This is a genomic window from Hymenobacter sediminicola (genome assembly GCF_014250515.1).
GTDB classification, from domain to species: domain Bacteria; phylum Bacteroidota; class Bacteroidia; order Cytophagales; family Hymenobacteraceae; genus Hymenobacter; species Hymenobacter sediminicola.
On record NZ_CP060202.1, the window covers coordinates 2,313,859 to 2,370,945 of the forward strand.

Annotated in this window: 53 protein-coding genes (1 of these 53 only partly in view); 33 read left to right on the top strand and 20 right to left on the bottom strand. The window is 57.3% G+C overall.

Translation table 11 applies throughout. The annotated features are described in order from the left end of the window. On the top strand, positions 1-156 hold the end of the coding sequence (locus tag H4317_RS09780; protein WP_185886299.1) for a M48 family metalloprotease. It extends 657 nt beyond the left edge of the window; only the last 156 of its 813 coding nucleotides appear in the window; the start codon falls outside the window, past its left edge; its stop codon occupies positions 154-156. A gap of 132 nt (positions 157-288) precedes the next feature. Beyond that, entirely contained in the window at positions 289-1,467 is a 1,179-nt protein-coding gene (locus H4317_RS09785; protein WP_185886300.1) for an App1 family protein phosphatidate phosphatase, read from the top strand. Between the two features lie 102 nt (positions 1,468-1,569). Here the strand turns inward: H4317_RS09785 and H4317_RS09790 are convergent, their stop codons facing one another. Both H4317_RS09790 and mtgA read right to left on the bottom strand, forming a co-directional pair. Further along, the gene (locus H4317_RS09790; RefSeq protein ID WP_185886301.1) at positions 1,570-2,025 is read right to left on the bottom strand and encodes a YybH family protein; all 456 of its coding nucleotides are present in this window, start codon (positions 2,023-2,025) and stop codon (positions 1,570-1,572) included. Positions 2,026-2,169: 144 nt separating this feature from the next. Further along, on the bottom strand, positions 2,170-2,847 hold the full coding sequence (mtgA, locus tag H4317_RS09795) for a monofunctional biosynthetic peptidoglycan transglycosylase (RefSeq protein ID WP_260625613.1): 678 nt from the start codon (positions 2,845-2,847) through the stop codon (positions 2,170-2,172). 263 nt (positions 2,848-3,110) lie between these two features. On the opposite strand from mtgA, the gene H4317_RS09800 reads away from it, so the two are divergent. Next, positions 3,111-3,743, top strand: a complete 633-nt coding sequence (locus tag H4317_RS09800; RefSeq protein WP_185886303.1) for an LON peptidase substrate-binding domain-containing protein — start codon at positions 3,111-3,113, stop codon at positions 3,741-3,743. Between the two features lie 199 nt (positions 3,744-3,942). Next, positions 3,943-5,133, top strand: coding sequence for a metallophosphoesterase (locus H4317_RS09805; RefSeq protein WP_260625615.1), 1,191 nt, complete (start codon positions 3,943-3,945; stop codon positions 5,131-5,133). A 4-nt stretch (positions 5,134-5,137) separates the two neighbouring features. Here the strand turns inward: H4317_RS09805 and H4317_RS09810 are convergent, their stop codons facing one another. Continuing rightward, positions 5,138-6,049 carry a diacylglycerol/lipid kinase family protein gene (locus tag H4317_RS09810; protein ID WP_185886305.1) on the bottom strand — a complete coding sequence of 304 codons (912 nt, stop codon included), beginning with the start codon at positions 6,047-6,049 and terminating at the stop codon, positions 5,138-5,140. Between the two features lie 100 nt (positions 6,050-6,149). Continuing rightward, positions 6,150-6,959: a M48 family metallopeptidase gene (locus H4317_RS09815; RefSeq protein ID WP_185886306.1), complete on the bottom strand. Its 810-nt coding sequence runs from the start codon at positions 6,957-6,959 to the stop codon at positions 6,150-6,152. 188 nt (positions 6,960-7,147) lie between these two features. Here H4317_RS09815 and H4317_RS09820 point away from each other — a divergent pair, with 188 nt between their 5' ends. Continuing rightward, positions 7,148-7,342, top strand: coding sequence for a hypothetical protein (locus H4317_RS09820; RefSeq protein WP_185886307.1), 195 nt, complete (start codon positions 7,148-7,150; stop codon positions 7,340-7,342). An 88-nt stretch (positions 7,343-7,430) separates the two neighbouring features. On the opposite strand, the gene H4317_RS09825 is transcribed toward H4317_RS09820, so the two are convergent. The 3 genes from H4317_RS09825 to H4317_RS09835 all read right to left on the bottom strand — a co-directional run bounded on the left by H4317_RS09825 (position 7,431) and on the right by H4317_RS09835 (position 10,045). Next, positions 7,431-8,156 (bottom strand): murein L,D-transpeptidase catalytic domain family protein, encoded by a 726-nt coding sequence (locus tag H4317_RS09825; protein WP_185886308.1) that lies wholly within the window; start codon positions 8,154-8,156, stop codon positions 7,431-7,433. 732 nt (positions 8,157-8,888) lie between these two features. Continuing rightward, on the bottom strand, positions 8,889-9,290 hold the full coding sequence (locus H4317_RS09830) for a hypothetical protein (RefSeq protein WP_185886309.1): 402 nt from the start codon (positions 9,288-9,290) through the stop codon (positions 8,889-8,891). A gap of 284 nt (positions 9,291-9,574) precedes the next feature. Then, positions 9,575-10,045, bottom strand: a complete 471-nt coding sequence (locus H4317_RS09835) for a DUF4199 domain-containing protein (protein WP_185886310.1) — start codon at positions 10,043-10,045, stop codon at positions 9,575-9,577. Positions 10,046-10,285: 240 nt separating this feature from the next. Between H4317_RS09835 and H4317_RS09840 the strand changes: the two genes are divergently transcribed. Both H4317_RS09840 and H4317_RS09845 read left to right on the top strand, forming a co-directional pair. After that, a complete protein-coding gene (locus H4317_RS09840; RefSeq protein ID WP_185886311.1) occupies positions 10,286-11,908 on the top strand; it encodes an ABC-F family ATP-binding cassette domain-containing protein in 1,623 nt (540 codons plus the stop codon). Between the two features lie 17 nt (positions 11,909-11,925). After that, positions 11,926-12,756 (top strand): hypothetical protein, encoded by an 831-nt coding sequence (locus H4317_RS09845; RefSeq protein ID WP_185886312.1) that lies wholly within the window; start codon positions 11,926-11,928, stop codon positions 12,754-12,756. 112 nt (positions 12,757-12,868) lie between these two features. On the opposite strand, the gene H4317_RS09850 is transcribed toward H4317_RS09845, so the two are convergent. Continuing rightward, entirely contained in the window at positions 12,869-13,039 is a 171-nt protein-coding gene (locus H4317_RS09850; RefSeq protein WP_185886313.1) for a lmo0937 family membrane protein, read from the bottom strand. A 354-nt stretch (positions 13,040-13,393) separates the two neighbouring features. On the opposite strand from H4317_RS09850, the gene H4317_RS09855 reads away from it, so the two are divergent. Together H4317_RS09855 and msrA are read left to right on the top strand one after the other, a co-directional pair. Continuing rightward, on the top strand, positions 13,394-14,284 hold the full coding sequence (locus H4317_RS09855) for a 3-hydroxybutyryl-CoA dehydrogenase (protein ID WP_185886314.1): 891 nt from the start codon (positions 13,394-13,396) through the stop codon (positions 14,282-14,284). Positions 14,285-14,515: 231 nt separating this feature from the next. Beyond that, complete coding sequence (msrA, locus tag H4317_RS09860) at positions 14,516-15,058, top strand: peptide-methionine (S)-S-oxide reductase MsrA (RefSeq protein WP_185886315.1); 543 nt, start codon at positions 14,516-14,518, stop codon at positions 15,056-15,058. 79 nt (positions 15,059-15,137) lie between these two features. On the opposite strand, the gene H4317_RS09865 is transcribed toward msrA, so the two are convergent. Further along, positions 15,138-15,935 (bottom strand): hypothetical protein, encoded by a 798-nt coding sequence (locus tag H4317_RS09865; RefSeq protein ID WP_185886316.1) that lies wholly within the window; start codon positions 15,933-15,935, stop codon positions 15,138-15,140. A gap of 32 nt (positions 15,936-15,967) precedes the next feature. Then, positions 15,968-16,792, bottom strand: coding sequence for a 2,3,4,5-tetrahydropyridine-2,6-dicarboxylate N-succinyltransferase (locus H4317_RS09870; protein ID WP_185886317.1), 825 nt, complete (start codon positions 16,790-16,792; stop codon positions 15,968-15,970). Positions 16,793-16,888: 96 nt separating this feature from the next. On the opposite strand from H4317_RS09870, the gene H4317_RS09875 reads away from it, so the two are divergent. From H4317_RS09875 to H4317_RS09895, 5 genes are all read left to right on the top strand, one after another. Next, positions 16,889-18,034: a glycosyltransferase family protein gene (locus H4317_RS09875; RefSeq protein ID WP_185886318.1), complete on the top strand. Its 1,146-nt coding sequence runs from the start codon at positions 16,889-16,891 to the stop codon at positions 18,032-18,034. Positions 18,035-18,133: 99 nt separating this feature from the next. Further along, positions 18,134-19,144 carry a 3-oxoacyl-ACP synthase III family protein gene (locus tag H4317_RS09880; protein WP_185886319.1) on the top strand — a complete coding sequence of 337 codons (1,011 nt, stop codon included), beginning with the start codon at positions 18,134-18,136 and terminating at the stop codon, positions 19,142-19,144. Positions 19,145-19,281: 137 nt separating this feature from the next. Continuing rightward, entirely contained in the window at positions 19,282-19,941 is a 660-nt protein-coding gene (locus H4317_RS09885; RefSeq protein ID WP_185886320.1) for a metal-dependent transcriptional regulator, read from the top strand. Positions 19,942-20,044: 103 nt separating this feature from the next. Further along, positions 20,045-21,436 (top strand): tRNA uridine-5-carboxymethylaminomethyl(34) synthesis GTPase MnmE, encoded by a 1,392-nt coding sequence (gene mnmE / locus H4317_RS09890; protein ID WP_185886321.1) that lies wholly within the window; start codon positions 20,045-20,047, stop codon positions 21,434-21,436. 232 nt (positions 21,437-21,668) lie between these two features. Next, positions 21,669-22,958: a citrate synthase gene (locus tag H4317_RS09895; protein ID WP_185886322.1), complete on the top strand. Its 1,290-nt coding sequence runs from the start codon at positions 21,669-21,671 to the stop codon at positions 22,956-22,958. An 80-nt stretch (positions 22,959-23,038) separates the two neighbouring features. Here H4317_RS09895 and H4317_RS09900 read toward each other — a convergent pair whose 3' ends face one another. The 7 genes from H4317_RS09900 to lepA form a co-directional block, all read right to left on the bottom strand. Continuing rightward, entirely contained in the window at positions 23,039-23,398 is a 360-nt protein-coding gene (locus tag H4317_RS09900) for a hypothetical protein (protein ID WP_185886323.1), read from the bottom strand. 254 nt (positions 23,399-23,652) lie between these two features. Then, a complete protein-coding gene (locus H4317_RS09905) occupies positions 23,653-24,018 on the bottom strand; it encodes a hypothetical protein (RefSeq protein WP_185886324.1) in 366 nt (121 codons plus the stop codon). Between the two features lie 293 nt (positions 24,019-24,311). Further along, entirely contained in the window at positions 24,312-26,255 is a 1,944-nt protein-coding gene (locus H4317_RS09910) for an OmpA family protein (protein WP_185886325.1), read from the bottom strand. Positions 26,256-26,266: 11 nt separating this feature from the next. After that, a complete protein-coding gene (locus H4317_RS09915) occupies positions 26,267-26,848 on the bottom strand; it encodes a 7-carboxy-7-deazaguanine synthase QueE (RefSeq protein ID WP_185889998.1) in 582 nt (193 codons plus the stop codon). A 211-nt stretch (positions 26,849-27,059) separates the two neighbouring features. Then, positions 27,060-27,971 (bottom strand): bifunctional 5,10-methylenetetrahydrofolate dehydrogenase/5,10-methenyltetrahydrofolate cyclohydrolase, encoded by a 912-nt coding sequence (locus tag H4317_RS09920; RefSeq protein ID WP_185886326.1) that lies wholly within the window; start codon positions 27,969-27,971, stop codon positions 27,060-27,062. Between the two features lie 15 nt (positions 27,972-27,986). Beyond that, positions 27,987-28,166 carry a hypothetical protein gene (locus H4317_RS09925; RefSeq protein WP_185886327.1) on the bottom strand — a complete coding sequence of 60 codons (180 nt, stop codon included), beginning with the start codon at positions 28,164-28,166 and terminating at the stop codon, positions 27,987-27,989. Positions 28,167-28,269: 103 nt separating this feature from the next. Next, positions 28,270-30,057, bottom strand: a complete 1,788-nt coding sequence (lepA, locus tag H4317_RS09930) for a translation elongation factor 4 (RefSeq protein WP_185886328.1) — start codon at positions 30,055-30,057, stop codon at positions 28,270-28,272. A gap of 319 nt (positions 30,058-30,376) precedes the next feature. Between lepA and H4317_RS09935 the strand changes: the two genes are divergently transcribed. From H4317_RS09935 to H4317_RS09945, 3 genes are all read left to right on the top strand, one after another. Then, complete coding sequence (locus H4317_RS09935; protein ID WP_185886329.1) at positions 30,377-30,784, top strand: GlcG/HbpS family heme-binding protein; 408 nt, start codon at positions 30,377-30,379, stop codon at positions 30,782-30,784. Positions 30,785-30,831: 47 nt separating this feature from the next. Further along, positions 30,832-32,025 carry a formaldehyde dehydrogenase, glutathione-independent gene (gene fdhA / locus H4317_RS09940; RefSeq protein WP_185886330.1) on the top strand — a complete coding sequence of 398 codons (1,194 nt, stop codon included), beginning with the start codon at positions 30,832-30,834 and terminating at the stop codon, positions 32,023-32,025. A gap of 150 nt (positions 32,026-32,175) precedes the next feature. Further along, positions 32,176-33,027, top strand: coding sequence for a hypothetical protein (locus tag H4317_RS09945; RefSeq protein ID WP_185886331.1), 852 nt, complete (start codon positions 32,176-32,178; stop codon positions 33,025-33,027). A gap of 33 nt (positions 33,028-33,060) precedes the next feature. Here H4317_RS09945 and H4317_RS09950 read toward each other — a convergent pair whose 3' ends face one another. Next, the gene (locus tag H4317_RS09950) at positions 33,061-33,270 is read right to left on the bottom strand and encodes a hypothetical protein (RefSeq protein ID WP_185886332.1); all 210 of its coding nucleotides are present in this window, start codon (positions 33,268-33,270) and stop codon (positions 33,061-33,063) included. A 334-nt stretch (positions 33,271-33,604) separates the two neighbouring features. On the opposite strand from H4317_RS09950, the gene H4317_RS09955 reads away from it, so the two are divergent. From H4317_RS09955 to H4317_RS09985, 7 genes are all read left to right on the top strand, one after another. Next, a complete protein-coding gene (locus tag H4317_RS09955; RefSeq protein ID WP_185886333.1) occupies positions 33,605-33,877 on the top strand; it encodes a hypothetical protein in 273 nt (90 codons plus the stop codon). 70 nt (positions 33,878-33,947) lie between these two features. Beyond that, on the top strand, positions 33,948-37,427 hold the full coding sequence (locus H4317_RS09960; RefSeq protein ID WP_185886334.1) for a methylmalonyl-CoA mutase family protein: 3,480 nt from the start codon (positions 33,948-33,950) through the stop codon (positions 37,425-37,427). Positions 37,428-38,269: 842 nt separating this feature from the next. Next, positions 38,270-39,058, top strand: a complete 789-nt coding sequence (locus H4317_RS09965; protein ID WP_185886335.1) for an MBL fold metallo-hydrolase — start codon at positions 38,270-38,272, stop codon at positions 39,056-39,058. A gap of 371 nt (positions 39,059-39,429) precedes the next feature. After that, positions 39,430-41,259: a peptidoglycan D,D-transpeptidase FtsI family protein gene (locus tag H4317_RS09970; protein ID WP_185886336.1), complete on the top strand. Its 1,830-nt coding sequence runs from the start codon at positions 39,430-39,432 to the stop codon at positions 41,257-41,259. Positions 41,260-41,374: 115 nt separating this feature from the next. After that, the gene (locus tag H4317_RS09975; RefSeq protein ID WP_185886337.1) at positions 41,375-41,833 is read left to right on the top strand and encodes a hypothetical protein; all 459 of its coding nucleotides are present in this window, start codon (positions 41,375-41,377) and stop codon (positions 41,831-41,833) included. A gap of 202 nt (positions 41,834-42,035) precedes the next feature. Beyond that, positions 42,036-43,106 (top strand): OmpA family protein, encoded by a 1,071-nt coding sequence (locus H4317_RS09980; protein WP_185886338.1) that lies wholly within the window; start codon positions 42,036-42,038, stop codon positions 43,104-43,106. A 50-nt stretch (positions 43,107-43,156) separates the two neighbouring features. Beyond that, complete coding sequence (locus H4317_RS09985; protein ID WP_185886339.1) at positions 43,157-44,167, top strand: alpha/beta hydrolase; 1,011 nt, start codon at positions 43,157-43,159, stop codon at positions 44,165-44,167. A gap of 23 nt (positions 44,168-44,190) precedes the next feature. On the opposite strand, the gene H4317_RS09990 is transcribed toward H4317_RS09985, so the two are convergent. Then, the gene (locus H4317_RS09990) at positions 44,191-44,544 is read right to left on the bottom strand and encodes a hypothetical protein (protein ID WP_185886340.1); all 354 of its coding nucleotides are present in this window, start codon (positions 44,542-44,544) and stop codon (positions 44,191-44,193) included. Between the two features lie 276 nt (positions 44,545-44,820). Between H4317_RS09990 and H4317_RS19375 the strand changes: the two genes are divergently transcribed. The 8 genes from H4317_RS19375 (at position 44,821) to H4317_RS10025 (ending at position 54,020) form a co-directional block, all read left to right on the top strand. Beyond that, positions 44,821-44,955, top strand: a complete 135-nt coding sequence (locus H4317_RS19375) for a hypothetical protein (protein ID WP_260625616.1) — start codon at positions 44,821-44,823, stop codon at positions 44,953-44,955. A gap of 256 nt (positions 44,956-45,211) precedes the next feature. Next, positions 45,212-45,844, top strand: coding sequence for a BamJ family beta-barrel-assembly machinery protein (gene bamJ, locus H4317_RS09995; RefSeq protein ID WP_185886341.1), 633 nt, complete (start codon positions 45,212-45,214; stop codon positions 45,842-45,844). A 96-nt stretch (positions 45,845-45,940) separates the two neighbouring features. Then, on the top strand, positions 45,941-46,477 hold the full coding sequence (locus tag H4317_RS10000) for a DUF6232 family protein (RefSeq protein ID WP_185886342.1): 537 nt from the start codon (positions 45,941-45,943) through the stop codon (positions 46,475-46,477). Between the two features lie 102 nt (positions 46,478-46,579). Beyond that, positions 46,580-48,514 carry a KUP/HAK/KT family potassium transporter gene (locus H4317_RS10005; protein WP_185886343.1) on the top strand — a complete coding sequence of 645 codons (1,935 nt, stop codon included), beginning with the start codon at positions 46,580-46,582 and terminating at the stop codon, positions 48,512-48,514. Positions 48,515-48,706: 192 nt separating this feature from the next. After that, complete coding sequence (locus H4317_RS10010; protein ID WP_185886344.1) at positions 48,707-50,269, top strand: S8 family peptidase; 1,563 nt, start codon at positions 48,707-48,709, stop codon at positions 50,267-50,269. A 394-nt stretch (positions 50,270-50,663) separates the two neighbouring features. Next, positions 50,664-51,185 (top strand): helix-turn-helix domain-containing protein, encoded by a 522-nt coding sequence (locus H4317_RS10015; RefSeq protein ID WP_260625617.1) that lies wholly within the window; start codon positions 50,664-50,666, stop codon positions 51,183-51,185. A gap of 90 nt (positions 51,186-51,275) precedes the next feature. Then, entirely contained in the window at positions 51,276-53,780 is a 2,505-nt protein-coding gene (locus tag H4317_RS10020) for a DUF8693 domain-containing protein (RefSeq protein WP_185886345.1), read from the top strand. A gap of 36 nt (positions 53,781-53,816) precedes the next feature. Beyond that, positions 53,817-54,020: a PID-CTERM protein-sorting domain-containing protein gene (locus H4317_RS10025; protein WP_185886346.1), complete on the top strand. Its 204-nt coding sequence runs from the start codon at positions 53,817-53,819 to the stop codon at positions 54,018-54,020. 122 nt (positions 54,021-54,142) lie between these two features. Here the strand turns inward: H4317_RS10025 and H4317_RS10030 are convergent, their stop codons facing one another. Beyond that, a complete protein-coding gene (locus H4317_RS10030) occupies positions 54,143-55,945 on the bottom strand; it encodes a M61 family metallopeptidase (protein ID WP_260625618.1) in 1,803 nt (600 codons plus the stop codon). A gap of 228 nt (positions 55,946-56,173) precedes the next feature. On the opposite strand from H4317_RS10030, the gene H4317_RS10035 reads away from it, so the two are divergent. After that, a complete protein-coding gene (locus H4317_RS10035; RefSeq protein ID WP_185886347.1) occupies positions 56,174-56,725 on the top strand; it encodes a C40 family peptidase in 552 nt (183 codons plus the stop codon). Positions 56,726-57,087: the final 362 nt, after the last annotated feature.

A 57,087-nucleotide genomic window follows, 5' to 3' on the forward strand; every position in this document is an offset into this window, starting at 1 on the left:
GCACAAAACCAGAGCGGCAACGGTCCGGCCTTCCTCAGCACCCACCCAGCTCCTGCTTCCCGCATCCAGGAAATTCAGGCGAAAGCCGCAGAGCTGAACTGCCAGAACCGTACTATTTCGAATACCGGTTTCGAGGAATTGAAGCGGATTATTTAGTCTGAGGCTTATTTGCTCTTAGCCAGCCACCTGAAAAGCCAGCCGTATACACGGCTGGCTTTTTTGTGTTTTCTAGTCACCCAAAACCTCATTCTCGGTATCATTTACGCTACTTCCTTCGTACTTGCAGCCATGTCTCTCCTCAACAAACTTGGCAGTTTTGCCGAACGCACCGACGACCTACTCACGCGCACTCGTGCCCGGCTGGGCATGCTGCATCCGTTGCAGCTATTGCCTTACCGCAGCTACGGCACGCCCACTCGTCTTTATGTGAAAGGGCGGTTGCTCACCGACAAAGGCATTACGGAACCCGACGCTTCCGATTCGAGGCTGCACAACCTGCTGAATATGTACCGCCGTTTCGACAGCAACGAAATCAGCGGCGCGCAACTGGTAGTACGCCCTGCAGACGGCTCGGAGCATCCGGTCGTGACGGACGAGGAAGGCTATTTCACGCTGAACCTAGAGCCCCAAAGCCTGCCGGAGCCAGTAGATTTTCTGTGGTATCCGGTGGAAGTACTCCTGCAGCAGGTGCCGCATCCGTTTACTGCGCAAGAGCTGCGCGCCGCCGCGCCGGTGCTCATCCCCCCTGCTGATGCCGAGTATGGCATCATATCCGACCTAGATGACACGGTTATTCAGACGTCGGCTACCAACCTGCTGCGCATGGCCCGTACGGTACTGATCCGGAATGCCCGCTCCCGCCTGCCGTTCAAGGGGGTGGCTGAGTTTTACCGGCAGCTGCAGCTGGGCCGCAACGGCAAGCGCAACAATCCATTCTTCTACGTCAGCAGCTCACCCTGGAATCTCTACGACCTGCTAGAAGATTTCCTGGACCTCAACGATATTCCGCCCGGTCCGCTTTTGCTGCGCGACATGGCGGTTGCTGGCAAGAAGTCTGGTGATGCCACCGCTCACCACGGCCACAAGCTCAAGGAAATCGACAATCTGCTTCTCACCTATCCAACCCTGCCGTTCGTGCTCATCGGCGACTCTGGACAGGAGGATGCCAATATCTACCGAGAAGTGGTACGCCGCCACCCAGGCCGCATCCTAGCCATCTATATCCGCGACGTGAACCTTCCTGAGCGGGCTGCCCTAGTAGAGCGGGTAACGGAGGAACTGCGCGCTGACAAGGTAGAAATGCTACTCGTGAAAGACACCGTACAGGCCGCTGAGCACGCGGCTGATGCTGGTTTCATCTTCCGGGAAGCAGTATCTGCTGTGGAGCAAGAGAAGCAAAAGGATGAAGCCGCCGATACCGAATCGGACTTGGATGGCGAAGGCACCGGCGAACCGGTGATGCAGTAGTCTGGCACCAAGAGAATTTTCAGGCATACAGCATAAAACGCCCGTCCCATTCTAAACATAGCTTAGAATGGGACGGGTGTTTTATGCTGTTGCCTAGCAAGCTTAACTAGAGTGGTCGGCGACGATGACCCATTGGCCATTCAGGCGGCGCAACACCAGCAGGTAGTGGCCTTGCAGGTCGCCGGCGGCCGGCCGCGTCAGGTGCCAGCGGCCTACCACGTGTGCGGTATTTGGCCCATCGGGTATGATGCGTAGGCCCTCGAAGCGCAGCTGGCCCATGGCAGCGGCGTTGGGGTAGCTGCGGCGGTAGTTGTCGAGGGTGGGTTGCCAGCCATAGGTAAGGCCTCGTTTGCCGATGAACACCAGCGAATCATGCTGCCAGTAACCCTGCATGAACCCCGCTACATCTCCGCGGTTCCAGGCGGCCGTCTGGGTGTGGAGCAATTGCGCAATGGCGCGGCGTGTTTCCGCCGGAGAGTCGCGGGAGTCTGAGTAGTCGGAAGAGCAGGCGCAGAGCAGTAGCCCCAGCGAAAAAGCGGCGAGTACTTTCAGTTTCATAGCGGTAAGTATACAGGTTTCGGCTGCAAGGCAGTTACTGGCGAGAGCCACCACAGGCAGCAGAAGCTGGTTTCTACTGCCTGTAAGTCGTAGTAATGGCCTTGGCACCTGAGACGCCAGGCAAAGCTGCTTGAGTACCTAGAGCTAATCCAGCAGTTCTTTCACGTAAACCGTTCCGCCCAGCCGGCTCATATTGCGCATCACGCGTTGTTGCTTGGCGCGGGCCTGGGGACCGGGGTTGCTGGCCCGAAAACGCAGCGGGTTAGGCAATACGCCCGCCAGCAGCGCTGCTTCAGCGCGACTAAGTTTGGCGGCGGATTTGTGAAAATACCGCTGCGAAGCCGCCTCTACGCCAAAGGTGCAGTCCCCCATTTCAGCTACGCTCAGGTACATTTCCATGATGCGGCGCTTGTCCCAGAGCAACTCAATAAGCACCGTAAAGTACGCCTCGGCAGCCTTGCGCACATAGCTGCGCCCCTGCCACAGAAATACGTTTTTGGCTACTTGCTGCGAGATAGTACTCCCACCGCGCAATTTTTTGCCGCCATTAAAATTATACTGGGCTGCCTTCCACAGCGCATTTCCATCAAAGCCATGGTGCAGCAGAAAGCGTTGGTCTTCGGCCGCAATCAGTGCCAGTGGCACCTGCGCTGATACCTCATCAAGGCCTTTGAAATAGTACCGAATCCGGCGGTCATCTTCCTGAATGCCGTGGTAGCCAAGGCCAACCGGCGCGTGGGCGCGACGGTCCAGCATAAGCCAGGTAGCCGGCGGCGACACCCAGCGGTAAATCAACACCCAGGCTACAGAGGTCAGAAACAAAGCCGCTACAACCTGTAGAGCTACCTGCCGGCCCTGTCGCCACAATTTTTTATAGTCAGTTGCCAAACCGGAAAGAAACGTCTGTTGTAGTTCCGTATCCGCATGGATAGGATGCCGGCAAAAGTAGTGCTTTCAGGGCCAAAAACTGCTCTTTCCTGCATTCCCCCGTAAGCTGCACTCTGCTTGCTCCTATTGCTTTTTGCCCGTAATTATACGGCGTAGGCTTTGTTGAAAACACGTTATAAACCTGCACTTTTGAGTATATGCGCACACTCGCTCTGTTTCCGCTGAACCTTGTCGTATTTCCCGGCGAAAAGCTCAATCTGCACATCTTTGAGCCTCGCTACCGCCAGCTTGTGCACGACTGCCTGAGTGAGGGTATTACGTTTGGTATCCCGCCCTACCGCAACGAAGCCGTGAGTTCTTTGGGCACCGAAGTGCAATTGATTGGCGTGGAGAAAACCTACGACAGCGGTGAGTTGGACATCCGTACCCGTGCGGTGGGCGTGTTCCGGATTGAGGAGTTTTACAGGCAGGCGCCTGGCAAACTCTACGCCGGAGGACTGGTAGAGGATCTGCACGACAACAACACGCAGGATGCCTTGCTGCAGGCACGCATCACTTCGTACATGGAGCAGTTGTACGACGTGCTCGGCTTGCGCAGGCTCATGCAGGAGCTCCCGCCCGATTACCGCATTTATGACATTGCGCACCATTTGGGGCTCAATACCGAACAGGAATACCAGCTATTGGAAGCCGAAACGGAAGCGGAGCGGCAGGAACTGGTGGTGGAGCATCTGGAACACATTCTGCCGGTTCTGCTGGAAACTGAGCGGCTGAAAGAGCGGGTGCGTCTCAATGGCCATTTCAAAAACCTGACTCCGCCTAACTTCTGATTCCGTATCAGGGTTACTACTGTATCAACTCATTAGCTGACCTTCTTTTGAAGCAACCCCTGAGGTTGGGCCAGCTACAGCCTGCACGGTGCAAAACGGTGCAGGGCGGTTTGCCCGTATAGCAGGCTGCACCTCTCCTTCTACCGCCGTGGCCACGCTCCTTTCCTTACTTCCATACGTATTGGCAATCCCGGCGGCATTGCTTTCCGGATGGCTGCTGCTGCGCTACCTTCAGGAGAGGGAATACCGCCGCCGGCCCTATGTAGCGCCCACCCGCAACGACTGGCTATTGCACCAGCCGGACCCTGCGGCCACACTCCTGCACCGCGTTGCCCTGCTCGGTGACCCAGGTGCTGTGGCCACTGATGGTACGGACGCTATTCTGAAACTGCTGGCAAACTGGCAACAGGAAACGCAGGCTGAGGGTACCATCATCCTGCTCGGCGACAATGTATACCCAACCGGTTTACCCGCCCCAGAACACACTGGCCATGCCGCAGCAGAAAAGCGCCTTAATACTTTGCTCGCGGCACTGGGGGCCTTTTCTGGCCGGGTGATATTGCTCAGTGGCAACCACGACTGGAACAAAGGCCGCCCTGATGGCTACGAGTACCTGCTGCGCCAGGAGGCGTATGTAGCAGAACACCTGCCCACCGCCTTCTATCTGCCACCCGGCGGCACACCCGGACCTGTATCCGTGCAGTTGGCAGAAGGCCTGCTGTTGATTGTACTGAACACGCAATGGTGGGTACAGCAGGGCGCCCGACCTGCTCATGACCCCAAGGAGCCGTTCCGAAAACTGCGGAAACTGCTGAACGAGAACCGCCATCAGCGAATAGTGGTAGTTGGGCACCACCCGCTGTACTCCAATGCCTTACATGGCGGAAAGTTTACGGCCAAACAACACGTATTTCCGCTGACAACTGTATATAAAAGGGCTTACGTACCGCTGCCTTTTGTAGGCTCGTTGCTGCCGCTTTACCGTAAGCTGGTAGGCGCTGCTGAAGATATGGCTCACCCGCGCTACCGCAAGATGCGCCGTCGGTTGCTACGGGTATTGCACGAGTATCCTAACCTTATCTATGCCGCTGGCCACGACCACAATCTGCAGTATTTCGAGCGTAGTGGCAGCCATTTTTTGGTAAGCGGCGCCGGCAGCAAAACCGCCTTCGTACAAAAAGGCGGTCAGGCCACCTTTGTGCATGAGCACACCGGGTTTTTCAGTCTCGATTTCTATACCAACGGCGAAACCTGGTTGCGCACTCTCGAACCTGATGCTGACGGGCAACCGCTTGCCGAAGTGTTCCGGCAGCGCCTGCACCCTGGCCCCGTAGTGGCCGCCCCTATCATTACAGCTAACGTGTTGCAGGTTTCGGCTGACGTCAGGTAGCTTGTTACTGTGCAATAGGTACTAGCACGCGCAGGCTCCTTGGTTTGATTTCCACCTCGACCGGAACCGGCAGATGCCTGGGCTCACCGTCAATCTGTATTAGAGCCTCGGTTTGGCCGGGTACTGTGATGCGGGCCTGGCTGCACCGTAGCCGGTGCGTGTAGAAGGAGGCATCGAAGTCAGAAGTGTAGAGGCGGTAGAGAATGCCGGGAGCCGCCGCACCGGGAAAAGGCTCAATCAAGCAGATTTCAAACTCACCATCATCTATGCGGCTGTCGGGATTGATGATGACGTTACTCCCGAACGTATTAGCATTGGCAATAGTGAGCATGAATGCCGGCCCCTGCCAGCTTTCCCGGTCAGTTTCAATGGAATATGTGGCGGGTTCGTAGCCCAGGTATTCCTGAGTGGCAATACGCACGTAGGCTCCCGGCCCGCGCGTATCACCCTTATCAAAACGCTCCACCACCAGCGCATTGAACCCTAGATCGGCCAAGTGTGCGGCAAAGTGCCCTCCTACCTGCAGCGTGTCCATCGTGCGCAATTCATGCTCCCAGATCAGACGCAGCGCTCCTGGCAGTTCCTGTGGGATGCCTAGGTCTTTGGAAAGCCCGTTTCCGGAACCGAGAGGCAAAATACCCAGTGGCACCCCTGTATCCAGCAGGGCTTCTCCTACCAAGCTCACTGTACCATCGCCTCCGGCGGCAAAAACAGCATCATAGGCATGCTGTTGCAGGCGTTCTTGCAAATGGCGCAGATCCTGGTGGCCGGTAGTATGGTGAAACGCTGCCGTGCGGCCTCGTTCCGTGCAATACGACACAATGGAGCCTTCCAGATCTGCTTTATTGATGTCACCGGAAACCGGGTTCAGTACAAACAGCAGGCGGAGTAGCGGTGCTGGTTCGGAAGCAGCCATAAGGCGTAAATATGGTAAGGTTGACAAGGTAAAGCTTCTGCAAACGAAAGAGACCCACTGATAGGTGGGCCTCTTCTGATAATTCGGCTTTATAAAAACGCTAGGGCTTCAGGCCAGCTGGTACACCCTGCGGATACTCTGCCGAAATAGCGCGCTCCAACTCCCCAATACGGTTTCCGGGGTTGGGGTGGGTACTGAGAAACTCCGGCTGGCGGCTGCCACCTGCGCTTTGCTCCAGCACCTGCATCACCTGTATCATGGCGCGTGGGTCGTAGCCAGCGGCGGCGGTGTACTGCACGGCTAGTCTGTCCGACTCCAGTTCATCCTCGCGGCCAAAGCGCAGAGTCATCAGCTTGCCCACCATAGCGGCAGCAGCAGAGCCCACTGCAGTACCGGGCCGGTCAGGGTCATACATACCAATGGCAGCAGCACCACTCAGGCCCTGCGTAAGCTGCGACTTAGCAATCTGCTCGGCCGAGTGGCGGCCCACTACGTGCCCTACTTCATGCGCCAGCACGCCGGCTACCTGCCCTTCCGTCTTCATGTTTTTCAACAGGCCGGCCGTAATAAATACTTGCCCACCGGGCAGCGCGAAGGCATTGATTGTGTTTTCATCGGCCAGCAGATGAAACTGAAATTTATAAGGACTCTGGCCAGCTTTGGTGCTGCGGATTATCTGCTGCCCAATTTGCTCAACCCGGGCACCAGCCTGGCGGTCGGGGTGCAGACCGCCGTATTGCTGGGCCATTTCGGGGGCGGCCTGTAAACCCAGGGCTATTTCCTGTTCGGCAGTCATATCTACGTGCTGCACTTCGCCCGTCACTTCATTTACGGAGCGTTTACAGTAGTAGGTAACCAGCGTGATGCCGGCCATCAATAGGGCAATTATGTAGCGAAGATTTCCTCTCATGATTGGGTTGGTGGAAAAGGGAGCGGGAGATGAAAACACCACTGACGTGGCTTCAGGGCTTGTAACGATGTCGGCGCAACAGGGTTGCCACCGGTTCAGGTACCCAAATTCCTTCCTTCCCCGTATCAGTCCTCAACCCGCTCTTTCAGCGTTGCTCTCCCTTTCAACCACCTTACACCCTCTTCCTCATGAATCAGAAACGCACTTTTGGCGCCATCCTCACCATCCTTGGTATTGTCGGAATCATCTACGGAGCCTTAGGCTTTATGCAGGTAGGCGGCGTTGCCTTAGGTAAGATCAACTCGCTCGTACCATTTGCAGTAGGACTCATTTTCTTTTTCGCGGGCATTAATCTGGTCAAAGCCACCGGCGACCGAGCCTAACGCAGCTACTTGACGCAACAAAAAGGCCTCCTGATTTACTATCAGGAGGCCTTTTTGTTAAGACGTTACACCCAGGAAAGTGGTACTGCTAGCTCCCCTGCAGCCCGCGCAATTGCGCAAAAGCGTTGATGGCCGGGTCTAGTTTCAGCCATGACGACGAGAAGTTCACGCTGCTAGGCCCATGGGCATAGATTACCGTTCCGTTCTGAATAGTACGAATAACCTGTGGAGCCTGCTGCACTGGCAGTGCCGGGCAGCCCTGGCTACGCCCTAGTCGCCCGTGCTGGCGCACAAAATTCTCACTCACATAATCAGCACCATGCACTACCACGGCGCGGGTAGCGGCGTTGGTATTGTAGCGAGCATCCTGCCCATGCAGCTTCAGCGAAAGGCCATGCTTGCCCTGGTATGGCTGGCCCGTCACGTAGAATCCCAGGCTACTCATTTCAGAGCCCTCCACGTTCGAAAACGTCTGGGCCACGTCGTTACCGGTGTTTTTGCCATGCGCTACCAGCGTATGAAACAGCACTTTCTGGCGCCGCAGGTCAATCACCCACATCCGCTTCTGGCTGCTGGGGCGGGCATAGTCGATGATGGTGAGCACCTGCCGGCCGGCCACCGCCGCTCCTTTTTTGGTAAGCGTATAATACCCCATCAGAGCCTCTCGGTACACCGTAGGCGACATACCATACGACGTCAGATGAGCCCCGGCATAACTCGTTAACACGTACTGATCGAAAGCGGCTAGTTGCTGAGCCCGTACTATGCTGGCCGGAGCCACGGCAGCCGGAGCAGTAGCACGTGAACCGGCCACAGGAAATGAGGAAAAAAAACCAGTAGCTACAAGCAGGGTGGCAAGGGCAGTCGGTGCAAATGTCATCGGCTGAGTAAGCGAAGCAGGTGGAAAATGACGGTGGGGTGGCCCAAGCATAACGCCCGGAATACAAAAATAGTATTTTAGCGCAACCAATTCTATTTGGCCCAACCGCTTCTCACAGATAGTGAGTTCCCTCACCCACAATTATGTCCTTTCGCTGGTCTTATTTGCTACTGCCTGCCACCCTGTTTTTTGGCTCGTGCAGCAGCTCCCCGCCAGAGCTCCCCGGCTTTGATGCCTCTATCTGGCGGAGCGACTCATACGGGTGCAAAGACGTACGCCGTACTCAGCTTAAAGCGTTGCTGCAAGGCAAAGAGCAGCTTTACGGCTCCCGTACTGCTACCATTGAACTGCTACTGGGCCGCCCTGATGATGAAGAACTAGCAGAGCAAACAGAAAAAATATACAACTACTACCTTGAGCCGGGCCCCCAATGCCTGCCTCCTCACCAACGTTCCGGAGCAAATAAGCTTAGCCTCCGCTTCGGCCCACTTGGTACAGTCACAGAAATTCTGACTGCTGCTCCACCCGCAAATTAATATCACTTAACCTATATTAAGCAGGCTAATTAACTTACTACTTAAATAAGCTAAATAGCCTGCAACAAAAGAAAGGGCACTCCTCATCTGGGAGTGCCCTTTCTTTTGTTGCAGGTTGAGTCGCGGTGGCTTAGCCGATGCCACCTTCCAAAGGATCTGTTTTGGTAGGGGTGTCACGCTGCTGCTCTGCATGGAACAGGCTGAGTTGTGAAGGAGTCAGGATCCGGCTGCACTCGGCCTCGTACTGGGCGTCCAGTTCGTTAAGCTTTACATGCTGCTCAGCCAGGTTATCCTTGTATTGCCATGTAATTTCCTCCAGGCGAGCCAACTTAATCTGATTGGCTGTACGCAGACGGATATACTGTGCTTCGTTGAGGCGAAGCGAATTGCACATCTGGCGGGTGAGTTCCTCCACGCGGGACGGGGCGGGGTCACCGGTGCCGGGAAGTTCGGCATGGCGGTCCTGCTTCTGCGCTACGGCAGTGCCTGCAAGGCCAACCAACAACAACAGAGTAAAGACTGCGGATTTCATATACGGTGGTTAAAAGAATGAACGGTTGAAAAACAAACGGTCAGAAACGTGAGAAGAGTGTAGGAGTAGGATTGATATCCTAATCAATTTTCCTTTCACTGTATTTAATACAAATATATGTTGCTAAAGTAACAACAACAATTTTTCAGTGTATTTTTTTATTTCTGATTCTGAGACAACCCTTCCCGCATCTGGAAAGTGCCCAACGAACAATAAAAAATGGCCGCTCTTACTGAGAAACGGCCATTCTTCAAAAAATCGGAACCACGCAAAGCAGGCCTCACCTACTCTACTCCCTCAATCGGCTTATGGTCGGGGCTTTTGAAATACTGCATGGCAATCAGGGAAATAATGACGCCTGCCATAGCGCCCTGCAGTAGTATGGCCAGAAAAGCAATGGTTACTGAAAGCTCAAAGCCGAAGAAGTCCTGAGCATGAATCTGGTCCATTACATCAGGGCGTAGCAGGGAGAAAATGATAAAGAAGAAGCCAAACGCCAATGACGACACAATAGCCGTTACGATGCCCGTGCCAAAGCCCTGCAGGTAGGGCATCCGGTCGTTGCGGGACTGCTTAAAATGATGGATAGACAGGCAGATACCTACTATCATAATGGCAAAGTTCAGGAAGCTGAACTCGATTCGGTCGGCGAGGCCTAGCAGAGCAGCTACTATAAAGTAGACAACCATACCAAGTGCCGTAAGCAGACCGTAGCGGACCCCATTGCCTTCGAGGGAAATGCGAGCATCATTCATAAAAAGGAACCGGTTAAAGGTGGAAGGGAAACCAAAACGGCGGAACCCTGGCGTGTGCTACACTGTTGCTCAGAGCCTTGGCCCTTCAAGCCGCTTTCCATTCTTATACCGGAATACCACCGTTGTGTTGTAGAATCACTCGTTTTTTTTGCGTTCGGGCACGCGGGGCATTTTGCGTATTTTTGCGGGCCCGCTCCGGCCAGGGCTCTGTATTTCGAATTTTTCGCCTTTTCCCCCTATATGATTAGCACCTCCAACGTCAGCCTGCGCTACGGTAAGCGCGTGTTGTTTGAAGACGTTACCATCAAATTCATGCCCGGCAACGTGTATGGCCTCATCGGGGCCAACGGCGCCGGCAAGTCAACCTTCCTCAAGATTCTGGCCGGCGACATTGAGGCCAACACTGGCTCTGTGATGATGCCGGCCGGCTCGCGCCTGTCGGTACTGCGCCAGGACCAGTTTGCATACGACCACTTTCCGGTGCTACAGACCGTCATTATGGGCCACACGCGCCTGTGGAAGGTGATGGAGGAGAAGGATGCGTTGTATGCCAAACCCGATTTTTCGGATGCTGATGGTGAGCGGGCAGCCCAGCTCGAAGGCGAGTTTGCAGACCTGGAAGGCTGGAACGCCGAATACGAAGCCGCTGAGCTACTCTCTGGCCTTGGCATCGGTGAAGACAAGCACCAGACCATGATGGGTGACCTGGGTGGCTCCGACAAAGTGCGCGTGCTGCTGGCGCAGGCCCTGTTCGGCAACCCCGATGTGCTGCTGCTCGACGAACCAACCAACGGCCTCGACGCCGAAACCGTACTCTGGCTGGAGAACTTCCTCGACTCGTTCCAGAACACGGTGATTGTGGTGAGCCACGACCGTCACTTCCTGGATGCTGTGTGTAACTACATGGCCGACCTCGACTTCTCGAAGATTACGATGTACCCCGGCAACTACTCGTTCTGGTACGAAAGCAGCCAGCTGGCCCTGCGCCAGCGCCAGGACGTGAACAAGAAGACCGAAGACAAGCGCAAGGAACTGGAGGAATTTGTGCGCCGCTTTTCGGCCAACGCCTCCAAGTCCAAGCAGGCTACTTCGCGCCAGAAGCTGCTCCAGAAACTCACGCTGGAAGAAATCAAGCCTTCGTCGCGCAAGTACCCCTACATTGCGTTCAAGCCGGAGCGCGAAGCTGGCAACCAGCTGCTGACCGTGGAAGACCTGAGCAAGTCCGTAGACGGGCAAGTGGTATTCCGCAACGTGAGCTTCGCGCTTGACAAGAAGGACAAAGTGGCCATTATCAGCCGCGACGACCGTGCACCTTCCCTCCTATTCGATATCCTATTCGAGCAAACCCGGCCCGATACCGGCTCCTTCAAATGGGGCACGACAATCACGCCGAGCTACTTCCCTAAAGAAAACTCTGAGTTCTTCGATACCGACCTCAACCTGGTGGACTGGCTGCGCCAGTACAGCACCGAAAAGGACGAGTCGTTTATTCGTGGTTTCCTGGGCCGTATGCTGTTTTCGGGCGAAGAGTCGCAGAAGAAAAGCAACGTGCTGAGCGGTGGCGAGAAAGTGCGCTGTATGCTCTCGAAAATGATGATGGAATCGGGAAATGTGCTGGTAATGGACGACCCAACCAACCATTTGGACCTAGAAAGCATCACGGCTCTGAACAATAGCCTGCAGGAATTCCAGGGCACGCTGCTGTTTGTGTCGCACGACTTGCAGTTTATCGAAACCATTGCCAACCGTATCATTGAACTCACGCCCGACGGCATCATCGACCGGCGCATGAACTACGAGGAATACCTGGCCGATGAGCAAATCAAGGCGTTGCGGCAGCGCAAATATCAACTCGTCTCCTAACCGCGTTACCTTCCGGTATGAACGCTTCTTCCCGTTTCCTGTGTGTGGCCGCCCTTTCGCTGGGCGGACTGGCGCTGGCCCCGGTTGCGCACGCCCAGCGCACCGACAGCACCTCCACCGTAAAGCCACAGCTGAATACCGCCCCTCCCGGCACGGCGCCACGGCCAGCCACTCCGGCTTCCCGGCCCCAAAACCAGCCGGTGCCAGTGCCAGCCCCAGCGCCGGTTTACGAGCCTATGCCCGTACCGCAGCCGTCCACCGATAAGCCGTCGGGGCTCGATTTTCCGACCGGCAGCCGGGCCAGCGAGCAACCGAAGCCGTTACGCCGGTATTTCCTGTACTCGAACTTTGGGTTGGGCTACAGCAGCAACCCGTATGATGGCGGCCAGTTCAGCGCCAGCCTGAGCCCCTCTATTGGCTACCGGGTAACCGATAAACTGGCGCTCGGCCCTGGCATCAGCTATGCCTACAACAACATCTCGTTTCCGGATGTCTACCAAGCGGCGGGCCTGCCCAATAGCCTGGGTCTGCACAGCGTAGGCATCAAGGGGTTTTTGCAGTACATTCTATTCGACCAGTTCTTTCTGCACGCCGAATATGAAGTAACCAAAGCGGAGAGCTACAACATTTATCAGACTGGTCCTCAGCAGCTGATAGCCATCAAAACCAAACGCACGATGAACACCCCGTTGGCTGGCGCCGGCTACCGCTCCCAGCTTAGCGACCGGGCAGCGGCCGACATCGTGTTGCTCTACAATTTCAACAATGGGTATGATGCGCAAGGCTATCCGCTTTCCCCATACGGTCAGCCGGTTATCCGTTTCAGCTTCCTGTTCGATCTGAAATAGAACGGTAGTACTGTCGAAACCTAAAAAGGGCCATCCGGATATCCGGATGGCCCTTTTTGGGTTTTTCAGACTCATTTTTCAGCCCAGCCTTACACAGGCGGGCTGCGTAGCACTAGACTACGCGTCCGCCACGAATTACACGCAGCAGAATGGCGATAATGGCAATTACCAGCAGAATGTGGATCAGGTTGTTACCCTGCATGCCTGCGCCCAGTACGCCGAAGAAGCCCAAAGCCCAGATGAGGATGAGGATGACGGCAATGATGTACAGTAGATTTCCCATGGTGCTAGGATTGAGTTGGTGGTGGAGAGAGATGGAAAGTTTTCGGCTCTGACAGCAGCCAGACTGCTATTTGGAAGCCGAATTGCGGTTTTGTACGCGGGGAGTACCAAAAGGATATATTCGGAGGAAAAAATTTTGGCTTTTCGGTACCATTTGAGCGAAAAATGCGTCTCATCAGCCGTAAACCCACTTTTCAGGACCCTTAACTTTTTGCGGGTTTTGCTGTTCTAATGGGCTCGGCGGCATCGGAAACTCTCCTCTTCTGTTTCGGATCTGTTTTTCGAAGTAGCTTTGCCTACGCCCATAATTGGGGCCATTGTTCCACTTCTCCCACCCTTTCCTTCACTTTACCGCATGATCAACGTCGCCGTTATTGGCTCGGGCACCATGGGCAATGGTATTGCCCATGTATTCGCTCAGCACGGTTTCCCAGTTGCCCTTATTGATATCAGCCAGCCGGCGCTAGACAAGGCGCTCGGCACCATTGCCAAGAACCTGGACCGCCAGGTAGCTAAAGGTAGCATCACTGAAGAGGACAAAACCGCTACCATTGGCCGCATTCAGACCTATACCAGCGTGGCCGAAGGCGTGAACAATGTGCAGCTGGTAGTGGAAGCGGCTACCGAAAACGTAGACCTTAAACTGAATATATTCCGGGAACTGGACCTGCATGCACCGCAGGATGCTATTCTGGCCTCTAACACGTCGTCCATTTCCATTACCAAAATTGCGGCCGTTACGAAGCGCGCCGACAAGGTGATTGGCATGCACTTTATGAACCCGGTACCGGTGATGAAGCTGGTGGAAGTAATCCGGGGCTATGCTACTTCGGATGAGGTCACGGCGCGCATCATGGACCTGTCGCGGCAGCTGAGCAAAACGCCGACCGAGGTGAACGACTACCCCGGATTCGTGGCTAACCGCATTCTAATGCCGATGATCAACGAGGCTATCATCTCGCTGCACGAGGGCGTAGCAGGTGTAGAGGAGATTGATACGGTTATGAAGCTGGGTATGGCACATCCGATGGGGCCGCTGCAGCTTGCCGATTTTATTGGGCTGGATGTGTGCCTGGCTATCATGCGCGTATTGCACGATGGCCTGGGCAACCCCAAGTATGCTCCTTGCCCGCTGCTCGTGAACATGGTAATGGCCGGCCGCTTGGGCGTAAAATCCGGTGAAGGGTTCTACAGCTGGGGACACGGCACCAAAGATCTGGTGGTAGCAGAGCGGTTCCTGAAATAGGGTTACTGCCTTGCTCATAAAGCGGCGCTTCGTGCATTGCCGGTTCCGCGCTGCGGAGCGGCTGCACGAGGCGCCGTTCTGTATTGGTGGGCGCTGAGTACAGATCAAACTTTTTCGCCTTCGAAACCCTTATACGTAGTAGCTACAAGCTCCCGCTTCGCCCTTTTTTCAGGCTTGCTCGTTACTTGAGCAGTGCGGACATTCTAAACTTCAACTACGATTTTTAAACAAATGGAACAGGCAACTTTCGGTGCCGGCTGCTTCTGGTGCGTCGAGGCCGTATTTCAGGACCTTGAAGGGGTGGAAAAGGTCGTATCCGGCTACTCCAATGGCCGCATCGCCAACCCTACCTACCGCGAAGTGTGCAGCGGCCTCACGGGCCATGCGGAGGTCATTCAGTTGACTTACGACCCGGCCAAAATCAGCTTTGAAGAGCTGCTGGAGGTATTCTGGAAAACGCACGACCCCACTACGCTCAACCGCCAAGGCGCTGATACCGGCACCCAATACCGCTCGGGGGTGTACTACCACAACGAAGAGCAACACCGCTTAGCCGAGGCATATAAGCAGAAGCTGAACGAGGCGCACGCCTTTGAAAGCCCCATTGTGACGGAAATTGAGCCGCTTAAAAGCTTTTACCCGGCTGAAAACTACCACCAGAACTACTACAAGCAGAACGGCCGTGAGCCGTATTGCCAGTTTGTGGTGCGGCCTAAAGTAGATAAGGTACGCGCTGTGTTCGGTGAAAAGCTCAAGAAAGCCACTGCACAGTAAGTAATTAGCAGACTACCTAATAGAAAAAAGCCCTTCCTGAAAATCAGGAAGGGCTTTTTGTTTCTTCTGGCACTATCGGTTACGGGTTGCGGGAAATGGAAAACGGGCCGTTTTCCTGGCCGAGCAGATAAAACATGGCCACTTTATCGATGACGGAGCGAGTGGCGGAAATGGCGTTGTATTCCACGATGCTGCCGTTCTTCATCATAATGAAGCCCGTTTGCTCACCCGGGAAAGCACCGTCGGCGCCCACGGCTGGCACGGGAGTCAGGAACTTGTGCGGCGCTATTCGAATGGTGCTTTCATCTTCGGGCAGCACGAGCGTCGTGTCTTCCTGGCGAGGCTTGAAGCCGAACGTAGCCGAGTACGAATAGTGCGGATTATATACCCAGTCGCCATTGAAGATGTAGTATTCGTCCGTGTTGACGCGCAGAAACTCCCGTACCGAGCAGTTGATAGCCACGCGCGGATATTGCCGGTTCTGCAGGTTTTCCAGAATGGTTTTAGTCCGGGTTGGGTCGGGGTTATCCGAAAAGGGCATCATGAGCCGGGCGGTGGTGGCTATTTCGCAGCCCGCATATAGGTTCAGCAGCTGCTGGCGCCACTCGTTGATGTTGCCCAGTTGCCGGGCCTCGCCTACATTCAGCTCCGGCATATTGTAGGTGTAGGGGCCCGTCACGGCTACGCCGTTGTGCAGGCCGGCAAACCATTCTACCAGGAAGCAGGGCTGCACCGCCCCATCCACCCAGGGCAGATCCATGTTGAAGATGACTTTGGCCTGCACGTCATTGACGGGGCACTCCAGCTCGGCGGCAATGTAATTCCGGATTTCGTCGCGGGCTTCCGCTGCCGATACCGGACCAGATTTCGTGTTCATGGAAAAGGGAATTTTTACGCAGTCAAGATACGCTATACTGCCACGTTGTGCTCGCGCAATGCGTCGTTGAGGCTGGTTTTGAGGTCGGTGCTGGGCTTGCGCTGCCCAATAATGAGGGCGCAGGGCACGTGGTACTCGCCGGCGGGAAACTGCTTGGCGTAGGAACCCGGAATGACCACCGAGCGGGCGGGGACCGTGCCTTTGTACTCAATCGGCTGGCTACCTGTCACGTCGATGATTTTGGTGCTGCCCGTGATGGTAACGCCTGCCCCGATTACGGCTTCCTTACCCACGAAGCAACCTTCTACCAGAATACTGCGCGAGCCCACAAAAGCGCCGTCCTCGATAATAACTGGTGCGGCCTGCACCGGCTCCAGCACGCCCCCGATGCCAACGCCCCCACTCAGGTGCACGCCCGCACCAATCTGTGCGCAGGAACCAACCGTGGCCCAGGTATCAACCATTGTACCCTCGCCTACCCACGCTCCGATATTCACGTAGCTCGGCATCATGATAACGCCGGGGGCCAGATAGGCGCCGTAGCGGGCCACGGCCGGCGGCACTACCCGTACACCCTGCTGCTCGTAGTTGGTCTTGAGGCGCATTTTGTCGCGAAACTCAAACGGACCAACTTCAATGGTTTCCATCTGGCGGATGGGGAAATACAGGATGACAGCTTTCTTCACCCAGTCATTTACCAACCAGCCGCCCTCCCGGTCGGTGGCGGGCTGAGCCACGCGCAGGCGGCCTTTATCCAGCTCTTCGATTACGTGCTGAATGGCCTCCGTGGTAGTGGCTTGCTGCAGCAGGCTCCGGTCGTTCCAGGCTGCTTCGATGGTTTGTTGCAGGTCGGTCATTATTTCTTATTACTAGGAAGTGAAGCTCGTTATGCCTGCCGGCTGAAGTCGGAAATACATAAGAGGAAGCGCAAACTTACCATCTTCGCTGCCACAATGCCGCATCTGCCGCCCCCAACCGTCATTTTACTCGCCTCGGTGCTCAAACCGCTGAACGATACCCGCATGTTCGGGAAGTTTGGGCGCACCCTGGCTGGCCGGCCCAATACTATAGTGCACGTAGCGGGGCGCCAGGCACCACACCCGGCAGAGGCTCCCGCTACTCTGCAGACCCATGCGCTGCTGAACGGCACCCGCCTGAGTTGGGAGCGGCTGGGCGCGCAGGCTCGCTACTGGCGCTTGCTACGGCATCTGCAGCCCCAGCTGGTACTTGTGCATGCCCCCGAATTGCTGCCCCTTACGCTGCTGTGGCACCTCCTGAAACCCGGCCGGCGCTTTCTCTATGATGTGCGCGAGAACTATGCCCTCAATATCCGGACGCAGCAGGTGTACCCAGCCTGGCTACGCGGACTACTAGCCGGAACCGTACGGATTCTGGAAACGCTGGCTGCTCGTCGGGCTGCTAAAGTCCTATTGGCCGAACGCAGCTATGCCGATGAGCTGCCGTTTGCGCAGCCTGAGCACACGGTGGTGTTGGAAAACAAGTATCAGCCTTATTCCGGTGAGGCCTTGGCCACACAGCCACGCCAGCTGCCCACGCCCGGCCAGCCGCTACGGCTGCTATACTCAGGCACCATTTCGGAGCTGAATGGCGTGTTTGAGGCCGTGCGATTCACGCGAGAGTTGCAGCGCTACTGGCCGGCGGCACAGCTGACAATCATCGGTTTTTGCCAGCAGCCCGACGTGCTGGCCCGCTTGCAGACCTTACTAGCTAATGACACGAGTATCACGCTGATTGGAGGCAACACACTGGTTCCGCACGACCGGATTGTTGAGGAAATTCAGCGCAGCCACCTAGGCTTGTTACCCTACCGGGAGCACCCCAGCTCTTGGCGCTGCATTCCAACCAAGCTCTACGAATACCTGGCGCAGGGCCTTCCTATGCTGCTGCCCCCCAATCCGCTCTGGCTGCAAGTGGCCCAGCGCCATAGGGCCGGCTTGCCGGTGCCTTTCCCGGCAGTGCCAGAACCGTTGCCGGAGCAACTTACAAGCTACCAGTTCTACCCACAAGGCATCCCAACTGACGCCTTCTGGCAGTCGGAAGCTATAAAATTACAGGCCGTAGTAGATTCTATCCGGTAACTGCCGACCTTTGCCGGCCGTTAGAGAACCAGCAGCCTACTTTTTATTACTTTCGGCACGTTTTGCGCTGTTTCTCTGCCTGCCTAATTCCCTCCCCACATGTCCACTCTACGACAGTCTGAAATTGCCGGTGTCGGCCACTACGTACCCGCGCGGGTTGTCACCAACGCCGACCTCACCCAGCTTATGGATACCACCGATGAGTGGATTCAGGAACGCACCGGCATTCGGGAGCGGCGCTGGTTTGAGGAGGGCAAGGATACTACGGCCAACATGGCGGCTAACGCAGCCCGTAAGGCTCTGGAAATGGCCGACCTCACCCCCGACGACGTGCAGATGATTGTCTTCGCCACGTTGTCGCCTGATTATTTCTTTCCGGGCTCCGGCGTGCTGCTGCAGCGCGAGTTAGGCATCAAGGCGACGATTCCGGCTTTTGACGTGCGAAACCAGTGCTCGGGCTTCGTGTATGCGCTGTCGATGGCCGACCAGTTCGTGAAGACTGGCATGTATGATACTGTGTTGGTGGTAGGCTCCGAAATTCACTCGTCCGGCCTCGATATCAGTACCCGTGGCCGAAACGTTTCCGTCATTTTTGGAGATGGTGCGGGCGCCGTAATACTGCGCCCCAGCACGCGCGAAGGGCACGGCATCCTAAGCACGCACCTTCATTCGCAGGGCGAGCATGCCGAAGAACTCATTGTGAAGGAGCCCGGCTCGAACCGCAATAAGCGCGTGGAATACGTGGTAGCCAATGAGCTGGACATGTACCCCATTATGAACGGCCAGAACGTGTTCAAACACGCTGTTGTGCGTTTTCCGCAGGTTATCAAAGAAGCACTGGACCAAAACGGGTATCAGTCTCAGGACCTAGACATGCTGATTCCGCACCAAGCTAATCTGCGCATCACGCAGTATGTACAGCAGAAAATGGGCCTCAGCGACGACAAGGTATACAGCAACGTGCAGCGCTACGGCAATACCACCGCTGCCAGCGTGCCCATTGCACTGAGCGAGGCAGTACTGGAAGGCCGTATCAAGCGCGGCGACTTAGTCTGTCTGGCGGCCTTTGGCTCTGGTTTCACTTGGGCGTCAGCCCTAATCAAATGGTAGCCGCCTGGCAGAAGAAGAAAAGATAGAAGTGGCCGGCAGCAGTTGCCGGCCACTTTTTTGTGGGCAAAAACCTCCCACCTATTCGATTCCGTGTCCGTAGTTCAGAATTCATAATTTTGGGCTCCTAACCCTGCGAAATGCCCAGCTTCACCGAAGAGAATTATCTGAAAGCCGTCTATAAGCTTGCCGAGGCTGCTCCTGGCTCGGAGGTTAGTACCAACAGCATTGCCGAAGTGCTGCAGACACGCCCGGCATCGGTAACAGATATGCTGCGCCGCCTCAGCGAAAAAGGGCTGCTACACTACCAGCGCTACCGCGGTGTTTCGCTCACGCCCGAAGGCCGGCAACTGGCCCTGCTTACCATCCGCAAGCACCGGCTGTGGGAAGTGTTTCTGGTGCAGAAGCTGGGATTCAATTGGGACGAGGTGCACGACGTAGCCGAGCAGATGGAACATATAGACTCTCCGCTGCTGGTTCGGCGCCTAGACGAGTTCCTGGGTTTCCCGCGCCTCGACCCGCATGGCGACCCAATTCCTACCGAGGATGGTGCCATGCTTCGCCCCCGCCACCGACTGGTCGCCGACCTGAATCCTGGCGAACAGGGCCCGGTTGTGGCCGTCAAAAACACGTCCGTTACCTTTCTGCAGTACTTGGATAAGGCTGGCCTGAAGCTTGGTTCACACATTGAAGTAGTAGATAAGATTGAATTTGATAACTCGCTTGAAATCAGAATAAACAAAAACACTACTATAATGCTTTCGGCAGAAGCAAGTCGTAATCTTTTCGTAGCCGGCTAGCTATAACACGCCTGTAGTTTGCCTATTCTGTCAGGGTTGGTGCGGAAGAACAGTCTGCGAAGCAGGGTTCCGTACCTTTGTGCTTCAACTCTGCTTCCTGCCTGTGGCCCTCGCATTTCCGCCCGCACTGTCCGATACCATCATTGCGCTGTCTACGCCACCCGGCGCGGGCGCTATTGCCGTACTGCGCCTTTCCGGACCCGAAGCCATTTCTCTTACAGATGCCGCGTTTACCGGCAAACGACTGCGCGACCAAGCTGGTCACACGCTGCACTATGGCACCATCCGCGACGGTGACCGGATTCTGGATGAGGTGGTGGTGTCTTTGTTTCGGGGGCCGCATTCCTACACCCGCGAGGATGTAGTAGAAATCAGCTGCCACGGCTCCGACTATATCGTGCAGGAGTTGCTGCTGCTTTTCACGCGGCGTGGTGCACGGCTGGCAGAAGCCGGCGAATTTACCAAGCGGGCCTTCCTGCATGGCGCCTTCGATTTGGCCCAAGCTGAGGCCGTAGCCGACCTGATTGCCGCTGACTCGCAGCTTTCCCACCAAGTGGCCATGCAACAGATGCGAGGCGGCTTCTCGCGCGAGTTGAAGGATCTGCGGGGACGACTCGTACAGTTCGCGGCGCTGCTGGAACTGGAGCTGGACTTCGGGGAAGAGGATGTAGAGTTTGCTGACCGCACTGGCTTGGTCGTGTTGCTGCAGGAAGTGCAGGCGCTAGTGCGCCGCTTGCTCCGCTCGTTTGAGCTGGGTAACGTCATCAAAAACGGGGTGACTACCGTTATTGCCGGCCGCCCAAACGCGGGCAAAAGTACGCTGCTTAACGCCTTGCTCAACGAGGACCGCGCCATCGTATCTGCCATTGCCGGTACCACCCGCGACTTGATAGAAGATGAAGTCAGCCTGGACGGAATCCGCTTCCGGTTCGTGGACACAGCCGGCCTACGCGACACCACCGATGTAGTAGAATCCATCGGGGTAGAACGCACGATGAAGCGTGTACAGCAGGCAGCTTTGGTTGTCTATCTGTTTGATATTACGATTACTACCCCTACTCTTCTTGAAGAAGAAATTCAAGCACTGAAACTTCCGCCCCAAGTTCCGGTGCTGGCCGTTGGCAATAAGATGGATACTGCCTCTGATCAGGAAATTGACGCGTTCCGGGAACGGCCCGATACGGTTCTGATTGCCGCCAGCCGCGGTGATGGCCTCGATGAGCTACAGGAAGCATTGCTGCAGCGGGTACGCGGTGAAGGGCTCGACCGGCTTGGCAGCAGCACTGTTGTCACTAATCTGCGCCACGCTCGCAGCCTGGAAGCAGCTTCACTCTCCCTCAATGCCGTGCTGACGGGGCTGGCCACCGGGGCCGGTACCGAACTGCTGGCCGCTGACCTGCGCCATGCGCTGGGCGCGCTGGGTGAGATAACCGGAGAAATTTCCTCCGATGATTTGCTTACCAGCATCTTCACGCAATTCTGCATCGGCAAATAAGTTCTGTTGCAGCCTCTGAAGGCGAATTTTCGCTGACCTGAGAATTAATTGCGCATTAAATCGTGTTCTGAGTGCCGCGTATTTTGCCGTACTGCTTTTCTTTGTAGCTACATTCTTTCTCAAACAACCCAAGGGGGCGGTTTGTAGTAGCAGTACACAAACCAGCCACAGGCTTTCCGGCTTGCCGGTTATTCTTTAGCTTCGCCTCCGAACCACCCTCTAATTCTCTCATATGGCAGAGTCTGCTGAATTGATCCTCGACGGGAAGTCCTACTCCCTGCCCGTCATTGAAGGTACTGAACACGAAAAGGCATTCGACATCGGCAAACTGCGCGACCAGACGGGTTACGTAACGCTCGATTCGGGCTACAAAAACACCGGCGCTACCAAAAGCGCCATCACCTTCCTGGACGGCGAAGAAGGCATTCTGCGGTATCGGGGCTATCCTATTGAGCAGCTGGCCGAAAAATCCAGCTTTCTGGAGGTTGCTTACCTGCTGATTTATGGCGCGCTGCCCACCCAGGCAGAACTCGAAAACTTCAGCCATCAGATTACCAAGCACACGTTGGTGCACGAGGATGTACGCAAGATTTTCGACGGATTTCCGTCGGCGGCGCACCCTATGGCCATCCTGAGCAGCCTTATCTGTTCGCTCACAGCTTTCTACCCCGAAAGCGTGTCGCCGGACCTGAGCAAAGAGGAAATTGACCTGAATGTTATTCGCCTGATGGCCAAGATGCCGACCATTGCGGCTTGGACGTATAAGAATAACATGGGGCACCCGCTGAACTATCCGCGCAATGACCTCGACTTCTGCTCTAACTTCCTCTACATGATGTTCAGCTTCCCCACGGAGAAGTACAACATTGACTCCCGGATTGTTAGCGCACTGAACAAGCTCCTCATTCTGCACGCTGACCACGAGCAAAACTGCTCTACTTCTACTGTGCGTCTCGTTGGTTCAGCCAATGCTTCGCTCTACGGTTCCGTGTCGGCAGGTATCAATGCGCTGTGGGGTCCGTTGCACGGTGGTGCCAACCAGGAAGTGCTGGAAATGCTGCAGGCTATTCAGCAGGATGGCGGCGACACCAGCAAGTTCATTGCCAAAGCCAAAGACAAAAACGACTCGTTCCGCCTCATGGGCTTCGGTCACCGTGTCTACAAGAACTTCGATCCGCGCGCTAAAATCATCAAAAAAGCAGCCGACGATGTACTGGCAGCCCTAGGCATTGATGACCCGCTGCTGAAAATTGCACAGGAACTGGAGCAAGCAGCCCTCACGGATCAATATTTCATTGAGCGCAAGCTGTACCCCAACGTTGACTTCTACTCCGGCATCATCTACCGCGCTATCGGCATCCCAACAGAGATGTTCACGGTGATGTTTGCCTTGGGCCGCCTACCCGGTTGGATTGCTCAGTGGAAAGAAATGCGCGAGAACAAAGAGCCGATTGGCCGTCCGCGCCAGATCTACACCGGCGAACTGGAGCGTGACTACGTCAGCATCGAAAACCGCAACTAGTACCCGGCTATGCCGCCAAACAGAAAGGCCCGTTCTCACCTGAGAGCGGGCCTTTCTGTTTAAGGTACTACTACCCTTGATTATCGGTTGCTAAACGCCATTAGGTCTGCTTTAGCCTGTGTGTAAGCCACCATTTGGCGCGGCCAGAGAATCGTAGCCAAATCCCACTCGTAACGAGTCTGTACCTCAGCCAGCTCCTTATCGAGGGCAGTTGGGTCATTGGCAAAACGCGTTTGGGCAGCCTGCACCTCAGCTAGAAGCCGCATATTCAGCTGGCGGACTTTCACATACTGACCTTCATTGAGGGGCGTTTTCTGTGCCATCTGGCGCGTCAGCTGAGTGGCACGCGTTGTCAGCTTATTCTGGTCGCCGGGACCGGCGAGTACTAGGTTGCTGGCAAGTACCAGTAGGAAGATGAGAGAAGCGGAAATGTGTTTCATGACGTGGGAGTTTTTAGTGGGTAGATAGTTGCAGTTTCCGTCGATGGTTCCGTTTTCAGGGTTGCCAACTTTCTATTGTTTCTATTATGAATATACTATATTATTAAATAATGTCAACATATTTTATGAAAATATTTACACTAAGCTGATTTTCTGTCATTCGTCATAATTCCAATCGTGGTGTATCTCACACAAGCCCATAAAAAAGCCTGCTTCGAGCAGGCTTTTTTATGGGCTTGTGTGTCGGTAGCGTCTTAACGGGAGGTGCTCAGCGCCGTCATGGTGTTGCGCGACTTCTGGAACATAGCCAACTGCGCGGGGCGCATGATGGAAGTCAGCTCCATTTCGTAGCGAACCTGGGCAACTGCCAGCCGCTCGTCGAGGATAGCGAGGTCGGCGGCGAAGCGCGTTTTAAGGTCTTCCATTTCGGAGAACATCCGAATGTTCAGTTGCTTCACTTTCAAATACTGACCTTCATCTAGGCGGGCTTTCTCAGCCTGTATGCGGGTAAGCGCGGTAGCCCGGGCCTGAGCTGTGGCGGAGGCATCACCACCAGACTTGGCATGTGCGGCAGAAACCAGGGCAATTGCCAGACCAGCGAGGAGAAGAACTTTCTTCATAATGGGAAAGAGTGGAAGTGAGAAAAACAAAGAGTCAATGTGATACCAACAGGAGGGAAGCGTATCGGGAGTAGAGCTTCGGAATCCGTATTGGATATTCAAATATAGAAACATAATTTAACTTAACAAATATTTTTTATAATTTTTCTAATTAAACAGTTTTCCCTGCATCACCATATTTTCTGATAATCAGTCAGTTAATGTTACATCAAAAAGAAATACTGCAAACAAAAAAAACCCGGCAACACGTGTTGCCGGGCCTACTTTAGCCTCGCTCCTCCCCTCTCAGCCTCCTATAGTATTCGTAGCTCTATGCGGCGGTTTTGCTGCCGATGCACATCAGAATCATTCGGCACGAGCGGCTTATTTTCTCCGTATCCTTTGAAGCGCAGGCGAGTGGCCGGCACCTTCTGGCTAACTAGGTATGTATACACAGACTTCGCCCGATTCTGCGACAGAGCTAGGTTGTCGTCGTCAGAGCCCACGTCGTCGGTATGGCCGCTGATTTCTACCTGTACGTCGGGGTACTGCTTCATAAAATCCACCAGCCGGTTCAACTCTGTGCGGGATTTGGGTTTTAAGTCGTATTGCTTCGTGTCAAAAAACAGATTGTTCAGCACAATGCTGCGCCCAGCCCGCACTGGCTCCAGATAGATATCGAGCGTCAGCGGATCAAAGCTTCGTTTGTCGCTGTAGTCGAAGCTTAAGCTCTTCATCAGGTATTTGTCGGCGGCGGCATACATAGCGTATTGACGGCCCTCATTCAGCACCACTGTATAGTCACCATCTTCCGAGTCCGATGTTACAAACTGTGTCAGTTCGTCGGTATTCAGGTCGTAGAGCTGCACGTCCGCCTGGATAGGCTTTTTGGTAATAGCGTCGTACACGCGGCCCTGCGTGTAGGTGCTGGTTTCGCGGGAACGGACCTGTTGCGGCACCTCAAACGCAAACAGTTCTACCGGTCTGTCGCGCTCCTGCTTCACGCCGGGCTCAGCGGCACGGGAGCGGGAACAGAAGCCCCGGCGGTTATCGGAGGAGATGAAGAGCGAGGCTTCATTCTCGTGTGTATTAAGGGGATATCCTAGATTCTGGGGCTCGGTCCAGGCGGTAGCGCTTTGCATTTCGCACCGGTACACATCCAGGCCGCCCATCCCTACCAGCCCGTCCGTGACGTAGTACAGTGTGGTGCCGCTGGCATGGATAAAGGGCGCCATGTCTTTGCCAGGGGTGTTGACCGGCTTGCCAAGGTTGCGGGCCGGAGTCCAGTTGCCCTTGCTATCTAGGGTGGTCATGTAAATGTCTTCCTGGCCCTGCCCACCCCGGCGTGTAGAAGTGAAGTACAGCGTGCGTCCATCCGCCGAAAGCGTGGGCTGCGAGTCCCACTCTACGGAGTTGACGGTGCGGCCCAGGTTCTGCGGCTTGCTCCAGTTGTTGCCAGTACGGCGCGAGATATATAGGTCGCAGTTGCCGACTGAGTTTGGCCGGTCGCAGGAGGCAAATACCAGCGTTTTGCCGTCGCCGGAGATGGTGCCGGCGCCTTCGTTGTAGGGTGTGTTGATGAAGGGTGAAATGGAAGCTGGGTCGCCTACAGTCCCGTCCTTATTCATCTTGGACACAAACAGGTCTTCACCGCTTTCGGATGTTGGCCGGCCGGTAAACAGCAGAAACCGGTTGTCGGCGGTGAGGGCCGGGAAGTACTGAAACCGAAAGGTATTGAGCGGAGCGGCCAGCCGCTCCGGTTGCACTCCAATTGGCGCGGCCATGGCCTTGAGGGCAAATTCGCAATTGAGCAGTTGCCGCTGCGCCCGCGGAGCAAATCGTTGGGCTTTGGGGCCTCCTGACTTCAGCAGCCGCTTGTAGCTCTCAGAAGCCGTTTGGTATTCCCCGAAACTCATGGCCAGTTCGCCCAGCGTGTAGTAGTCGGTAGCCCGGTTTGGGTCGGCGGGCAGCTTGGCAAGGCCGTCCCGATAGGCTTCAAATGCCGCCCGGTTTTCACCCATTGCTTTCAGCAGAGAACCACGTAGCACGTGTGGCTCGCCCAATGAAGGAAACTTCTGGTTCAGCACCGTCAGCGTTTCGATGGCCTTATCGAAATTACGCTCCTTTGCTTGCGTTTGCGCTTTCTCCCATAAGCTGCGGGCTTTAGTATTGGCCGTGGCTAACGTGGTTTGAGCAGTTCCATCCAGGGACAGCAACACACAGGCCAACAGCGGTACGGCAGACAGTAATAGGCGCATAGAGCGAAATCCTACGGAATATCAAGGAATTTATGAGTCTGTAACGACACCTGCCAGCGCGGATTGTCTTTCACATACTCAACAATCAGCGGCATCATCTGCGGAGACTTGCTCCATTCGGGCTGCAGATACAGCCGGCAACCGGGTCCTACCTGCGCCGCGTGCTCCTCGGCCCAGGCAAAATCCGACTTATTGAAGACGATGATCTTCAGCTCGTGCGCCTGCCGCAATGTCTCGGGCAAGGGAGCCTTGAATTTCTTCGGCGACACGCAGATCCAATCCCACTCGCCGCTGAGCGGATACGCCCCGGAGGTTTCAATCCAGTTCTGACAGCCGGCCGCGTGCAAAGCCTGCGTGAGGGGCCCCAGATTGTACATGAGTGGTTCGCCACCGGTGATGACGACGTTGCGGCCAGCATGGGCCGTAGCAGCTGCCACAATATTGGGAATGGCTACGCGCGGATGCTTATCGGCATCCCAGGACTCTTTCACGTCGCACCATACGCAACCTACGTCGCAGCCGCCCAGGCGGACGAAGTAGGCAGCGCGGCCCGTGTTATAGCCCTCGCCCTGAATGGTGTAGAACTGCTCCATTAGGGGCAGCGCGGGAGCCGGTACCTCAGAGGAAACGGAGGCCGCCGACACAAGAGGAAGTTCGTGCAGCAAAACGGTATTAAAACAAGTAAAGCCAGGCTGGCGGCAGGCATTCTGAATTTACGTAATTCAGCTCCTTCTCCGTCGGCCCGACTTTAAAAGTAGTACAACTCCCCGAAAATCAAAAGCCCGGGGCTGTTTTTATTGGATTCTAGCGCGGATACACCTCGCCCTTAGCAGCGCGCAACGTGTTCAGGAGCAGCATAGCAATGGTCATGGGGCCTACCCCACCCGGTACCGGTGTGATGTAGGATGCCTTGGGCGCAACTTCAGAGAAATTTACGTCGCCTCGCAAGGCCCAACCCGATTTTTTAGCGGCATCATCAACGCGGGTAGTACCTACGTCAATTACAACGGCGCCGGGCTTCACCATGTCTGCCGTCACGAATCCGGGGCGGCCAATAGCAGCAACCAGTATGTCGGCGGTGCGAGTAATTTCAGGCAGATTCTGAGTGCGGGAATGGCATAAAGTCACGGTGCAGTTACCGGGCTCTAAATTCTTGGCAAGCAGAATGCTAACCGGCGTACCCACAATGTTACTACGCCCAATTACCACGCAATGCTTCCCATCGGTAGGCAGCTCGTAGCGGCGCAACAGCTCTACGATTCCCGAGGGCGTAGCAGGCAGCAGTGCGGGCAGCCCGGCTACCATCCGGCCGATGTTCATGGGGTGAAATCCATCCACGTCCTTCTCTGGGCGCACGGCCTCTATCACCTTGTTGGTGTCGATGTGGCGCGGCAGCGGGAGTTGCACAATGAATCCATCGATGCTGGCGTCTTGGTTCAGCTCCTCCACTTTAGCCAACAGTTCGGCCTCGGTGATGGTATCCTCGTAGCGTAGCAGTGTGCTCTCGAAGCCCACCCGCTCGCAGGCCAGCACTTTGTTGCGCACGTAGGTTTCGGAGCCGCCATCGTGGCCCACCAGAATGGCCGCCAGATGAGGCACCTTCTGGCCGGCAGCTTTGCGCTGAGCCACTTCGGCAGCAATTTCTTCTTTGATAGCCTCGGCGGTTTGCTTGCCGTCGATGAGGCGGTAGGTTGTGGCGTCGGGGGCAGTAGTCATGCAGGAAACAGAAGTTTATGCTTGGTCGGAAGTTTTTTTGCTTTCGTGGGCAGCAATGGCGGCTGTACCGGCGGCCTGTAGGGCGGCTTCCATCGTGGGCCAGTCGTCCCTCCACCGGAACTTGCGCTCTTGCCCTTTGATGATCTTTTCCAGCTGTTCCTGGCTCGTACAGTTCTTGATGAGTTTGTCAGGCATTTGTTTGATGAATGATCATATCACGCCGTGTCAAGAAGTGTATGAGGTGAAAAATTAGAAAGCAGCACAAAAAAACGCGCCCCGGCGGGGCGCGTTCCACTCTTTAATCGATTTTCAAAACAGCTAGAAAAGCCTCCTGAGGTATCTCTACGGAACCTACCTGGCGCATCCGCTTCTTGCCTTCCTTCTGCTTTTCGAGCAGCTTGCGCTTGCGGCTGATGTCGCCGCCGTAGCACTTGGCAATTACGTTTTTGCGGAGGGCTTTCACGGTTTCGCGCGAAATGATTTTCTGCCCAATACTGGCCTGGATAGCTATTTCAAACTGCTGGCGTGGGAGCAACTCCCGAAGCTTTTCGCAGAGGCGACGACCCCATTCATAGCTCTTGGAGCGGTGTACGATGGCCGACAGCGCATCCACCTTCTCGCCGTTCAGCATGATGTCCAGCTTCACCATATCCGACTCGCGAAAGCCAATCAGCTCGTAGTCCAGTGACGCGTAGCCGCGCGAAATGGTCTTGAGCTTGTCGAAGAAGTCGAACACGATTTCCGACAGCGGCAGCTCAAACGACAGCTCCACCCGCTCGGAAGTCAGGTAGCTCTGGCCCTTGATGATGCCGCGCTTCTCCATGCAGAGCGTGATAATGGGCCCCACGTAATCAGCCGCCGTAATGATCTGAGCCTTGATGTAGGGCTCCTCAATGTGCTTGATCATGTTCGGCTCGGGCATTTCGCTCGGGGCGTTAATGGTCAACAACTGGTCTTTGGTGCCAGTTGCGTGGAACTGCACCGAGGGCACGGTGGTAATCACCGTCATATTGAACTCGCGCTCCAGACGCTCCTGCACAATTTCCATATGCAGCATGCCCAGGAAGCCGCAGCGGAAGCCGAAGCCCAGCGCCACCGACGTTTCGGGTTCCCACACCAGGGAGGCATCGTTAAGCTGCAGCTTTTCCATGCAGGAACGCAACTCTTCGTACTCGGTAGTATCCACGGGGTAGATACCGGCGAATACCATCGGCTTCACGTCGGCGAAGCCCTGAATGGCTTCCGTGGTGGGCCGGGCTACGTGCGTGATAGTGTCACCTACCTTCACTTCGCGGGCTTCTTTGATACCCGAAATCAGGTAGCCCACGTTGCCGGCGCTCATTTCGGGGCGCGGCTCCTGGTTCAGGCCCAGAATACCGATTTCGTCGGCTCCGTATTCCTTGCCGGTGGCCATGAAGCGGAGCTTGTCGCCCTTGCGCATGGTGCCGTTTTTGATACGGAACAGAACCTCGATGCCGCGGTAGGAATTGAAAACGGAATCGAAGATGAGAGCCTGCAGCGGCGCTTCCGGGTCGCCTTTAGGAGCCGGAATCCGGTCACAGATGGCGTCCAGAATCTCCTTGATGCCGATACCGGATTTGCCCGAGGCCGGGATGATTTCGTCCCGGTCGCAGCCGATGAGGTCCACAATTTCATCGGACACCTCTTCCGGCATGGAGTGCGGCAAATCGATTTTGTTGAGAACCGGAATGATGGTCAGGTCGGAGCCGATGGCCAGGTACAGGTTCGAAATCGTCTGGGCTTCAATTCCCTGCGACGAATCCACAATCAGCAGCGCGCCTTCGCAGGCCGCAATGGAGCGGGATACTTCGTAGCTGAAATCGACGTGGCCGGGCGTATCAATCAGGTTGAGCGTGTAGATTTCCCCTTTGTAGGGGTACTGCATCTGAATGGCGTGGCTCTTGATGGTAATGCCCCGCTCCCGCTCCAGGTCCATGTTGTCGAGGAGCTGGGCTTGCATGTCGCGCTTGGCCACCGTGCTGGTGAATTCCAACAGGCGGTCGGCCAGCGTGCTTTTGCCGTGGTCGATGTGAGCAATGATGCAGAAATTGCGGATGTTCTTCACTAGAGGCGGTTTTTTCCGAGGGCGAAGGTACGAAACAAGGGCCGGAAAAGCTAACTGAACCCGGCAGCGCCCGTTAGCAGAATGTGCTTTCCCTCCACCATATCAGCCCACTGTGGCACCTTGTTCTCCTCTTTTCGTAGCGGGCATCAAGTACCTGGCTTGACTCGCTGACTAACCGTATTGGCAATACATCAGAGTGAATTACACTATTGTCGCAAATAGTAGCATGTATCGTCGCAACCATGCCGCCTGAGTTGACCGCCAAGTCGAGTTTCGCGTTGTTGAAGGCATCATTTCCGCTTTCTAACCCCACTCCATCATGAGCATAAACCTCGAACAGGCTCAGGCCGCTGTGCAGGCCGCACATCAGAAGTCCATTGAGATGGGCGTCAAAATGAATATTGCTGTAGTGGATGCGGGTGCCAACCTCACGGCCTTCATCCGCATGGACGACGCCTGGCTGGGTTCACTGGACATTTCCATCAAGAAGGCCAAAACCGCCCGCTTCTTCGACATGCCGACCGGCGCCATTGGGAGCCTGTCGCAGCCCGGCGGTTCGCTCTACAACATCGAGCACTCCAATGGCGGGCTCATCACCTTCCCCGGCGGCATCCCAATTAAAGACGCCCAAGGCAAGGTTATCGGGGCCATCGGCGTATCGGGCAGCACCGTGGAAGACGACCACGCCGTGGCCGAAGCCGGCGTGCAGGCGCTGGCCGGCAGGTAGCCTGCCGGACTCCCAGGCATTTTCATTCACTTTAATTCCTGAAGTATATGGCAAGCAACCGAGGCGTAGTGTACTTGGGGCCGGGCAAGGTCGAGGTACAAAGCATTGACTTTCCTGAGCTGAAAAACCCCAAGGGCAAAAAAATAACCCATGGCGTGATTCTGAAGGTGGTTTCCACCAACATTTGCGGCTCCGACCAGCACATGGTACGCGGCCGGACCACGGCTCCTGCGGGCCTGGTGCTAGGCCATGAAATAACGGGCGAAGTAATTGACACCGGAGCCGATGTAGAGTTCCTGAAAAAGGGCGACCTGGTATCGGTGCCGTTCAATGTAGCCTGCGGACGGTGCCGCACCTGCAAGGAAATGAAGACAGGCATTTGTTTGACTGTGAATGAGGGCCGCGCCGGCGGGGCCTACGGCTACGTGGATATGGGCGGCTGGGTAGGTGGCCAGGCCGAGTATGTAATGGTACCTTACGCTGACTTCAACCTGCTCAAGTTTCCGAACAAGGACCAGGCCATGGAGAAAATCTGGGACCTGACCATGCTGAGCGACATTTTTCCGACCGGCTTTCATGGGGCGGTGAAGGCGGGTGTAGGCCCGGGCACTACAGTGTATGTGGCCGGAGCCGGCCCCGTAGGACTGGCGGCCGCCGCGTCGGCACTGCTGCTGGGAGCCGCGGTAGTCATTGTCGGGGACATGAACAAAGCCCGGCTGGCGCACGCCCGCTCCTTCGGTTGCGAAACCGTGGACCTGAATGAAGACGCCAACTTGGCCGACCAGATTGCCAACATCCTGGGGGTGCCAGAAATTGACTGTGCCATCGACTGCGTGGGCTTTGAGGCCAGTGGGCACGGCACTCAGGCCAAAACCGAAGTACCCGCCGCCGTGCTGAACTCGCTTATGGAAATCACGCGGGCGGGCGGCTCCATTGGCATTCCCGGCCTCTACGTAACGGACGACCCCGGTGCCAAGGAAAAAGCGGCTAAAACCGGTAATCTGTCCATCCGCTTTGGGTTGGGCTGGGCCAAAAGTCACTCCTTTCATACCGGCCAGACACCGGTGATGAGCTACAACCGCCAGCTGATGCAGGCCATTCTGTACGACAAGGTGCAGATTGCCAAAGCCGTCAACGTAGAAATCATCACCCTCGACCAGGCCCCGGAAGGCTACGCTGAGTTTGACAGCGGCGTAGCGAAGAAATTCGTCATCAATCCACACAACCTGATACCGGCGTAGCAATGCGCTGGTTTCGCGGCCCAAGCGCCGGCCTGCCCTCGGGTAGTCCGGCGCTTGTGTTTTTAGGCAGTAAGTTCTGAACCGGCTTTTCCGGTGCAATGGCAGTTGTCCGCTCAAGTCGCTATTTTCGGCCGCCACCGTCCCGCTCTCATGGAATCAGACCTTACCCGCGCCTCCCTCATTCCCTCGTCTGACTCCGGCAAGGCCTCCATCGTGGCAGTGAATGCCACGGCGCTCTATCTGCTGGCCTATCTGGCCGTGCAGAGTGCCTTTCAGCTGGCTACCGTGGCCACAGCTGCACAGCTCGGAATCCGGGGCACCTGGCAGTTGGGGCGCCTGCAGTTCCGGATGGCCGACTCGGAATGGTGGCAGGCAGCGGTGCTGGCCGTGTACGGGATTGGGCCGGTGGTAAGCCTGGGGTTGGGTATCGGGGCGCTGTGGCTGTTCTGGAAATGGGCCCGCCGGCGCCGGGGCCTGCTGAAGCTGTTTCTGTTCTGGATGATACTGCACGCCTGCAACCTTTCACTGGGGGCACTGGCGGCCGACACGCTCACCCAAAGCGGCACTTGGTTTGTCCCCAGCTGGCTCTTCAAGGCCGGCAATGCTCTGAATGTGATAGTAGCGCTGCTGGCTGCTATGCTACAGATGGTAGTGGGCTATCTGGCCGCCATACTTTTTCTGCAGAGCCACGACTCTATTACAATGATGCAGTACCACAATCGGCGGCGCCTGTTGGTGTCGGCGGTGTTGCTGCCGTGGCTGGTGGGCAGCGCGGTACTGCTGCTACTGCACTGGCCTACTCAGAGCCTTACCGAGCAGTTGCGCTATGTGGCTATGCTGCTGCTGCTGGGCCCGCTCTACATGGCCTGTACCAACGAATCGTTTGAAGACACGATTGAAAGCCCCAGCCGCACGCGGCTGGCTACCGGCGTGCTTCTGTTGCTGAGCGGTGCGCTGCTGGCTTGGCGACTGGTGCTGGCATCCGGCATTTCATTTGGGTAGCCCTACCGCCACGTGTGAAGCGGCCAGCAGCCATTACGCGTAGTTCACGGGCATTGCCACCCCGTCAGTGCTCATTGTCACTAAAGCAGCAGCTCTTGACGCCTCGGCACCGGCCATTGCCACCCCGTCACCAATCAATGTCACCAAGGCAGCGGGCGTTGCCACCCCGCCACCGGCCATTGTCACCTCGGCAGAAGCCATTGCCACTAGGTCAGCGGCCGTTGCCACTAGGTCACTGCTCAATGTCACGAGAGCAACGGCCGTTGTCACTCAGTCAGCGGCCCTTGCCGCCTCCGCAGCAGCTTATGACACTGGGACTACTAGCTCTGGCTCTGAGACAAGGGTGGCGTTTAAGACCTCTTCTAACGCTTAACTTGCCCCTACAAGCCCACTTATGCGGTTCCTCAATCTTCCTTGCCTATGTCTCTCCCTGCTGTCCAGTTGCCTGGGATTCCGTCCTGTTGTTGATACCGAACTTACCGACCAGCAACGGGAGCGGCGTTTCAGACTAACCCCGGCAAAGCTGGCGGTACTACGCCGGGCCGCCAACGAACGACTGCCCGAAGAATATCGAAACATGCCGAAGCTTTTGACGCGGTACGATTACTGGCCTATCGTGGTGGATCAGCACTTTCGGGGTCTGTGGCACTTCGATGACTACTCGCACGAAGGCCCGATTTTGGTCATCAATGGCAGCAAAGCCGCCACTGTCGTTCCGCTTCTGTTAAGCAAAGCCGCAACTATGGACTCCTTGAACGCCGCGCTCCGGAAATATCCACTTGCTGAAATCAGCCCGGTTGTGCGCGCCGAAATCGTGCGGACTGTTGCCTCCATTCAATTCCTGCAATAGCCCCGGCCTACCCTGCCGGGGCTTTTTTCGTACCTTGGCTGCCCCAATTTCCACCCAACTTCCCACTGCTATGTCAGTAGCTCCTGCAGCTCCCTATAAGCCTCAGAACCACATCCGCATCGTGACGGCCGCGGCCCTGTTTGATGGGCACGACGCCGCTATCAATATCATGCGCCGCATTATCCAGAGCAGCGGCGCCGAAGTAATTCACCTGGGCCACAACCGCTCGGTGCAGGAAATCGTGGACTGTGCCATTCAGGAAGATGCCCAGGCCATTGCCATTACCTCTTACCAGGGCGGCCACAACGAGTACTTCAAGTACATGCACGACCTGCTCAAGGAGCGCGGCGCGGGGCACGTGAAAATCTTTGGCGGTGGCGGCGGCGTCATTCTGCCTACCGAAATTGAGGAGCTGGAAGCCTACGGCATTGAGCGCATCTACTCGCCCGACAACGGCCGTGCAATGGGCCTGCAGGGCATGATCAACGACCTGCTGCAGAAATCCGACTTCCCAACCGGCCAGAACCTCAATGGGGAGGCCGGCCACGTGAAGGAGAAAGACGCCCGCAGCATTGGCCGCCTGATTTCGGCTGCCGAAAACTTCCCGCAGGAGTTTGAGCGGGTGAAAGGCCAGCTGATTGCCGATTTCCAGACGGCCGAAGGCGGTGCCGACCAGCGCCTCAACCCTACCCCGGCCGAAACCAGGAAAGCCCCTATTCTGGGCATCACGGGAACGGGTGGTGCGGGCAAGTCGAGCCTCGTGGATGAGTTGGTGCGCCGCTTTCTGCTGGACTTCCCCGACAAGACCATTGCCATTATTTCTGTAGACCCCAGCAAGCGCAAAACGGGTGGGGCCCTGCTCGGCGACCGTATCCGGATGAACTCCATCAACTCGCCGCGGGTGTACATGCGCAGCCTGGCCACGCGCCAGAGCAACCTGGCCCTGAGCAAGTACGTGCAGGACGCCGTGGACGTAGTACGCGCCGCCGACTTCGACCTGATCATCCTCGAAACCTCCGGCATCGGCCAGTCCGACACCGAAATCATCGAGCACTCCGACGCCAGCCTCTATGTGATGACGCCCGAGTACGGCGCGGCCACCCAGCTGGAGAAAATCGACATGCTCGATTTCGCCGACGTCATTGCCCTCAACAAGTTCGACAAGCGCGGCGCGCTGGACGCCCTGCGCGACGTACGCAAGCAGTACCAGCGCAACCACCAGCTCTGGGACAAGCCGCTGGATGACATGCCGGTATTTGGCACCATTGCCTCGCAGTTCAACGACCCAGGCATGAACCGGCTGTACCGCGCCATCCTGAGTACCGTAGAAGCCAAGACTGGGGTGCCGTTTGCGTCACACCTCGAAACCACGACCGAAGACTCGGAGAAGATTTATATCATTCCGCCGCACCGCACGCGTTACCTTTCTGAAATAGCCGAAACCAACCGCCAGTATGACCAGTGGGTTCAAAAACAGTCTGACGTCGCTCAGCAACTTTACGGAATCCGGCAGGCAATTGGAGCCGTCCAAAGCCTCGACGGAAACCCCACCAGTGGAGGACCTGGCGCCGGGAGCAGCAGCCACGGATCCGGAGCAGGAAGCCTCGTATCCGGCCTGGAGAGCACCTTCGAGGAGGTCAAGCTTCGGCTGGACGGGCAGAACTGGAAACTCCTGGAGGCCTGGCCGCAAAAGGTAGCCTCGTATAAGGCCCCGGAGTTCGTCTTCAAGGTGCGCGACAAGGAAATCCGCATCCAGACCCACACCACTAGCCTCTCCAACCAGCAGATTCCCAAAGTCAGTTTGCCGCGCTACACGGCCTGGGGTGACCTCCTGCGCTGGCAGCTCCAGGAAAACGTGCCCGGCGAGTTTCCTTACACCGCCGGCGTGTTCCCCTTCAAGCGTGAGGGCGAAGACCCGACCCGCATGTTTGCCGGCGAAGGTGGCCCCGAGCGCACCAACCGCCGCTTCCACTACGTGAGCATGGGCCTGCCCGCCAAGCGCCTGTCCACGGCCTTCGATTCGGTGACGCTCTACGGCGAAGACCCCGACCACCGCCCCGACATCTACGGCAAGATCGGCAACGCCGGCGTGAGCATCTGCTGCCTCGACGACGCCAAGAAGCTCTACTCGGGCTTCAACCTGGCCAACCCCAGCACCTCGGTGTCGATGACCATCAACGGCCCCGCCGCCACCCTGGCCGCCTTCTTCATGAACGCCGCCATCGACCAGCAGTGTGAGCTGTACATTAAAGAGCAGGGCATCGAGGCCGACGTCGACGCCAAGATCAACCAGCTCTACGCCGCCAAAGGCCTCAACCGCCCCCGCTACCAGGGCGAGCTGCCCGCCGGCAACGACGGCCTGGGCCTGCTGCTGCTCGGCGTGACCGGCGACCAGGTGCTGCCCGCCGACGTGTACGAAACCATTAAGAAGCGCACCCTCAGCCAGGTGCGCGGCACCGTGCAGGCCGACATCCTCAAGGAAGACCAGGCCCAGAACACCTGCATCTTCAGCACCGAATTCGCCCTGCGCCTGATGGGCGACGTGCAGGAGTACTTCATCAAGGAGAAGGTCCGCAACTTCTACTCGGTGTCCATTTCGGGCTACCACATTGCCGAGGCCGGCGCCAACCCGCTCACCCAGCTGGCCCTGACGCTGTCCAACGGCTTCACCTTCGTGGAGTACTACGTGAGCCGGGGCATGAGTGTGAACGACTTCGCGCCCAACCTCTCCTTCTTCTTCTCCAACGGCATCGACCCCGAGTACGCCGTTATCGGCCGGGTGGCGCGCCGCATCTGGGCCAAGGCTATGAAGCTCAAGTACGGCGCCGACGCCCGGAGCCAGATGCTCAAGTACCATATCCAGACCAGCGGCCGGAGCCTGCACGCCCAGGAAATCGACTTCAACGATATCCGCACCACCCTGCAGGCCCTCTACGCCATCTACGACAACTGCAACTCCCTGCACACCAACGCCTACGACGAGGCCATCACCACGCCCACCGAGGAATCGGTGCGCCGGGCCATGGCCATTCAGCTCATCATCAACCGGGAGTTGGGCTTAGCCAAAAACGAAAATCCGCTCCAGGGCTCCTTTATCATCGAGGAGCTGACCGACCTGGTGGAAGAGGCCGTACTCATGGAGTTTGACCGCATCACCGAGCGGGGCGGCGTGCTGGGCGCCATGGAAACCATGTACCAGCGCGGCAAGATTCAGGAGGAAAGCATGCACTACGAGATGCTCAAGCACACGGGCGAGTACCCCATAATAGGAGTGAACACCTTCCTCTCCTCGAAAGGCTCGCCCACGGTCATTCCGGCCGAGGTAATCCGCGCCACGGAAGAGGAAAAGCAGTATCAAATAGCTATGCTCCAGAACCTGCACGCCCGCAACGAAGGCACCGCCGAGCAGCGCCTGAAGCAGCTGCAACAGGTAGCCATTGCCAACGGCAACCTCTTCGAGGAGCTAATGGAAACCGTGAAGTTCTGCTCCCTCGGCCAGATTACAAACGCGCTGTTTGAAGTCGGCGGTCAGTACCGCCGGAATATGTAGAACAGCTAGTTTAGGTCAATAAGAAAGGGTGCTACCTTGCTGAGGTGGCACCCGTTTTTTGTTTTATTTACTAATCATTAAAGATGATACGCTCTTACCTCTCATATGCCTTATCACTTATATCTGCATTGTGGATTTACATGATTTTTGCTACTATGTCAGCAGTTGCTGCTGGAATATCTTTTACTCCTATCATCAGCTATATCGGTAGCATATTACACTTTGGGATAAGCAGTTGGCTATTTATGGTTTTACCAAAACCAGGGAAAATCATTGCATTTATAACCTTGGCATTGATGAGTATATGGCCAGCATATGCATGTATATACTTTTTTTCTCGCACTAACTTTAAAAACTACGAGATACTTTTTTATTTTCTTCCTCTTCTCATTTTTGCTATAATCATATACAACCACATCAAGTCTTTTAATAACAACTACAAGCCTTCAATTAGCACTGCTGGTCTTTTTTCTATTGCTCCAATTTGCTTTTTTATATACATACTATACCTCTACATCAACTTACTTTACTAAGCTTCAACTGATACGAGTTTAGCGCAGCCTAACACGTAACTACGGCATTACCTCTAACGCCGCCCCAGCGGCAACCCGAACCCACGCCGCCTAGAGCAATCCGGGCGGCGTTTTTCATGCTCCATCCATGTGTTACACGCCAGCAACACGGCGGCTACCCTTTGCAAGCGTGGCTGGCCGAACTTTCGCCCCCGCCGTGGGTTAGTTAGCAATCTGAAACTCCTTGATGCGCTTGCGGCCCGCCTAGACGTCGAAAGCCGAGCTGCGTAACAACCCCTTCGCACCTTTTACTCAACAAGCAGAAACCCGATGAAATCCACCCTTATCCTCGCGGCGGCCCTGGCTGCGGCTACCGTGCAGGCGCAGGCCCAAACCGCCCCCACCGCCCCCGCACCGCGGGCGGCCGCCGACCAGATTGCCACCAAGCAAGGTCCGCTCACGGTGCAGCCCATCACCCACGGCAGCGTAGTGTTTACCTGGAATGGCAAGACCATTTACGTGGACCCTTACGGCGGGGCGGCGGCCTACGCCGGCCTGGCCGCCCCCGATGTAGTCCTCATTACCGACATTCACGGCGACCACCTGGACCCAAAGACGCTAGCGGGCCTTTCCGTGGGAAAGGCACTGATGATAGTGCCCCAGGCCGTGGCCGATAAGCTGCCCGCCGAGTACAAAGCCCAGATCCGCATCCTGGGCAACGGGCAGCAGCTCGATACGCTGGGCCTGCGGGTTTCGGCCATTCCGATGTACAACCTGCCCGAAGCCCCCGACGCGCCGCACACCAAAGGCCGGGGCAACGGCTACGTGCTGAACCTGGGTGGCAAGAACGTGTATGTGTCCGGCGACACCGAAGACACGGCCGAGATGCGCGCCCTCAAAGGTATCGACGTGGCGTTTGTTTGCATGAACCTGCCCTACACCATGGACGTGCAGCAGGCCGCGCAGGGCGTATTGGCCTTCAAGCCCGGCATTGTGTATCCGTATCACTACCGGGGCCAGAACGGCCTGAGCGACGTAGACGGCTTCAAGAAAACCGTAAACACGGCCAATAAGAAAATTGACGTTCGGCTGCGCAACTGGTATCCGACAGCCCAGTAGGCCAACACATACATTCACGCCAGTACAGCACAAAAGCGGCCCGCTTGTGGAAGCGGGCCGTTTGCATTTGCTTCCACCCAACCATCCCTTCACCTCCTCACCGCCATCTTTCCCGCTTGTCGTTAGCAGCTTGCAGGCCTGGGGGTAGCCGCGTACAGGCTCCGGTTGAACAGAGTAAAAGCCGACATATCCTCATCCAGCTGGCGCACCTAGTCATCAGGGCATCTACCAGCGCAGCCCCGGCCATCACCCGGCTTCTGCCGGAGTGAGTTGGCCTTGCTCTGGCAGCATTCCTGCTCTAGATAACCCGCGCTGCGCACCTTCAGCAGAACGCCAGGCTCCGTCGTCCGGCAATTGTCTAGCTTTACCCCATGCGCACGGTTTTCATGAAGTGGGGAAAAAGTCTGTTGGCCCTGCTCGCCGGGTTGGCGGCTTGTTCGTCTCCTGATCCGCAGACGAACGTACCCACCCAGGACCCTACCACCGGCGAAGTCTACACCCAGCGGCGCGTGGTGGTGAACGACTCGCTCTACCGGGGCCGCGTGCTCGACCGTTACGACTCGGTGCTGATAGCCACCCGCCCTCAGTTTCTGCTGCAGCTGCCGCGCCGCCCCCCGCTCGACACCCTGGCCCTGGGCAAGCTGCTCGGCTGGGACTCCACCACCGTCCGGCGGCGCATTGCCGAGGCCCTGCCCTACCCAGGTGCCCGGCCCAGCTCTCCGGTCCAGCTCCGCCTTACCAAATCCGAAGTGAAGCGCGTCCGCCGCGACAGCGCCGACTGGCCTACTCTGAAGTTGACCCGGCGCTATCAGCGCGTATATACTACCGCCGCGGGGGCTTCTGTGCTGGGCTATAAGAGCACGGAGGCACAGGCTTTCTTCCGGCAGGCCAAAAGCTACCGACGCGGCCGTTTCTACCGCCTGCGCAACGGCGGCGTAGAAGCCTACTACAACGGCCTGCTCACTGGCCGCCACGGCTACCTGCACCCGCTGCTCGATGCCAAAGGCAAGCAGCACGGTACCTGGGCCAAAGACACCACCTTCCAGCAGGGCCAGGACCTGCACCTCACCCTCGATGTAAAGCTGCAGGCCTACGCCGAAAAGCTGCTGGGCAACCGCAAGGGCTACCTCGTAGCTCTCGACCCGCGCACCGGCGAAATCCTAGCCTATGTATCGGCACCGGTGTTTGACCCCTCTACCATCACGGCTCCCGACCGGGCCGGGGTGCGCGCCGAGCTACTGGAGCACGAAAACATGCCGCTGCTGAACCGGCCCGCCATGCTGGCCAACCCACCTGGCTCGGTATTTAAGCTGGTGAATGCCGCTGTGGCCCTGCAGCTGGGCGCCATCAGCCCTACCACTGCGTTCCGCTGCGACCAGACCTTAGTGAGCTGCGTGCACCACCACCCTAAGCCTAATAGCCTCACCGTAGGCCTGAAGTACAGTTGCAACCCCTACTTCTACCAGGTGATGCAGAACCTCATCAACCGTATGCCCGATAGCCTGGCCGTGGTGGATACGGTAGCGACCCGCCACGCCAACCTGGCTGAGTGGCGGCGCTACGTCCGCTCGTTTGGGCTTGATTCGGTGCTGGGCGTAGACTTCCCGCGCGAAGCACCCGGCTTCCTGCCCACCCCGGCCTACTACGATAAGGCACGCCGCACCCGTAACTGGACTTACCGCTCCATTTACTCGCTCAGCATTGGGCAGGGCGAAATCAACCTGACAGGCCTGCAAATGGCCAACATGACCGCTATCATTGCCAACCGCGGCTGGTACTATCCGCCCCATCTGGTGCGCGGTATCGGCCAGGGTGGTCCTTTGCCGCGCTTCACGGAAAAGCGGCGCACGCTCATCGACAGTGTCCATTTTGCGGCGCTGGTGCCCGGCATGGTGGCCGTGATGCAGCGCGGCGGCACTGCCGATGCCTCCAGCCTCGCCGACATAGGCATTACGGTGGCCGGCAAAACTGGTACCGTAGAAAACGACGAAGGTGACGACCATGCCGCCTTTGTTGGCTTTGCCCCCGCCAACAACCCCAAAATAGCCGTGGCCGTGTACCTCGAAAATGCCGGCTTCGGCGCTACCGCCGCTGCGCCCTGCGCCGTGATGGTGATGGAAAAGTACCTGCGTGGCAGCATCGCGCCCAAGCGCAAGCGCTGGGAAAAGCGCATCCAGCACCGAGCGAAATACGACTATTAGCAAAGTTGCAGGTCCCAGGCAGCAGCGGAGCGACCTTGTGGGTCTTTGCAGAGAAACTCTGAGCGTACCGATTTAATCCTCACTTCTTATGCGACACTCCTATCCTATATCCGGCATGCCCAAGCTTGCAGTAGCCCTGCTGCTGGCGGTACCACTCAGTGCCTGTGACAGCCTATTTGGCAAAGAAATAGCTCGCCTTCCTATCAACACCATCAGCACGCCAAGCCAAGATGTAGTGAAGGAAGCCGCGCTCCAGCTGCAGAAAGGAGACGAGGTAGCATTGTGGTCGGATATGGATATGGCGTATGATGGCGATGCGCCGGTACGCTTTCAGGTGCAGGTCCTACAAAACGGCACACCTTACCAGGAACTCGAAGTAGACCCTACCGAGAAGAACGTGACGGTAGGCGAGGTTAAAACCTCCTTCAATGGCAAAACCAAGTGGCGTTTCACCGGCAAGAACGGAACTGTCACGGTTCCGCAAACGGGCACTTACACGTTTAAAGCGCGTCTGATAGCCGCCGCCAACCCCACGCTGAGGATTAAGAAGGCTGAGCTGGTACTGAAGAAATAGGCGTTGCCAGGTGCTACTGCCCCGCACGTGCACAGCTTTTACGGCACCGCCTGGAGCAATCCGGGCGGCACCTCTGTTTCCGAGCAATAGAAAAGTCCGTTTGCTTGTGCAGTGAGGCTGCTACGGAACTGGATGCGTATTTCTGCAGCTTGTATTTTCGGGCTTTCTTTCCATCTGCATTTCTATAGCTATTGAAAACAGCATGAAACCTCGGTTCTGGTTGATTGTGGTGGCGCTGCTGGCGTCTTTCACCACTTCGGCGCAGTCCTTATCGGGCGTATGGCAGGGAGTGGAAACCGATACCGGCGAGCCGGGTGAAGTGTGGCCGGCGGTGCTTCGGCTGCAGAAAAGTAACGGCTCTACGCTGTTCGGGGTGCTGTACCAGGAACAGGGCGGGCAGCAGAACATGACGGTTACGTTTCAGATGCAGGGCACCCGGATCGGTACCGGAATGCGGCTGGAGCACGTGCGCAAGCTCCACGAAACCGGCGCCACGCCCTTCACCTATTGGTGCGAAGGCTCCATTACGTTCATCTACGACCCAACCCAGGAGAGGCTGACCGGCCGGGCCACCTACCAGCCCACCGGCAACTGCGACGTAGGCACGTTTACGCTGTACCGCGTGAAGCTGAAGTCGGCGGCTACGGTGGCAGCCAACACCGAAAGCACCATCCGCGTATCGGGCCGCAACGTGCTCTGGTATGCCGATGCCGCCCTGAAACAACCCGTGGCAACCGGCAACACCTACCGCACCCGGCTCAGCAAGACCACCACTTTCTACCTCACGCAGGGCTACTATCCTACTCGCCAGAGCACAGCTGTTCCCATCACCATTCAGGTAACCAGTGCGCCGCCAAAGCCCGCCCCACCGGCAGCCATCCGGCCCGACACGAGTGCCCGGCAGGATACTGCACGCCGGGTACCGGTGCCGCTGGTAGCTACCTCGCCGGTAGTGCTACCCACGGTACTGTTTCGGCTGGGAACCGCTGAGCTGCTCCCGGAAGGCCTGCCCGCCTTGGAGCGGCTGGCCGCGGAACTGAAGTCCCGCCCTACGCTCAGGCTGCGCATAGCCGGCCACACCGACAAAATCGGGGAACCCCAAAAAAACCAGGTCTTGTCAGAGCAGCGGGCCGAAGCCGTGAAGACGTACCTAGTGAAGGCCGGCATTGAAGCCGCCCGCATCAGCACTATCGGCTACGGCGACTCCCGTCCTCTATACCCCTCACCCGACGCCCGCAACCGCCGCGTGGAAGTAGCCGAAGCACAGGAATGAGACAAGGCTCGTAGCTTAGAGACGTATTCTATTCACTCTTTGGTATCCTGATGCCTGTCTCTCCCCTGCTAGTTGTTACCCGGCTGCTGCGCTGCCTGAGCATCGGCTTGCTGCTGCCCTGCGTGCCCACTGGGGCACTGGCCCAGCAGCTTGCCTCACCCCGCGACACTTCCTTCACGGTACACAGCGCTTATGTTAAGGCCAAGAAGCAGCATCCCGATATCAGTATTGCCCGGCCGCCGGTACCACGCGGAGTTCGGGCTCAAACCAAACTCACGTACTGCACGCCCGGCAGCCGTGCCTTGCAACTGGATGTGTTCTACCCGAAGGCCAAACGCCGGCAGCAGTTTCCGGCCGTGCTACTCATCCACGGTGGCGGCTGGCGCTCCGGCGACCGAAGCCAGCATGTACCGCTGGCGCAGCAGCTGGCCGGTCGTGGCTTTGTAGCCGTCACGGCCGAGTACCGGCTTTCTACTGAAGCCCCATACCCAGCCGCAGTGCAGGACCTGAAAGCGGCAATTCGCTGGATGCGGGCCAATGCCCGGACTTATGCCATCGACACTACCCGTGTGGCGGTCTGGGGTTTTTCGGCCGGCGGGCAACTGGCGGCCCTTATCGGCAGCACCAACGGCAATTCGCTGTTTGAGGCTGGCAGCTGCCACCGCCCCCATTCCAGCGCTGTGCAGGCTATTGTAGACGTAGATGGTATTCTGGCGTTCCTTCATCCTGAGTCGGGCGAGGGCAACGACAGCAAAAGCACTTCGGCGGCTACTTACTGGTTCGGCAGCAACAAGCTCACCCGCCCCGACCTGTGGCAGCAGGCCTCCGCCCTGAGCTACGTAGGTGCCGGTACGCCGCCCATGCTGTTCATCAACAGCGGCGTGGACCGCATGCACGCCGGCCGCGACGATATGATGCGCCAGCTTACTGCGCTAGGCATCTACACCGAAGTGCACAGCTTCCCGGAGGCCCCTCACCCATTTCCGCTGTTCAACCCCTGGTTTCAGCCAACGCTGGAGTACACAGTAAATTTCCTGAACAAGGTGTTTCCAAGGCGCTAAATGGGGCGGCAGAGTTAGCTCGTTCAGGAGACTATCCGCCGCCGCATCACGTAGTGCGATACGCTGCTGCCGTCTTCTACCTGCACGTAGGCATTCAGAAACTCCCAACCCTGGCTGTTGAGCCAGTTTAGGGCATCGATTACCGAGTTGAACTCTACCGGCCTGCCTTCGGAGTCACGGAACAGGTTGCGGGAGAAGAACTTCTGCTGCTGGCCGTAGTCTATAGAGATAGTAATTTTGCCGTTCAGCTTCTGCTGGGCATTTAGCTGGCAGTATTCTTCGGTGCGGGCGGGGGCCACAGTTGCCGCAGCGGGCTGCTGTGCTTGTCCGGCCAAGGCACTGCCCATCAGCAGCGCAGCGAGTAAGAATCTTTTCATAACATACAGAGGGTAAAAAAGCGTGTATGACCAACGTGGGCAAACACTATACCATTCCCGGCTTTTTAGGCCCTGCATAATGGCTTTCCAGCTATGCAGGCAGCATCTGCTCGTTATCCCCATGCCGCTGCCTCCGCACGGATTCCTCTGACTTACCAGCACGCATTCCATTCCAATCATCTAGCAATTAAATGATGCTTGCATAACAATTTATCAGACTTGACGTATTACCTTTGCAGTCAACAACCTGATTTGACAACACATACAAACATTGCCATGAAAAAGACCACTGCTGCTTTCTCTTCGCTGTTGGTCCTGGGTGGGCTGGGCTCGTTAAGCTACCTTGCTGCCCAAGTCCTGGATCTGAACCTCCATTTCGACCTGCACGACGGCGAAGAGCTGCACTTCTAAACACCGGTTTACCGGCTGTTTTTCCGGAACCCTGCCCTGTGGCAGGGTTCTTTTTGTTTAGCCCCTAATAAACCCGGATTCAAAATCAGGGGGTTACAAACCAAAACTGAAAAAACCACATCTATTCCCGGCTGTTTTCGGTACTTCACAGTTCGGCAGCCCGCGTTGGGCAGCCGGATACCTCTCTCACCCGCTACCTTGCCGGAGCCGGCCCTCAGCTACAGCCTCCCGGAAGCGCAGCACAACATAGTGTGTTATGAACTTAACTGGCCTGAAAGAGCAGATCAGCTACATTATCGGCCGCGACCTGGCCCGCAACTTCGCCCAGCAGGGCCTCGACCTGGATGTGGACATCCTGGCGGCCAGCATGAAGGAAGGTATCAGCGGGGAGCCCAGCCGCCTGAGCCAGGAGCAGGTGCAGGAAGCTATGATGCAGCTTCAGCAGCAGATGGGCGGCCCCGAAGACGAAGACGACACCCAAGACCCCAATGCCATGAACAACAACAAAGAAGAAGGCGAAGCTTTCCTAGCCGAAAACAAGAACAAGCCCGGCATCACGACCCTGCCCAGCGGCCTGCAGTACGAAGTCCTGACCGAAGGCTCTGGCAAGAAGCCCGGCCCCACTTCGCAGGTTACTACGCACTACCACGGCACGCTCCTCAACGGCAATGTATTCGACAGCTCCTACCAGCGCGGCCAGCCCGCTACGTTCGGTGTAAACCAGGTAATTGCCGGCTGGACAGAAGCCCTGCAGCTGATGCCCGAAGGTTCGAAGTGGCGCCTCTATATCCCTTCAAACCTGGCCTATGGCAAGCGTGGTGCCGGCCGCGACATCGGCCCCGACTCGGCGCTCATCTTCGACGTGGAGCTGCTGAGAGTAAATAACTGAGGAAACCCGGTCGTCCGCCCGGCTGCTACGGTTGCTGCTGCCCCGCACTGGGTACGCAGCAGCACAGCGGCCGGGCGGGCTTCTTCTGCCCCTGCCGTGTCTGACCAACTTTTACCCGAAGAGCACCTGCCGCCCGCCGAAACCCCGGCTCCGGCGCTGCCGCCGCGTCCACCGCTGCCTACGCTTAGCAGCGAAGATGGCCGCTTGGTACTTACCGAGGATGCGCTGCAGGTAAACGGGCAGCGGTTTGCATTGCGCGAGCTGGAAGCGGTAGAGGTGCAGCGCGTACGCTGGCTGCTGTGGTTCCTGCTGGGTGGCTTCACGCTGGCGGGCTTTCTGCTGGGCCTGCTCCAAAACTGGGTGCGCCTGATGCCGGCCGCGCTGGGCATTACTGTGGGCGCTTTGCTGCTGGCCTGGGGACAGCGCGGCACCAACCGCCTCCGGCTGCACCGCTTGGGCCGCGAAACCATGCATTTTGCCCTGCCCGGCGAACCGGCTCAGTGGCAGAAGCTGACGGCCGAAACCAACCGCCGTATCCGCCGCCGCCACGATGAAGCTGCTGAAGCCGCAGCTCTGGCTCTATTGGCGGCCGAAGCAGCTGCCCGGCCACCTGAGCCGCCGACGACCGAATAAAACAACCACTTTCTGCAGGCTGGTAAACGCCCGACGATGATTGCGCGCCGGGCCCTACCTTTGGGCGCCTTTTTCGGCCCCTAATTCCTTCTCATTCCGCACATGGACGCCAAACACTCGCACACGGCTATTTCTACGGCCGGTCTGCTTATTGCCCTCGGCATCATTTACGGGGATATCGGGACCTCGCCGCTCTACGTAATGAAGGCCATCGTGCCGGAGCGCATCACCCCGATGCTGGTGTATGGCGGCATCTCCTGCGTGTTCTGGACGCTCACGCTCCAGACCACCATCAAATATGTACTGCTGACGCTCAACGCCGATAACAACGGGGAAGGCGGCATTTTCTCACTTTATGCTCTGGTGCGGCGGCGCGGCCCCTGGCTCTCGGCCGTAGCCATCATCGGCGGCTCAGCCCTGCTGGCCGATGGGGTCATTACGCCGCCTATTTCCGTGTCCTCGGCTATTGAGGGGCTGGAGGCCGTGTACCCGGGTATCCCTACGGTACCTATCGTTATTGGCATTATTGCGGGGCTGTTTCTGCTGCAGAGTTTCGGCACTCAGATTGTGGGCAAGGCCTTCGGGCCCATCATGCTCGTCTGGTTTTCGATGCTGGCGGTGCTGGGCATCCACGGCGTTATGATGCACCCGGAGATTCTGAAAGCACTGAACCCCTACTACGCCTACGATTTGCTGGTGAACTACCCCGGCGGATTCTGGCTGTTGGGTGCGGTATTTCTGTGTACCACCGGGGCCGAGGCACTGTACTCCGACCTGGGCCACTGCGGCAAGGGTAACATTCGTATCAGCTGGATTTTCGTGAAAACCTGCTTGGTGCTCAACTACATGGGCCAGGGCGGCTGGCTGATTGCCCACCAAGGCGAAATGCTTAATAAGCGCAACCCGTTTTATGAGTTGATGCCGGAGTGGTTTCTACTCATCGGTATCAGCATTGCTACCATTGCGGCCATTATTGCCTCGCAGGCCCTTATTACGGGTTCGTTTACGTTGGTAGCCGAGGCCATCCGCCTGAACATGTGGCCCAAGGTGAAGCTGAACTACCCCACCGACGTGAAAGGCCAGCTTTACGTGCCCAGCATGAACCGGCTGCTATTATTCGGGTGCATAGGTGTGGTGCTGTATTTCCAGCGCTCCGAAAATATGGAAGCCGCCTACGGCCTGGCCATTACGCTGACGATGCTCATGACCACGCTGCTACTTACCATGTGGCTATACTCCAAAAAGGTGCCGCTGGCCGCTATTGCACTGTTTGTGGTGGTGTATGGCGCCATTGAAGCTTCCTTTTTGATAGCCAACCTCATCAAGTTTCCGCACGGCGGCTGGGTGTCGCTGGCCATTGGGGCTACGCTGGTAAGCGTGATGTACGTGTGGCTGCGGGCCTTCTACATCAAGCGGCGCCTCACAGAATTCGTCAAGATTGATCCGTACATGGATGCCCTCAAGGAGCTTTCCGACGATGACACAGTACCAAAGTACGCGACCCACCTCGTGTTCATGACTTCGGCCGAACGAGCATCAGAAATCGAGTCAAAAATCATATACTCCATCTTTCAGAAGCGCCCCAAGCGCGCCGATATCTACTGGTTCGTGCACGTCGACACTACCGACGAGCCGTACACGATGGAGTATAAGGTGCACGAACTAGCGCCCGATGATGCTTTCCGCATCACGTTCCGGCTGGGTTTCCGGGTAGAGCAGCGCATCAACCTGTACTTCCGCAAAGTGGTGGAAGACCTGGTGCGCAACAAGGAAGTGGACATTACCTCGCGGTATGAGTCGTTGAGCAAGCAGCACGTAACGGGTGACTTCCGCTTCGTGGTACTGGAAAAATTCCTTTCTGTCGAAAACGAGTTTCCGTGGGTTGAGAAGCTGGTGATGCAGGCGTACTTCTACATCAAGCAGTTCATTGCCTCCGAAGACAAGTATTTCGGCCTCGATACCAGCTCCGTGAAAGTGGAAAAAGTACCACTCGTCATCACGCCTGTGCGCGACGTAGCCCTGAAACGCGTATTGTAAAATTATGTGATTCGCTGGCGACTGCCAGCCTCGTAAAAGCCCTGCTGATGTTCAGCAGGGCTTTTTTGTTTTCCAACTGACTTCACCTACTGAGGCCCAATAAATTAGGCATGCCGCGCACTTGGATTTGGGCGGAAATTTTCCTCCCTTGAAGCTCTGCGCTTTTTCCACAACCCAAACTCCCCCAACCGTATGCGTACCACTACCCTTTCTGCCGCCCTCCTGGCGGTGTTGCTGGCCAGCTGCCAGCAACAGACCGATGAGCAGCTCGCGCCTCAGCCCGAACTGGAGCCGACCACAGCCCTCACCAGCCAGCAGCTCGATGAGCAGATCATGAGCCGCCTGCGCGAAACCGGCAAATACGACTGGAACCAGGCCACGGCCCACGTCGTCTGGAGTGCCCTTACCCGCTCCGACTATGTGCTGTCTGTGGGCTACCGGCCCGTGGGCCACAGCGGTGCCTTGCCGGATGATGCGGCCTCGAATCCGGCCTGGCAACAAGCCCGTGCCCAGGTACTGGCCCTTATTCTGACTGAGGAGCAGAAAGCACATCCCGAACTGACGGCCGAAACGCTGGTCGCATATCAGGAAAATGTGCTGCCTGTGCTCGACGTGACGGTGCGGGAGCTAAGTACGATTAAAGCGCTGCGGGCTTCCGGGCTGGTGCGCTACGCCGAACCCATGGGCTACGAGCCCAACCGCCCCGATGCAAACAAAGGCGCAGCGGCTCTTAGTAGCAGCGGCTGCGGCAGCAACACGGCCACGGCGGGCCTCGTGGCCGGTTCCGACTACACGGTGCTCACTGGCGGCAGTAAGTCGTCGTGGAACCAGGCCGACCAGTACCACGGCATCCGCTCGGCCTGGAACCAGAGCACCGGCCGCGGCGTGAAGGTGCTCATCATCGACTCGGGCTGCTCTGATGCGCAGGAAAATCTGGGGTCGGCCTTCAACCAGGGCCAGAGCACCGGCCGCACCATTGAACGCCTCGTGACCATGCCCCGCAACAGCATTTTTGGCATTCCGTACGGCGACGCCGAAACGCCCAACGACGGCTGCGGCCACGGTACTAGTATGGCCGGGGCCTGCGCCGCGCCGCGCGGCACCGATGGCGCATCTGTTGGTATTGCCTACAACGCCAACCTCATTACGGTGCGCGCCGCCGAAGACGTGTTTCTGGATGCCAGCCGCGAGGTAAAAGGCGTGTCGGATGCCTACATTCTGGCCGGCAACCGTGCTGACGTGCGTATCATCAGCATGAGTATGGGTCGCCTGACCAGCTCGTCGCAGATGCTAGACGCTATCCGCTATGCCTACAGCCGGGGCAAACTCATCTTCTGCGCCGCCGGCACGTCCTTCGACTGGTCGGCGGGCATTGTGGGCGTCATCTACCCCGCTTCGCTGCCCGAAGCCGTGGCCGTGACAGGCGTGAAAGACAACCTCACCACCCGCTGCGACGAGTGCCATACTGGCTCCGATGTGGAGTTTACCGTGGTCATGCAGCGCACTAGCATAGACCGGCGGCCTCTCACGCTGGCTATGTCCGGTGATGCGCCCAGCACCGTGGGCGGCTCCAGCGTGGCCACCAGCAGCATGGCCGGCATGACTGCCGTGGTATGGGCCAAATACCCCACCGAAACGCGCGCCCAGATACTAAGCCGCCTCGTGGCCGCCAGCTCCAACCGCAATGCCCGCAGCAGCAGCTTCGGCTGGGGCCGCGTGAATGTGGCCGCTGCCGTGGGAGCCCTGCCGCTGTAGCAGCCCAGCTTTCTAGGTTGTAAAAAGCCCTGTCCGGAAAGTCCCGGGCAGGGCTTTTCTTGTTATGCATCTGCTCAAGACTGCTCTACCCTTATTCTCTATATGAGAAAACAGCCAACCCCACAATCCATTATGAGAATTAATTGGTTTTCAGTCACTTATTTTCTCAAAACCCCAAAATCAGTTATTTAATATCATAACGCTGCGTATGGCGGAACTGTGCGGCTGATGATGGTTGGACCTAGATAGGTTCCGGATTTACAAGGCATCAGCGTTTCGACAAATGAAAATCTATATCAAGTATATGATCGATGAGCATAGCAAAAAGATTGTGCGTGAAAGGTTAACCGCGTTAGGATTGCAGTACAAGATAGTGGAGCTAGGCAGAGCATAATTGACCGAAAAACTGCACGACGAGCAACGCCAGCAACTACGGCTGGCGCTGCTGGAATCTGGACTGGAGTTGCTGTGCAGTGCCAAAGCTGTCTTGATAGAAAACACCAAAGCGGTTATCGGGGAAATGCTGCACGATGCTGCAGGACTACGAAAGTCCAAGAATTCGGCCTATATCAGCCACAAGCTCCGCTACGATTACACCTATCTGGCCACCGTATTTTCGGAGGCGACAGGTGGCACGATTGAACAGTACACGATTGAACTCCGGATTGAGCAGGCGAAACAACTGCTCCTACAACGGCAGCTCAGCTTAACGCAAATAGCGCACGAGCTGAACTATAGCAGCGTGGCCCATTTGTCTAATCAGTTTAAAAAGGTGACGGGGCTAACGCCTACAGTCTTCAAGCAGCACAACGTTAATCAGGGCATTATTCAGGAAAGTGGGAATGGTGTAAACAGGTTCTGCAATTGTGTAAGCGTTGTGCAAAACCGGGGGGTAAGCTTTGTAGCGTGCAGATAAGTTGCACACTACAAAGCTTACATTCTTATGAAAAAACGATTTCTCTTACTGCTGACCTCTGTTACTTTGGCAGTGCTGCCTGGGACATTGATGGCTCAGGTTGCGCCGGCGCTGGGAGCAGCTTCGAGCTTTGCTTTCTTTACCGCAGTCGGGGCCTTCGATAACGTCGGTCCGAGCGTGATTCAGGGTGATATTGGTACGAATGCCGGTGCATTCAGCGGCTTTCCGCCCGGCGTTGTAAATGGCACCATTCACGTGGCCGATACCCGCTCTACCCAGGCTGCTACCGATGTGCAGGCTGCTTTTGGCTACATGTCTACTATTTCCTGCGTGGTGCCGCTGGCCGTATACGGCGGGCCGGTAAGCAACCCGCAGGTGCTCACGCCTAACTCCTACTGTGTAGGAGCCGCTACCACGCTGGCCGGCAGCCTAATTCTGGACGGACAGGGCAACCCGAATGCTATGTTCTTTCTGCGCGTATCGGGCGCGCTGACCACCGGCGAAGGCTCTACTGTATCGGTCATCAACGGCGCTTCGCTCAACAACGTGTATTGGCAGATAACGGGCCGTACTGACCTAGGCCGTAACTCCGTGATGCGCGGCACGCTGCTCGTTGACGGAGCCATCAACTTGATTGAAGGTGCTTCGCTGCTGGGCCGTGGCCTGTCGCGGCAGGGTGCCATCACCATCGACACGGGCACGGGCGCCGTGCCGGTTGCCATTCCAACCACTACCTTCTGGCTGGGCAGCCGCACCACCGACTGGTACACGAACAGCAACTGGTCGGCGGGTGTGCCGACCAGCCTGCTGGACGCCGTAGTACCCACCGGCACGTCGCCTTACCCGCTGATTGATAGCGGCAACGCCGTAGCAAAAAGCCTGACCATCGGCACCAGCGCCAGCCTCACGCAAAGCGGCGGCGCCCTCGACGTGAAAGGCGACGTAAGCAACAGCGGCACAATCAGCGCCACGGCGGGCAATGTCAGTCTGAGCGGCACCACTGCCCAGGCAATTGGCGGCACCGGCAGCACCCAGTTTTGGGGGTTGTCATTGGCCAACTCGGCCGGCGCTGCCCAGTCCGGCGCCATCAGCATCCACGGCCTGCTGGGCCTTACCAACGGCAACCTGACTACCAACAGCCGCCTGCTCACCCTGCTCTCCGATGCCACTGGCACGGCTATGGTTGTGAATACGGGGGGCAGCGTGCTTGGCACGGCCACGGTGCAGCGCTATATCAATCCGAGCCTGAACAACGGCTTGGGCTACCGCCACTACAGCTCGCCGGTACAAAGCACTACCGTAGCCGACCTAGCTACCAGCGGCTTCTCGCCAGTAGTAAACCCGGCCTACAACACCCAGGGCAATACAACCGTCCCTTTCCCGACGGTCTACGGCTTCAACGAGGCCCGCATTGTGGGTACCAGCGCTACCACCCAGGACTTTGACTACGGCTTCTTTTCGCCGGCTAGCCTGAGTGCTCCGCTCGTTCGTGGCTTCGGCTACACGGTGAACATCAATGCCAATGAGAAAATAGACCTGGTGGGCACGCTCAACACGGGTAACGTACCGGTTGGTGCGCTCACCCGGGGCACCGAAGCCAGCTCGGGCTGGCAATTGCTGGGCAACCCCTACGCGGCTCCGCTCGACTGGAAAAAAGCGCGCCTGAACCTGCCTGCCGGCGTAGTTGATGCCGTGTATGTGTACAAGTCCAGCAGTCAGTACCGGGGCACTTACCAGTTTTATCAGAACGGTTTCGGCACTCTTCCTAATGGCTTAGTGAGTTCTATGCAGGGATTCTTCCTGCGCGTGAGTCAGCCCGTAGCCTCGTTCAACTTCGTGGATGCTTGGCGCTCGGATACTTATGAAGATGCCACCTTCAACCGCACTACAGCCGAAACCCGGCCCGCCGTTCAGCTGGATCTGGTATCGGCCCAAGGCACGCATGAGCCGGCTTACGTGTACTTCGAAGCTGGTGCAACTGCTGGTATTGATGACCACTACGACGCCGAGAAACTGCCCAACACTACGGGCCTGAACCTGGCCTCGGTAGCTGCCGGCACCAACCTGGCTGTGAACGGTCTGCCGCTGCTGACGGCCGCCACCATCGTTCCTCTGAGCATTGGCGTCCCCACAACGGGCACGTATTTGCTGCAAGCTGCTTCGCTACTAAATCTGAACACAACCGACGTGTATCTGCACGACGCCCTGACCGGGCAGCAGGTAAACCTGCAGCAGCAGCCGAGCTACAGCTTCTTGGCCAGCAACGCTGCCCTGATTACGGGCCGCTTCTCGCTACACTTCAGCCCCCAACGCACATTGGCTACCAAGAATAGCTTCACGGCCGCCAGCGTAAGCGTCTATCCGAACCCGACGCACAATAGCTTCACCCTGCTGGTGCCTGCCGTTAGCGGTGCCACCCAGGCTACCGCCGTACTCTACAACGTGCTGGGGCAGCCCGTACGGGAGATGACACTGGCGTTGCCGGCTGCCGGTGCCAAAATTACCCTAACGGTGCAGGGCTTGGCGCTGGGAGTGTATACGCTGCGCGTGAAGGCCGGTGCCTCCACCATCACCAAGCAGGTGGTAGTTAACTAGCCTGCCGCTTTTTTCTGCCCTCTTAATCGACTCGCCATGAAACAGGTTCTTATCCCCGTTACCGCCGCTTTTCTGTTTTTCCTCACTACTTCTGCCGCTCTGGCCCAAGGCCCGGGCTCCGGTGGTCCCGAGCCTCAGCAACCCCAGCAGCCCACCGCCGTGCCTATTGATGGCGGCGCCTCACTGCTGCTGGCCGCCGGTGCTGCCTACGGCTGGCGCCGCATAAGAAACAAAAAATAGCCGGCGGACTGCCATCGACTGGAGACAGTCGTAGCCTCCTAGCCTTATTGTTTCCCAGAAAGCAAAACGTCCCCGTCCGGAATCCGGACGGGGGCGTTTTTATTAGCGCAAAGCCGAGCAGTTTACCGCACCGGCAACCACTTGGCCAGTACCGCCTGCTGTGCCGCCGTGGGGCTGGCTACCCGCTCGATGCGGTAGCGCTGGGCTGTGGCCGCCAGCAGCGGAAACCGCAGCTCCTGCACCTGCCCATCCCGCGAAACCAGCAGCTGCACCTCCGAGCCCGTGGCCCGGCCGGCCAGTGCCTGCGTCAGGTCGCCGGTGAGGCGGGCCCCATCCAGGGCCAGAATTTCGTCGTTCACGTTCAGGCCGCCCTGCCAGGCACTGCCCCCGCGCACGGTGCTCGTCACCACGTTCTTGCCGCTGGCGCTGCCTACGCTGGCACCCAGCGCCGCGCCCTCCGCCACCGGTGCCGCCTTCAGCGTGAGGCCCGCATACCCGAAGGCCGTTTCGTAGGGCAGCGTTTCGGTGCCGTACACGTGGCGCCGGAAAAACTCATCGAAGCGGCGGCCCGCTACTTTCGCCACGGCCGCCTGGTACTCCTCATCCGTGAAGCCGCGCTGCTTTTTCGTGTAGTATTCGTCGTAGAGGTAGCGCATCACGTCGTCGAGGCTTTTCTGGCCCTTCGTTTCATTGATGACCATCAGATCCAGCACCGCCCCGATCAGCTCACCCTTATCGTAGTAGCTGATGCCCGTGTTGGCCGAGTTTTCGTTTGGTCGGTAGTACTTGATCCACGCATCGTAGCTGCTCTCGGCGGCCGATTGTTGCTTGTTACCCGGCGTATTTTCCACGCGGCCAATACCGTTGCTCAAGTCGGCCAGGTAGCCGTCGGGCGTCACGAAACCGGCGCGCTGTACAATCAGGTTCGAGAAATACTCCGTGCCGCCTTCGCTCACCCACAGCATGCGGGTGTAGTTTTCCTCATCGTAGTTGAATGGGCCCAGCGCTACCGGCCGGATGCGCTTCACGTTCCAGAGGTGGAAGTATTCGTGCGCTACCAGCCCCAGAAAGCCCTTGTAGCTCCCCTCCGTGCTGTAGGCGTTCCGCGACACCGACAGCGTGGTGGAGAACAGGTGCTCCAGGCCGCCCGTGCCCCGGTCGATGTTGTGGATGATGAACATGTAGCGGTCCAGCGGATTTTTACCCACCACGCGGTGCGCTTCCTCGCACACTTTCTTCATGTCGGCCAGCAGCTTGGCCTCGTCGTACTTCACGCCCTGCCCAAACATGGCAATGGTGTGCGGCGTGCCGGCCGCTTCAAAGCTCAATACCTTGTGTGTGCCAATTTCGATAGGCGAGTCCGCCAGCTCATCGTAGTTCGAGGAGCGGAACGTGAACTGGCCGCCGGCCGGCTTCAGGCTGGTGCTCACCTGCGTCCAGCCCGGGGCAGGCTTCACCTCCAGCGTGCTGGCCAAAGCCTGGTTATCAGCGGGGTACATGAATACGCTGGTGCCGTTTACGTAGCCGTGGGCCGCGTCGAGGAAGCTGGTGCGCACACTCAGCTCGTAGGCATACACCCGGTAGCGCACCGTGAAATCCTTGTTTTTAGGATGATACACGCGCCAGGTATTTTTGGCTACTTTCTCTACTCGCAGTGCCTCACTCCCGGCCTGAGCCGCAAAGCCCTCTACGTGCCGCGAAAACTCCCGCACCAAGTAGGAACCTGGTGCCCATACCGGCATTTTCAGGTCGGTATACTGCTTGCTGAAGCCGCTGAGCGAGGTTTCAACTTCGAAATAGTGGGTTTGCGGGGCCGGCATAGCCAGCGTGTAGCGCAGCACTGGAGCCGCCAGTGCCGCACTGAACTGGCTCAGTAGCAACACCAGCACCGCCGCCACAAGCAGGCGGGTACGGGAATGGGTCATGAAAGGGGAATTAGGTGAGAAGTAAGGAGCCCGCCGGGTGCCACCGTGGTGCCTCCCACAGCGGGTTAGGGCAAAGAACGGGGAAAAACAGGCAGGGCTGCAAGCCTGCCAGCAAAGTCTCCTACCCGGCCGCTGGCGCCCAACCCGCCTATAGCCGGACCGGAACCCGCTACGTAGCTCCGCCGTTAGGGAGGCAGCAGCCCGCCGCTTTCCGGGCCGCGTTACCCTATGCGCTTCGTTTGGATAGCCTTTATTGCGCTGGTTGCTCTACTTCTAGGCGTGTTTCTGTGGCCGAGCCGCCCGGCAGAGCGGGCTGCTGTTACCGCCGAGGAGCCGCTGCCCGTGCAGCGCACGGCCTGGGTCACCAGCAACCGCCCTACCCCCAAAGCTGATAGTATCGTCAGTTTCGCAATGCGCCAGTTGGGCACCAACTACTGCTACGCCGGCAATACTCCGGCCACTGGTTTCGACTGTTCCGGCTTCGTGCAGTATGTGTTCAGCAATTTCAACCTGCCAGTGCCCCATTCCACTGCGCTACTCATTGACGTAGGCCGCCCGGTAGCCCGGGAGCAGGCCCGCCGCGGCGACATTGTGGTATTCACGGGTACGGCCGCTACGTCCACCACACCCGGCCATGCCGGCATCATTGTATCGGCTCCCGGCGAACCGCTCCGCTTCATTCATTCCTCCTCAGCCCGCCGCGAGTCCGGTGTCAAAATCAGCCAAGTGGAAGGCACTGACTATGAGCGGCGCTTTATGCAGGTACGCCGGGTACTGTAGACGTAGCAAGCAACCTGTCTTTTTTCCTAGTTGAACTATCTGTAAAAGAGCGATGCCCGGCCGCCTATGCAGGTCCTCCTGATCGAGGCTGCTGGGCGGGCCGGGCATCTAATCCTTCAAATCTTACCAAGCGACGAGTCTGGGGTACAGGCCCGTCATCTCCTTATATAGGTAAGACCTTGCCGTAATGCGGGAAATGCTAAAATGGAAGCAGGTTCCGCGCGAAACCTTTTGTTAAGCGCGTCCGGCGGTGAAGCGGACTACATTCGACAGGCTTGGCAGGATTTGTTTGGGACTACTAGACATTTTGTACCTCCTTTCTTTACGTTCGACATAACCCCGGCCGCGTCTCCCAATACCTT

Excerpts from the sequence above, each read along its gene's own strand:
- fdhA (WP_185886330.1), top strand. The coding sequence starts at position 30,832 with ATGGCAAGCAACCGAGGCGTAGTGTACTTGGGGCCGGGCAAGGTCGAG.
- H4317_RS09915 (WP_185889998.1), bottom strand. The coding sequence starts at position 26,848 with ATGGAGCAGTTCTACACCATTCAGGGCGAGGGCTATAACACGGGCCGC.
- H4317_RS09970 (WP_185886336.1), top strand. The coding sequence starts at position 39,430 with ATGCGCACGGTTTTCATGAAGTGGGGAAAAAGTCTGTTGGCCCTGCTC.
- H4317_RS09835 (WP_185886310.1), bottom strand. The coding sequence starts at position 10,045 with ATGAATGATGCTCGCATTTCCCTCGAAGGCAATGGGGTCCGCTACGGT.
- H4317_RS09965 (WP_185886335.1), top strand. The coding sequence starts at position 38,270 with ATGAAATCCACCCTTATCCTCGCGGCGGCCCTGGCTGCGGCTACCGTG.
- H4317_RS09990 (WP_185886340.1), bottom strand. The coding sequence starts at position 44,544 with ATGAAAAGATTCTTACTCGCTGCGCTGCTGATGGGCAGTGCCTTGGCC.
- H4317_RS09975 (WP_185886337.1), top strand. The coding sequence starts at position 41,375 with ATGCCCAAGCTTGCAGTAGCCCTGCTGCTGGCGGTACCACTCAGTGCC.
- H4317_RS09785 (WP_185886300.1), top strand. The coding sequence starts at position 289 with ATGTCTCTCCTCAACAAACTTGGCAGTTTTGCCGAACGCACCGACGAC.
- H4317_RS09900 (WP_185886323.1), bottom strand. The coding sequence starts at position 23,398 with ATGAAACACATTTCCGCTTCTCTCATCTTCCTACTGGTACTTGCCAGC.
- H4317_RS09840 (WP_185886311.1), top strand. The coding sequence starts at position 10,286 with ATGATTAGCACCTCCAACGTCAGCCTGCGCTACGGTAAGCGCGTGTTG.
- H4317_RS09910 (WP_185886325.1), bottom strand. The coding sequence starts at position 26,255 with ATGCGCCTATTACTGTCTGCCGTACCGCTGTTGGCCTGTGTGTTGCTG.
- H4317_RS10030 (WP_260625618.1), bottom strand. The coding sequence starts at position 55,945 with ATGACCCATTCCCGTACCCGCCTGCTTGTGGCGGCGGTGCTGGTGTTG.
- H4317_RS09875 (WP_185886318.1), top strand. The coding sequence starts at position 16,889 with ATGCCGCATCTGCCGCCCCCAACCGTCATTTTACTCGCCTCGGTGCTC.
- H4317_RS09960 (WP_185886334.1), top strand. The coding sequence starts at position 33,948 with ATGTCAGTAGCTCCTGCAGCTCCCTATAAGCCTCAGAACCACATCCGC.
- H4317_RS09810 (WP_185886305.1), bottom strand. The coding sequence starts at position 6,049 with ATGGCTGCTTCCGAACCAGCACCGCTACTCCGCCTGCTGTTTGTACTG.
- H4317_RS09820 (WP_185886307.1), top strand. The coding sequence starts at position 7,148 with ATGAATCAGAAACGCACTTTTGGCGCCATCCTCACCATCCTTGGTATT.
- H4317_RS19375 (WP_260625616.1), top strand. The coding sequence starts at position 44,821 with ATGAAAAAGACCACTGCTGCTTTCTCTTCGCTGTTGGTCCTGGGTGGG.
- H4317_RS10035 (WP_185886347.1), top strand. The coding sequence starts at position 56,174 with ATGCGCTTCGTTTGGATAGCCTTTATTGCGCTGGTTGCTCTACTTCTA.
- H4317_RS09855 (WP_185886314.1), top strand. The coding sequence starts at position 13,394 with ATGATCAACGTCGCCGTTATTGGCTCGGGCACCATGGGCAATGGTATT.
- H4317_RS09865 (WP_185886316.1), bottom strand. The coding sequence starts at position 15,935 with ATGAACACGAAATCTGGTCCGGTATCGGCAGCGGAAGCCCGCGACGAA.
- H4317_RS10005 (WP_185886343.1), top strand. The coding sequence starts at position 46,580 with ATGGACGCCAAACACTCGCACACGGCTATTTCTACGGCCGGTCTGCTT.
- H4317_RS09955 (WP_185886333.1), top strand. The coding sequence starts at position 33,605 with ATGCCGAAGCTTTTGACGCGGTACGATTACTGGCCTATCGTGGTGGAT.
- H4317_RS09800 (WP_185886303.1), top strand. The coding sequence starts at position 3,111 with ATGCGCACACTCGCTCTGTTTCCGCTGAACCTTGTCGTATTTCCCGGC.
- H4317_RS09815 (WP_185886306.1), bottom strand. The coding sequence starts at position 6,959 with ATGAGAGGAAATCTTCGCTACATAATTGCCCTATTGATGGCCGGCATC.
- H4317_RS09870 (WP_185886317.1), bottom strand. The coding sequence starts at position 16,792 with ATGACCGACCTGCAACAAACCATCGAAGCAGCCTGGAACGACCGGAGC.
- H4317_RS10020 (WP_185886345.1), top strand. The coding sequence starts at position 51,276 with ATGGCTCAGGTTGCGCCGGCGCTGGGAGCAGCTTCGAGCTTTGCTTTC.
- H4317_RS09945 (WP_185886331.1), top strand. The coding sequence starts at position 32,176 with ATGGAATCAGACCTTACCCGCGCCTCCCTCATTCCCTCGTCTGACTCC.
- bamJ (WP_185886341.1), top strand. The coding sequence starts at position 45,212 with ATGAACTTAACTGGCCTGAAAGAGCAGATCAGCTACATTATCGGCCGC.
- H4317_RS10010 (WP_185886344.1), top strand. The coding sequence starts at position 48,707 with ATGCGTACCACTACCCTTTCTGCCGCCCTCCTGGCGGTGTTGCTGGCC.
- H4317_RS09925 (WP_185886327.1), bottom strand. The coding sequence starts at position 28,166 with ATGCCTGACAAACTCATCAAGAACTGTACGAGCCAGGAACAGCTGGAA.
- H4317_RS09845 (WP_185886312.1), top strand. The coding sequence starts at position 11,926 with ATGAACGCTTCTTCCCGTTTCCTGTGTGTGGCCGCCCTTTCGCTGGGC.
- H4317_RS09985 (WP_185886339.1), top strand. The coding sequence starts at position 43,157 with ATGCCTGTCTCTCCCCTGCTAGTTGTTACCCGGCTGCTGCGCTGCCTG.
- H4317_RS09880 (WP_185886319.1), top strand. The coding sequence starts at position 18,134 with ATGTCCACTCTACGACAGTCTGAAATTGCCGGTGTCGGCCACTACGTA.
- H4317_RS09920 (WP_185886326.1), bottom strand. The coding sequence starts at position 27,971 with ATGACTACTGCCCCCGACGCCACAACCTACCGCCTCATCGACGGCAAG.
- msrA (WP_185886315.1), top strand. The coding sequence starts at position 14,516 with ATGGAACAGGCAACTTTCGGTGCCGGCTGCTTCTGGTGCGTCGAGGCC.
- H4317_RS09850 (WP_185886313.1), bottom strand. The coding sequence starts at position 13,039 with ATGGGAAATCTACTGTACATCATTGCCGTCATCCTCATCCTCATCTGG.
- H4317_RS09935 (WP_185886329.1), top strand. The coding sequence starts at position 30,377 with ATGAGCATAAACCTCGAACAGGCTCAGGCCGCTGTGCAGGCCGCACAT.
- H4317_RS10025 (WP_185886346.1), top strand. The coding sequence starts at position 53,817 with ATGAAACAGGTTCTTATCCCCGTTACCGCCGCTTTTCTGTTTTTCCTC.
- H4317_RS09905 (WP_185886324.1), bottom strand. The coding sequence starts at position 24,018 with ATGAAGAAAGTTCTTCTCCTCGCTGGTCTGGCAATTGCCCTGGTTTCT.
- H4317_RS09830 (WP_185886309.1), bottom strand. The coding sequence starts at position 9,290 with ATGAAATCCGCAGTCTTTACTCTGTTGTTGTTGGTTGGCCTTGCAGGC.
- H4317_RS09980 (WP_185886338.1), top strand. The coding sequence starts at position 42,036 with ATGAAACCTCGGTTCTGGTTGATTGTGGTGGCGCTGCTGGCGTCTTTC.
- H4317_RS09885 (WP_185886320.1), top strand. The coding sequence starts at position 19,282 with ATGCCCAGCTTCACCGAAGAGAATTATCTGAAAGCCGTCTATAAGCTT.
- H4317_RS09895 (WP_185886322.1), top strand. The coding sequence starts at position 21,669 with ATGGCAGAGTCTGCTGAATTGATCCTCGACGGGAAGTCCTACTCCCTG.
- H4317_RS09790 (WP_185886301.1), bottom strand. The coding sequence starts at position 2,025 with ATGAAACTGAAAGTACTCGCCGCTTTTTCGCTGGGGCTACTGCTCTGC.